The organism is Snodgrassella sp. ESL0253, from assembly GCF_013344965.1.
Taxonomy (GTDB): Bacteria; Pseudomonadota; Gammaproteobacteria; order Burkholderiales; family Neisseriaceae; genus Snodgrassella; species Snodgrassella alvi_B.
Window position 1 is genome coordinate 1 of sequence record NZ_JAAEDQ010000001.1, and the last position, 57671, is coordinate 57671.

Genomic DNA, 57671 nt, shown 5'->3' on the forward strand with positions numbered 1-57671 from the left:
AACCATTTATAACACCGAAAGACCTCATGAAGCACTAAATAATATGACGCCGATTGAGTATAAAACACTAAAACAAGCAGCATGATTTTCTACGTCAGTTTTGTACTAACTATGGGGTATTTACAAACCGAAGAATGGCTAACCATTTATAACACCGAAAGACCTCATGAAGCACTAAATAATATGACGCCGATTGAGTATAAAACACTAAAACAAGCAGCATGATTTTCTACGTCAGTTTTGTACTAACTATGGGGTATTTACAAGAAAATTTGATCATAAACGGTAAAAGATATACCAAAATATATAGAGATATAAATACAGGTAATCTTATTGGAGTTAATCCAAGTACAAGATACACCGAAAATGGTAGAGAATTAGATAGGTTTGATCCCAAGCAGGATATTATTAAACCAAATAATAAAAATGGTTCATTTACAGTATATTCTCCAAATAACCCACATAAGCCCCTAACATTAGAATTTTAGAAGAAATACGAACATTTAGAGATTAATATGAAAAATATAATACGAACATTTTGGTTTTCACTGTTTCTAACTGGATGCCATTCACAAAATAGTTTTCAACAGTTAAATTCGTTAAATATAGATTCAATGGAAAATGATTATAGTCTTATAAGATACTCTTTTCCAATGACGGGTTTAATAAATTTAGATATACCTAGGAATGAACCTTTAAATGTGTCGGTGCGATCAAACTGTATTTTAATACTAAGTGGAAAGCCTGAGGATAATAATAGAAAACTGTATAAAGTTATATGTTATAAACCTTTTCCTAAAAACGTTTTCACTCCACTAGGATGTGTATACTTTTCAAAATATCAAAGCAAACCTCTAAGCAAAGACTCTGTGATCGCACGACATGAAATGGAGTGTCGCCCTGAATATATAGAAAGTGCGGTTAAAGAGCTTGAAGCTAAACCAGATTTAGAAGATATTGCAGTAGATTATTCTACTGCGAGTGAAAATAAAAAAAAGGTTTATTTATTTATAAAAAATAAACATACAACAACAAACAACTGAGCATTAGTGGTCATATAACCATCCCCTATGCTCTACTGGGTGTCATTAGTGCCAGCATCAACGGCGGTAATACCGCAGCCCGAGCAGTAGGCGCAAGCGCAGCCGAACTGGCAGCGCAATACCTGATTAAACAACTACCCAAAGATCAATACCCCAAAGCGATAGATCCAAGAACCGGCGAGATAGACCCGAATCGCTTACCGGAGAGTGTTAAAGCCAGCATCAGAGATCTATCATCAGCGGTGGCTACCGTATCAGGCGGGCTAACGGGTGGTTCACTGGTTAATGCGCAGATAGCGGGGGTGGCTGGGCAGAATGCGGTGGAGAATAATGAATTTGATTTAATCCAGCTTATCTCACCAGCATCAGCTGCGATGTTGTCCAAGGATCCAAAACACCGAGAAGCCATGAAATTGGCTCACCAAATCAGGATGACGAACTCAGCAATAACAATAGCTACAGTAGGAGGAGGTTATGCAGTAGTAGGAGCCGGATACGTAGCACCAGAAGCGATAGCAGCGATATATTCAGCATGTAGGGTAAATCCGGCGGGATGTACAGTGATAGCAGTAGAATCCACGGATGTACTTGCCGGACTGGCAACAGGTGCAGTTACAGTAAGTAATTTACCTGCCTCTGCGATAAAATCGACGAGTAAGATTGGCGGGAAGTATGCGGAAGAGATTGAGCAAATAGGTAAAGAGGTAGGTAAAGGTTCTGCTAAGGCTGGGAAAGAGGCGACGGGTAAGTTTGAACATCTTGAGCTTTCAGAACGACATTTATTAGATAAAGTAACCATACCGAAAAAAACAGGTAATTCTATTTTCACAGGGACAAGAGCTGAAGCATTAGCTGACCTAGCTGAAATTAAATCAGGAAAAGCTGTTCGAAATGGTGAATTATTTACAACATCATCAGGTAGAGTATGGGGCATGCATAATAATTCTGTTCACCCTGTTTCTGGACCAGGAGTAGTAAACATTACATCGCAGGAATATAAAACTTTGGTTCAAGCTAAAAAACATGGAAAAGAGAGTGCGATAAATACATTAAACCATTTGCAGCAAAAAAAACTTTTAACGCCAGAGCAAGTACAAAGGACTAAGTCAATTTTAAATTTAATGAAAGATAAAAAATGAGTAGCTCAGAATTATTAATTGATCTTTATTTACAGACTAAAAGGTCTGAACAAGAAATTATTATTAAGCTTGAATCTATAATTGGTTTAAAAATAGAGTCAGTCAACTTTCCGTGCGCTAATTCTGAATTATTTTTGTTACCTGTGGAATACTCTCAAGGATATAAACAAGGTATATCTATTATGTGGCCGGCTAATTTAGATAATGTTATTAATGGTTACCATATTGCAAAAGAATTATCTTGTGCATTGAATGTGCCTATTTTATTTGATGCAAGCCTTTTTGATTCTAACGCTGCAACTATTGATGGCGATGATATTTGGTTTTTAACTATGAGTAATAGGCAATTAGAACAAGTTAACATTGAGATATTGGAAGATGGAATAGATGTTTTGCCATAAAAATATTTAGATTTACCTAAAGCAGGCAACACCAGAAACCTATCGTCAGCAGTGGCCACGGTATCAGGCGTGCTAACGGGCTGCTCAGGAACAGAAAGAGCTGAAGCAGTGCACAAATATAGGGTGCACTGCCAAAGTCAAGACTCAATGGGCTGCTATTAGTGCAGCACAGCAAGCCAGCTTTACCGCAGGTATCCTCATCGGCCTGCCAGCAGGTGCAATTGAACCTATCAATGAACTGCTTCACATGGCAACAAATCCAGGAGAAACCTATCAGGCTTTGAAAGGACTGTTCACCAGCGGCAACATTCTGGGAAATGTAAGTGATACGGTAAAAGAATCGTACATAAACAGATTAAATAAGCTGGAAGAAGAATATCAAAGAGCTGGTGCTGGTGGTTCATATAAAGCGGGTATAGAAACTGGCAAATTACTACTGGATATGGCTGCTCTGGCAACGGGAGTTGGAGGTGCGGCGAAAGCAGGAATAAAGGTAACTGAAAAGGCGATAACCAAGGTTGCCAATGCGGCGAAGAAGGAGGTAATAGAGGCTGGTAAGGCTGCTGAAAAAGGTGCTAGTATTGCTGGTAAGGGGGCGGGAAGTAGTCACTCCCCCGTAAAACCAGGTACTAATTTTGCACCAGATGCGAATCCGAACTTAACTGTTAATATGAATCAACAAAATAAACATCTAGTTGGAACTAATGAACATAAAACTGCAAATGCTAGTGCTTCTACCCCAAGAAGTACAATTGATCCTAATATTAATGTTCAGAAACTGGTTAATGATTATGCAGGAACCGGTAGAGAAATTCCGACAGGAAGAGCTTTAGGAACACCTGGTTCAAAGGAAAGTATTTCGACAAATAAAGTTATTGGTCAATATTATGATACAAAAGCAGAAACTTTTGTTCCAACAACTAATTTTACTATTCATTATTCAAAAAGAGGGGTACATATTGTACCTGCGAGACCTTCACTATGAGCACGAAAATGACAAAAGAAGAACTTATTAAAGTTAAACATGAAATCAATAGAAGTACCATGTATAGCTTAATTGGCCGAAGTTCAAAAAAAATGCGAGGAATATCACTTAATTATGATGAACAATTTATGACTATTGAAATGTTCTTTGATGAAAAGCTTACCGAGGAAGAGGAAGAAGAAATGGAATATGCTCATGCTGAAGTCGTTTCAGATATTTTTCCTCAAATATATGATGGAGGCATTAAATTAGTTTTTAAAATTTGCCCAGCAAATGAAAGCATTCTTGACAAAAAGGGAAATTTAGGTTGGTTTTATCTTCGTAAAGAATATTAATAACAGTATTGATCTCCCATAATGGAGTGAAAATCGATGCCATTAAAAAATGGTAATTACATCATGGAAGGATCCAAAACACCGAGAAGCCATGAAATTGGCTCACCAAATCAGGATGACGAACTCAGCAATAACAATAGCTACAGTAGGAGGAGGTTATGCAGTAGTAGGAGCCGGATACGTAGCTCCAGAAGCGATAGCAGCGATATATTCAGCATGTAGGGTAAATCCGGCGGGATGTACAGTGATAGCAGTAGAATCCACGGATGTACTTGCCGGACTGGCAACAGGTGCAGTTACAGTAAGTAATTTACCTGCCTCTGCGATAAAATCGACAAGTAAGATTGGCGGGAAGTATGCTGAAGAAGCTAGTAAGGGCTCGGCTAATGCTGGAAAAGGGGCGACCAATACAGGAGGTAAGGCTGGGGAATATCTTGAAGGCTTCAAACCATCACCAACACCTGCCGAGTTAGTCCAACAACAAGCGGGTCAAGCTAGTAAGGTTACAATAAATACTGAACACATTTTAAATGGCGAAATAAAAACTTATAAAGATGGAACAAAAGTAGGCACTGGAGGACATTACATACGAGACCCAAATATTAGAGTAGATAATTGGACTGGCGCTGCTGATGCAAATGGTGTAAAAACCGGATATATTTCAGTAAGAGAGCCTGCTACAGGAAAATGGTATAAAAAGCAGGCAGAAACAACATTTTTCCCAGAACATTGGTCTAAACGGCAAACTGAGATGGAAATTAAAAGTGCTTTTGAGAATTCAAGAAAATTACCTACTTCAAAAGATAAATGGGAAGGCATATCTAAAAGCGGAGTAAAAATGCAAGGTTATTATAAAAAGCCTGATGGAACTGGGGCAACGGCTTGGCCCGCTTATCAAGGAGTTAAAAAATGATAAATAGAAAAATAAATTTTATATGGTATGAAGGTCAATACCTTTTGTCTGGATACTTATCTGATGAAAATACAAGATATATTCCAAAGCAAGGTTATGGTGTATGTGAAATTGCAGCTTGGTTATCTGATGATCTTCCTACGGGAGTAAACTCAGTCAATATCTGGATCAACAATCTCACCGCTTTAGAACATAGCCGAGCACCAGATGGTATGTTTGGTATCGGTAATGCCCACTGGGTATTAATTACTGGCGATTATGTGTTTATCGGCACTGAGTATGTAGAAGAACAGCAGGTTATCATGACCAGAGAGCAGCTTTTATACGTTCTAGAACAATATAAGACTTTTTTAGAAGGAGATTATAATGACCCCAATAATCCGCCAGATCCTATTGATGTTGAATTTATAGCAGAAGGCCAAGAAGCTATTGACATGTATAATGGATTAGAAGGCTCCCATCAGGTTCTTTACGCTTGCTAATTGGTTCTCCACCTAACCGTGGAGACCATCTTCTTGGCAAGTTTTACCAAAAAGATTTAGGCTAAATCAACCTAGATAACGCACTAGGTGGCAGGATTACAACCAGCTAAGCGAAGACAAAAAACAACTGGTACTAAGAGAAACCAGCAAAGACTACCGCACAGCAGACGAGCAGGCACAATCATGGGGTATCGGCGGCGGCAAGAGCCGTGCCCTGAACGCCGTCACCAGTGCCGTCACCGGCATCCTCGGCGGCCAGACCAACCTGCAAGCGGCCACTAACGCCCTCGCCCCCTATGCTGCGGAACTTATCGGCAAACAATTCGGCCATGGCGACAACCAAAACCTGGCCGCCCAACTGGTAGCTGCTGTTCAGGATTGGCATTGATGACGGCTTTGCCGATTAATTCACCATCGTGCTAATGCTATCAATCACATTCACCCTTTAATATCTTTAAAAATGTTTCATTTCTCGCTTCTGCATCAGAAAATATACTGCTTAATGAAACAAAGATTAAATGTACTTTTGAACCATCTAAATATCCGTAATATATACATCCTTTATTACTAAATACTTTAGTAAAGTGCCTATCTTTCATTGCGCTTTCAATATTTTCATCATTTCCATCAAAGTCACAGATGACATAACAATAGAAACTATTTATATTTTGCAGTACTTTTTCCGTAGCCCTTTTATATCTGGCAACCTGATCAATTGCTTTAAATTGCTCTGTATAATCAATATTTCCTTTTTTCAATTCAATCAATACCACATCTTTATATTCTGTACTTTCTTCTGGTTTATTATATAAAAGAAATAAATCAGGACGTTTTACAGATTGACAACTGGAATGGACACCATCAATTTCTTCAATTATTCTTTTGATTGTCACATCAGAAGCAATGTAAGCATAAGTCATAAACTTATCATCTAAAAGCCAGATGTTATTATGATACAAATGCGGTTTATTCACTTCATGATCACAGTTGACCGATAATTTTTGAGGAAAAAATAACTCATGTAATATATTCTCATTCTCATATAGACTCTTTAATTCCAACCCACGTTTGACAATCAAATTTCTATGAAAAATATATTTTGCCAGTTCATGCTTATTCTGTTCTGAAACTTTTTCAGCGATTTCATCAAGAGTGGCATTTTTATTTGCAAGCAAATTAATTAAATTGTCTTCTTCTTGATTTATTTTATCTCGATAAGCTTTGAGAATACTCGCTTCATCAAATGAAATATTGTCTAATTGAACATTACTAAAATCAATGTAACCATACATCGCGCTTAGATTATCTAATCTAGCTTTATTTTCTTTTAATAATTCGGGTTCATGTTCACGAACAATATTAAAGCAGTAATTTTTAAGCATCTCTTCAAAATTCTTGCCTGGTTTGGGACTCAACATATCAAACTGATCTAATTCATCTTCTGAACCAAAATTAAATTGAGTTCTTTCAAGGTTGCTTTTTTGGTCAAAATAATCAGATGTTATAGCAAAAATATACTGCTTGTTAAAATTACCCGAGAATGAAAATGACTTAACGGTCAGATTATTGGCACAATAAAATATTTCTATACCTGTTTTTTTATAATCCAAAAAGGTATAAACGGTAAATTTACAATCATTAATTTTAAGATTTGCTTGATCTAAGCAATGAATATTAAAACTACTTATTATTTCACCAAATGGTTTACCATTAACAAATACTCTGATATTGATAGTTTTCTGTGTTTCCTTTTGTTTTAAAAAAAGCATTAAATTAAATTTTTCTTTCAAAAAATTCACGCATGATTGAGCCTGTGTTTTCGGGTGTTTTAAATTTAAGTTGCTAAAAAATATTTTGGTATATGTATCTTTTTTAGAGGATTTCGTTCTAATTACATTTTCCTGACTGGCATTATACGAAAAATCGAAAGAAACATGTTCTCCCTCGTTTGATATACTATCAATACTAACCCTATCCGCTATTTTCAAAAATGAAAAACGACCGATGCCTTTACCCCCTATATTTTTTTTATTCTCTGTTGCCAACTCAAAAAAAGCATTAATATTTTTGGTAGTTAGACCTTCACCATTGTCGGTAATAATAATTTTACTTAAATTACCTAGATTCGAATTATTGCTATCGATATTAGTATGGTATTCATATTGTAGATCAATACCAATTTCCGTTGCATTAGCCTGAATACAGTTCATTACTGCTTCTTTTAAAACATCATTGACTGTAACGTTTTTATAAAAATGAGACAACATTCTTTTGATATTTGTTTTCATAAGATCAATGGTTTCATTAGTAACAGATGTAGTCATATAACTTTCATATTATTTTACCTCATAATCGGGCAGGTATGCTATTATAAGTATAACTAGTACTTTTCATTTAATTTCAAAATTTTAGATTTTTCATGTGTATTTACTTGCGTTAAATGGTGAAACTTTTAATATTTTTTATTTATTCATTTATATTTGCTACCTATTTTGCCCACACATTTTTAAATCTGCAATGGTGCTTTTTTGCTTCTTCTTAAAACTTAACTCATCTGTCCTGCTCGATATTTGAAGTATTAATGAAAAACTACCACAACTCATCAAATGTTAAACTGAACGACTAGTTCTCATCAAAGAGAAAGCTACCCTAAATCATAAAAATTTTTAGGAGGTAGTTACATGAAATAAATTTAACACTAAAAAGGATTGGTATCAAACTATGATTTAGGATTATCTGTTTTGAGCACAGGATAAGTCAATCAAGGAAAAGCTATTCATTTAAGACAGAAGACAATTGCAGTCTAGAAGAAACTGAACTGCTTGTATTACGAAAAGACCTGGCATTATATCGTTACTTAGCGATATCAAAGCATCATGCCTATTATCAGCGCAAAACAACTAAGCCGGAATCGGTCATATATTATGTCGATACGATATTGATTTTTTAATCGCAGCTATCAATCATATAGGACTAGGCGAATTCTTTTGCCTTACAATAAGTGGACATCAGCGTTTCTCGTCGTTACATTGCCCAGATAATGGAATCGCTATCATTGAAAACATTAATTTAATGTGTATGTTAAATGACAGATTTAACCTATATTCGTGTTAACCATCGCTGGAATTATTTATGTATGTTACTGAATTTATCTAATTGACAGATTGCCGGTTATAGTGTTGGCCAACATTAACAGCAATTTAGTAATGTCGGCATTAAGCCATATTAAGTAACCACTGTTCATCATTAAATCTATTTCACTTCAATAGAGGAAAGATTTTAATAATTAGTTACTAGATAAATATTTCAATACATTTAATATTTAACGCTCGCTGAATAAAAAATTGGCATATGCTAATGTATTAGCATAAACACCTTTTGAAAGCATTAAAACAGAGTTTATTAAAGGAGGAAATTCATGATAATTCAAGAATTACAACAAGCCTTTGCAGGTTATGCTTATTGGTAAAATCACAGAAGGTTACATTCTTTGTTAGGCTATTTGCCTCTCGTGGAATTTAACAAACACCCACCCCTTAATTTTGTTGTCTGAATATGTGTTGCCATTCCAAAATTCCTGTCCTCTATCAGAATGAAATAAATTTAGGATAGCGATTGCTTAATTTGGCTTAATACAGATGGAATTTATTTAATGCTACGGCGTTCATATACAGCTTGCGCTAAGGTACCGGCATCTACATATTCCAGCTCGCCGCCTAGAGGCATACCCTGCGCCAGTCGAGTGATTTTGGCCGGAAAATCTGCTAGCAACTGAGACAGAACATAAGCTGTTGCATTGCCGTCTGCGGTAAAACTGGTAGCAATGATGATTTCATCTACTTCATGTTCCTGTAGGCGAGTAATCAGCTTATCCAGAGCAATCGCCTTTAAATCTGCTCCCTGCGCTGGACTAACCTGCCCCATTAGCACAAAATACAGGCCATCATGGCAGTTGGCAGCCTCCATACTAGCCACATCCACCGGCATATGCACAATCATCAGCCGTTTAGGATCGCGCTGCTCGTCGGCACAGATATCACACAATTCACCTTCACAAAAAGTGTTACACAAACGACAATGGTGTACCTGCAATAGAGCCGCTTGAATAGCTGCTACCAGTTCTTCAGCTCCGGCACGTTTATGCTGTAACAATTCATAGGCCATGCGCTGCGCTGTTTTGGGACCAACATTCGGCAACACCTTCAATGCGTTTGTTAAACGACTCAATGCATCAGTTGATTTAGGGCTCATTCCGTTACTCATTAATAAATTGGCTGCTGATTCAATATCTCAGCAAACCGGCAACAAGCGTAATTAACAACATAAAATTTTATTTTATTATTGCAACCAGAAATTTAGCTCTAGTTATTAAAAGAAATTTATTCATGATAGCCAGTTTCCAAACTGGCCTGCTGTGCTGGCAGTAAGAATTATCTATTGGGAAATAGCACCGCTTTATTTTTAAGGAGAATAATCTTCAGAAGATTATTCTCCTATTACAGTGAATTATTTAAAAAAGTCACCCATGCCTGCCGGCAGATTCATACCCTGAGTAAATTGTCCCATCCGTTCGGAAGAAGTTGCTTCTGCTTTACGTACAGCATCATTCACTGCAGCAGCAATCAAATCTTCCAGCATCTCTTTGTCATCAGCAGCATCTGCTAACAAACTGTCATCAATATGAATACGTTTCACCCCATAATGACAGTTCATGGTTACCTTAACCATTCCGGCACCAGATTCACCGTCCACTTCTACATTAGCCAATTCTGCCTGCGCCTTTTTCATGCGTTCCTGCATTTGCTGCGCCTGCTTCATCAAACCACCCAAACCTGCTTTTCCAAACATGATAACTTCCTTATACTTCAAATTTAAAGGGAAAAAATTAAACAAAATATTGCAATTATTCTTTATCCAAACGTAAGCTTTCTGGCACCCAGCTTGCATTAAATGTTTCCATCAGCAGCTGTACTGCGGGCTGCGCCTCCAGTATAGATTGAGCCTGTTGCTGTTCTTCAGCATGTAATCGCTGCTGGCGCATTTGCGGAGTCTCTAGCGCACTCTGCTCCTGCCAGCTACAGGTATGCAACTGAATCGGGCAGCCATAAACTTCAGACAAGGTTTCTGCCAGCCGAGTCAGCAACTCGCGATTAGCTGTCGGTTCACCCTGCTCTGCCAGCGCAATAGTTAAATTGCCACTATTTTCATCATAATTAGCAATTGCTGTATGTTGGCTAAACAACTGCACAGCCCCCAACCGGTGCGCCAGCAAAGTTAAAATTTCCGGCCAATTCTCCGCTGTTAACGGTGGGAAATTATCTTTTGCCGTGGTTATCTCTGTAGTATCAGCCTGCGCTGGTATCAAGGTATCATTATGCTCATCATGCTGTTTGGCTGATGTCTGCTTATGCTCGCCCGTTTCTTTTGTATCTATCAATTCCGGTGCAATAAAACCGCTATCAGATGCATAGGGAATATCTTCCATACTATTTTCCCATGGCGGCGGTAGTTCATCATCGGCCATAGCAGACTGGGAAAAATCCATAATTGATGGCGATACATTTTCTGGTATGCTACTAACAGCTACAGCCGGTATTGGTTCACTAACTGTTTCCAATTCTGCCAGTGCTGGTGCCGTATCTGTCTGAGGTACTGCCGCAGACTGTGATACTGAAGTCGAAGCAGGCTCAGCTTGCTCAATAACAGGAGGTGTCACTACTGCCTGATGATTTGTCACCGGTGCATTTTGCAATTGTGTTCCGTCAATCTGCCCATGCAGGCGCTGCGTATTCATTGCTGCCAGTGGTGCAAAGGCCAGCATCCGCAGCAATGTCATCACAAAACCGGCCTTTTCATCTGGAGCCAAAGGTAAATCCGCTTTACCGCGTAAGGCACATTGATAATACAGTTGAATTTGTTCACCGGAAAACAGACTGGCAAAGCGGGTTAAAGCCGCATATTCGGGTTCATCTTTGCCAATCGCCGTAGGCACGGATTGCAATATAGTTAAACGTTGCAATAACAACGCCAGCTCAGTTAGTGCACTGTCAAAACCCACCGCACAACTGGCCATCTCCTCAGCTTTGGATAATAAAGCCTGTCCATCACGTGCTGCCAGAGCCTCCAGTAATGCATACAGATAGCTTTTATCCACTGCACCAATCATATTGCGTACATCAGACTCAGCGACCTTGCCTGAACCAATGGCAATCGCCTGATCAAGCAGACTAAGTGCATCGCGCATTGAACCGGCAGCAGCACGGCCTAACAGCAGCAGTGCGGCGTCTTCATAAGCAATCTTCTCCTGCTGCAATACATAAACCAGATGGTCATGTACTTGAGTGCTATTCAGATTACGCAGTACAAACTGAAGACAGCGGCTTAAAACCGTAATCGGCACTTTTTGCGGGTCTGTTGTCGCTAAAATGAATTTAACATGCTCCGGTGGCTCTTCCAGCGTTTTAAGCATGGCATTAAAAGCACTTTTCGACAACATATGCACTTCGTCGATGATATAGACTTTGTAACGCCCCATCGTTGGCGCATATTGCGCGTTTTCCAGCACCTCGCGAATGTTATCAATCCCGGTATTAGAGGCCGCATCGATTTCCAGTACATCTACAAAGCGGCCGGCATCAATCTGACGGCAGGTATCACACTGATTGCACGGTTCGCCATGTTCAGCATGCAAACAGTTCAGGCTTTTGGCCAGAATACGAGCAATTGTGGTTTTGCCTACCCCTCGCGTTCCTGTGAGCATATAAGCATGATGCAAACGTCCCTTATCAAGCGCATTTATCAATGCCTTGACCACATGCTCCTGCCCCACCAAATCGGCAAACTTTTTCGGTCGCCATTTACGAGCCAATACTTGATAAGTCATAACCATCCACAACTGCCAGCCACAGCAAAATTCAAACTCATTAATTTAAACTTCGTCCGGCAAAAATTCCAAACAAGCACCACATTGTAACCAAAAACCGGTGGCAATGGTTAGGATAAAAGACATGAATGAAGCGCTGCAAACCAGAAGAAACAACCCGAAACAGGTTTTATTAATAAGGACTGAAAGGTAAAATTCAACCTGAATCAGCAAAACGCCTTTAGCCATCGTTGTCGCAAGCTTGTGCCTGTCTCAAAATAGTTGTTCAGTTAATATTTACTATTAAACCGAACAGCCTGCATAGCAGGAAACTGTTCTTTAAGCACTACACATCACTACACTGGCTAACACTATCTGTTTAATCTGAAACCGACTAATCGCAAATCTTGTAGCACATATCATATATTGTATAGATAGGTTTTGCCTTGATACCATCCTGCCTACCCTCTTTCAATCACCTAGACTGTCTGTGCAACCTGCTGCAATAAAAAGCCACCCGTCACAGCAGGTGGCTGGTGATTCAGTACAGATTAAATTTATAAGTTGGCATTCGCAGCGGCCAGATTATTGGCAATCTGGCGCACTGCGGCTACATAATGCCGGCTGTGATTATATTGCCAGATAGTATAAAAATTATTCAGACCAAACCAGTAATCATATTTACCGGGAGATTTTTCCAAACGATATAAAACACCTTTTTCCTGATTCCCAATCTGCGCCGGAATAACCACCCCCAGCTGACGCAACTGCCCGGCGGTATATTTCAGCGCAGTAGGCTCATCAATAATTTGCTGTAACTGTGGTGTCGGCTGCATCGCTACTGGTACGGCAATCGGTGCGCCAGACTGCCAGCCGTGCTGTTTCATATAATTGGCTACTGAAGCCAGTGTATCGCCAGAATTGCGCCAGATATCCCGATGACCATCGCCATCCCAGTCTACAGCATATTGACGAAAACTGGATGGCATAAACTGTGGCATTCCCATGGCACCGGCAAAACTGCCTTTAAAGCTGAACGGGTCCTGCTTTTCTTCATAGGCCAGTTGCAGAAACTCTGCTAGCTCACGCTGAAAATATTCTGCCCGGCGCGGGTAATGATAGCCCAGTGTAGTCAGCGCATCTGCTACACGATACGACCCCATCGTAGCACCATAATTGGTTTCAATACCTACTATGGCTACCAGCAATTGCGGTGCAACACCATAGTGTTTTGCTACCGCCTGAATTACCTCAGTATTATTCCGCCAGAAAACATTTCCGGCACTGATGCGAATATTACTGGCATTATTCTGTACAAATGTATACCACGGTAACGAAGTACCTGGTTTATCCATTCCACGGATAATACTTGGCCTGTAGTGCACTTGCCGAAAGAAATTCTCCAGCTGTGCCCGGCTGTAGTGTCCACGCCTGACCTCATTATCGATAAAACGGTTAACATCACTACGACCCAGTAAATCTAATCCACTATCGGTTAAAGCAAATACCTTTTCCTCCGCAGACGAAGGCACATTTACTGTCGCAACAGCCTGAACTGGTTTCTCCTGTACAGGCTGTGTACTTTGACAGGCAGCCAGCAATAAAGCTGCACTTATAATCCGAACTAATTTCATTATTCTGGTTCCTAGCATATGCTTAATGCACATTTTAAACTATTTTTACCATTAATAACAAAAAAGCTGTCTGGAATAATCCAGACAGCTTATATTTTCCTGATGTGTGTCAGTTGTACTTATTCGGCAGCAGCCACAACAGTAACTGTAATAGCAGCAACAGCATCGCTGTGTAAAGCCACTTCGATTTCATATTCGCCAATGGCTTTCAGCGGGCCATCAGGCAAACGTACATTGGCTTTAACCACTTCCACACCAAGCGCAGCTTTAATTGCTTCTGCAATATCGTGAGTGGTTACAGAGCCAAACAGACGGCCATCCACACCAGCTTTTTGGGCAACACTGATATTCTGACCATCCAGTTTCAGTTTGCGTGCTTCGGCATCAGCCAGCACAGCAGCCTGATGTGCTTCATATTCAGCACGTTTTTCTTCAAATGCAGCCAGATTAGCAGCATTGGCACGCTGAGCTTTACCCTGAGGGATCAGGAAGTTACGCGCATAGCCATTTTTTACATTAACCAGATCACCCAGATTACCCAGGCCACCGACTTTTTCTAACAAAATAATCTGCATAATAAATCTTCCTTATTATTTATGTTGATCGGTGTAAGGCAGCAAAGCCAGAAAACGGGCACGTTTTACCGCGGTAGATAGCTGACGCTGATAATGTGCTTTGGTTCCGGTGATGCGCGCCGGAATGATCTTACCATTTTCAGTAATAAAGTCCTTTAACAAATCAACTGCTTTGTAGTCAACCTGTTTGATACCTTCCGCAGTAAAGCGGCAAAATTTTCTACGTTTGAATGATTGACGAGCCATGTCGTTTAACCTTTATATTCACGAATTTGTTGGATATGCAGTACCGGACGGGAGTGGTAAATACCTTTCTGGCTGAGAAATCCACTGATTTCCACCATAGTTCCCGGCTGATACAGCCAGTTTTTAGCTAAATCACCCAGTGCTTTTGCCTGAATTTCCACTTTTGCCAGATACCGCTGTTGCAGCTCTATTTGCCATGATTCATGTGTAAGCCACATGGTCAATACTGGCAATCCGGCGGGGGTATAGCGTAAATCGTCCAGACTTTTAATCTGTGCACACAGGCATAATTGATTCAGCAAACCAGCCTCAATAAATTAATCAGGCTTCAGCTTGTTCTGCAGCAGCTTCAGTGCTGTTACCTGCTAACAGATTCTTGGACTTCTCGTCTTTCATCATCGGAGAAGCTTCAGTTACCGCTGCGTCCATTTTCACAGTCAGATGACGCAATACAGCATCATTAAAGCGGAACGCAGTTTCAATTTCGTCAATCACTTCAGGTGTAGTTTCAACATTCATCAGCACATAGTGTGCTTTGTGAATTTTGTTGATTGGGTAAGCCAGCTGGCGGCGACCCCAGTCTTCCAGACGGTGAATTTTACCGTTGGCTTCGGTAATCATGGTTTTGTAACGCTCAACCATGGCACCGACCTGTTCGCTTTGATCCGGATGGACAATGAACACGATTTCATAATGACGCATGTGTACTCCTTGTGGCTAATCGATCCCTTTACCATGCGAAAGTGCAAAGGGCAAGGTTGGAAAACCAGCTATTATAAGCATCTTTGCATTCAGAATCAAATAATAGCCCATAGTATCTGTTTTATTCCCCTAAATAACAATAAATAACTGGTTTTATAAATAATTTTATATTATCCGTTAAGCACAAAAGCACCATTCTCTAATATGGCGAATAGGCACATCTGGTTAAAACTGCCTTACCAACCGCTAACCATTGCTAAATTTAATAGGGACAGTTTACAGGGTTCTACTAAAACGCCTAACATTAAGGCTAATTTCAAATTCTTCTTTGCCTTACCATGAACAACTATTTTGACTCCATGTTTGCCCGCAAAGAATTTCTGGCACGACTGATAGTCCATAGCTTACAAACCACTTCCGGTTGGCTGGAGCTGGCTTGTGCAGTCATGATTATGCTTAGCACCTACTGGCTTAGCCTGAAAATCCTGTCAGTTGTATCCAGACATACTCAGCAGCAGAAAAACATTCGATTCCCGCTGCTGCACCATCTGTTTTCACGCCTGTTATGGCCGATATTACTGTTTATCAGTACCATCATTGCCATCGTTGTCTGGCGAGACAGTACAGGTGAATCAGTATTATGGTTACAGATCACTGTATTTGCTGCGCGCTGGTTGCTGATGATTCGCATCATCATGGCCATATTGCACAACGCAATTCCCAATAACCTGTTTAATGACTACTATGAACGTTCACTATCCACTTTCCTGTGGGTATGCTTCGTACTATGGCTCACCAGTCTGGATACCTTTATTATCCGCCTGCTGAAGTCACTGGCACTGCCTGTAGGTTCAACCAGTTTGAGCCTCTATACGGTTATTACTGGCAGCATTATTGTCGGAATTGCCATCATTATCGCCATGTGGCTATCGCGCATCACTGAACAACGCATTCTCAAAGCAGAAAAACTTGACGTCAATCTGCGTTATGTACTGGTGAAAATTATTAAAACCCTGCTGGTAGTCATTGCTGTACTGATTGCCCTACCCATGGTTGGCATCAATCTGACTATTCTTTCGGTATTCGGTGGTGCTCTGGGCGTTGGTCTCGGGCTGGGTTTACAGAAAATCGCCAGCAACTATGTATCTGGCTTTATTATTCTGGCTGATCATTCAGTGCGCCCGGGAGACCGGCTGAATATTAACAACTTCACCGGTTATGTCACCAAAATAACCGCACGTTTTGTGGTATTGCGCAGTAGTGATGGTTCTGAAGCACTGATTCCGAACGATACTTTTGTTTCCAATACTGTTATCAATGATTCTTATTCCAGTAAAATCATGTCTACCAACCTAACTATGCAGGTAGCCTACAATACCAATCTGCCTCAGGCACTGGAAATATTGAAGGAAGCGGCTGCCAAACAGGTACGTGTGTGTGACGACCCCAAACCTAACAGCTTTGTTACCGGTTTTTCTGATTCTGGCATTACTCTATATGTCAATTACTGGATTCATGATCCGGAAAACGGCTTTATGAGTATCAATTCAGCCATTTTGATGGAAATCTGGAACCGTTTTAAAGAAGTTGGCATTGAATTTTCTTTTCCAAAGCAGGAAATACGCATTGTGAATGATGCAGGAGACCCAATTATCTACGACACAATGCCCAAACCGGTAAATAATGTAGAAACAAAACCTACCTATCCGGAGCCATTACCCACTGAATTAAATGTTTCGTCTTCTTATCGCTCTGGACAACAAACGCATCATGACCAACAATAAACATTACAAACAGCCAACATCTGTGCTGGTTGTTATTTACAACAATAACCAGCAGATATTGTTACTGGAACGCGCAGATAAACCCGGCTACTGGCAATCTGTAACAGGCAGTCAGGAGCCGGATGAGACTCTGGAACAGACTGCAATACGGGAACTGGCCGAAGAAACCGGTATTCACAGTAGTACTATTAATAACTGGCATCAGTCGAGTATATTTGAAATTTACCCGCATTGGCGTCATCGCTATGCTCCCGGCGTTACCCACAACACCGAACATGTTTTTTCTCTATGTATTGCCGCAGATACTCCTATCTATCTGGCACCAAGGGAGCATTTACGTTATGTGTGGTGTTCTCTTGAACAGGCAATCGAGCAGGTATTTTCCCCTTCTAATCGTGCTGCACTATTGCAATTACCACAACACTGGTAATTTAACTCACCGGCCATTTTCATGAATACCATCACCATTGCCACCTATAATATTCATAAAGGCATGTCTGCACTTAATCAGAAAGTACAGCTTTCCCAAATGGCCTCTGCTTTACAGCAACTTGCTCCGGATATTCTGTTTTTACAGGAAGTACAGGGATACAACAGTAAGCGGGCAGAAAACATTCCTGATTTTCCCCAACAACCGCATTACCAGATTCTCAGCGAACAGCTAGACTATCACGTTAGTTATGGTCGTAATGCACGTTATAAATATCGCGACCACGGTAATGCCATCTTGAGCCGTCATCCTATTGTTACCTGTCACAATCTGGATATCAGTGTAAACAATATGGAACAGCGCGGCCTTTTGCACTGCGAAATCAAGCTGCCCCAATGGTCGCGGCCTTTAGTATGTCTGTGCGCTCATCTTAATCTGCGCGAACCCGACCGCATCAAACAGTATCAAACCATTTCCGACTACATTCAAAGCGAAATTGATCCGGCCAATCCATTGATTCTGGCTGGTGACTTTAACGATTGGCGCCAGCGCTCACATGACAATCTGGGCTTGAAGTTAAATATGTATGACGCATTCTGTACTTACCGCAATGCTCCAAAAACCTTTCCGGCACGCCTGCCCATTTTGAGTCTGGACAGAATTTTTACCCGCCATTTAAATGTACTCGAAGCCAAACCTTTAAGCGGCCTGCCATGGCAAAAACTTTCTGACCATCTGCCTTTATATGCAATCATTGCCCCCGAAAATACAACAAAGTAACTAAATCAATTTTAGTATCAGCAAGCTATAGTCCAAATCAGCCAATATATTAAAATCTATTGTGTTAACCACAAATAAAGAAAAAATCAGGAGAAGCAATATTGACGCACAATTACTCTGTTGACCCAAAAATATAATTGGATAAAAAATAAATGTCTGCCTTACTATCTGGATTAGGACTTGGTTTTTCCTTAATTATGGCCATCGGTGCCCAAAATGCTTTTGTTTTAAAGCAAGGCTTAAAACGGCAATATGTTTTCTGGGTATGCCTGATTTGCTCACTGTCAGATACTATTCTGATTTATCTAGGCGTAACAGGATTTTCAAAAGTACTTAAAAGCTATCCTGATATTATTGTCTACTCAAGGTATTTAGGTTCTGCATTTCTCTTTATTTATGGCGCGCGAAATTTTTATTCTGCATTGATACAAAAGTCAGTGCTGAAGCCAAGTCAAATTGATAAAAGTTCATTGATGAGTGTCCTCGGTGTTTGTCTGGCACTGACGTGGTTAAACCCACATGTATATCTGGATACTGTTATTTTAGTGGGTTCGATATCTGTGTCTTTCCAGGAAAATCTCTATTCATTCGCAATCGGAGTGATGCTTGCATCATGGCTATTTTTCTTTTCTTTAGGCTATGGCGCGAAATATTTATCTCCACTATTTAATAAAAATATTTCCTGGAAAATATTAGATTTTATTATAGGAATTATCATGTGGAGTATAGGCTATGGCTTAATATCTATGTGAGATTAAAAAACAATCAGTTAACCAGCTTCTCATACTGTGCCTGCTTTCTGGCTGGATAACACTAAAAATTGTTTGTATCTATGCAGATAAATTTTGTGCAAATATCACCTGAACAGCACATTCATCAAAACAAGATAATCTAGAACAGAAGCAACTGAAACAAAAATATATTCCAGCACATTAATTAGTACTACTGCTTAAAAAGGTTTAGAATAATAAGCCAAAACTCACAAAGCCTTATTGGCCATGGTTTCCAGCTAATTTATTCAGTTGGCTGTATTCTATTCCAAAAAATATCAGGATAGTTATTATGAATTTTCCTCCGCGAATCATGCCTAATACACGTATGCGTCGTATGCGGCATGATGATTTCTCACGCCGCATGATGCGTGAAACCATATTAACAGCCAATGATTTTATTTTGCCTGTATTTGTACACGAGGAAACTGGCCGTATACCCGTTGCGTGTATGCCGGGAGTCGAACGTTTATCAATTGATGAACTATTAAAGGTAGGTGAACGGGCACTGGAGCTTGGCGTACCGGTACTTGATTTGTTCGGCGTACCCAATCCAGACAGCAAAACCGCAGATGGACGCGCCGCATGGGATGAAAATGGCATTATTCAGAAAGCTATCCGTGCCTTAAAATCGCGCTTTCCAGAACTGGGGGTGATGGCTGATCAGGCTCTGGATCCATATACCACTCATGGCCAGGATGGCTTACCAGACGAAAATGGTTATATTCAGAATGATGAAACCATTGAAGCTATTATTAAACAGTCACTGTCACACGCTGACGCCGGTGCCGATATTCTTTCCCCAAGCGATATGATGGATGGCCGTATTGGGGCTATTCGTGAAGCACTGGAAGAAAATGGTTTTATTCATACGCGGATAATGTCTTATGCGGCCAAATATGCCTCCGCGTTCTATGGGCCATTTCGCAGTGCGGTAGGCAGTGCCGGTAATCTGGGCAAAGGTAATAAATATACTTATCAGATGGATCCTGCAAACAGCAATGAAGCACTGCATGAAGTAGCACTAGACATTGCTGAAGGTGCGGATATGGTAATGATTAAACCGGGTATGCCTTATCTGGATGTAATCAGGCGGGTGAAAGATGAATTTGCAGTGCCAACTTATGCTTATCAGGTGTCAGGTGAATATGCAATGTTACAGGCGGCTATTCAGAATGGCTGGCTCGATGCAGATAAGGTAATTCTGGAAAGTCTGCTGGCATTTAAACGTGCCGGTGCCGATGGTATTCTCACCTACTTTGCACTGGATGCAGCACAGCGGCTACGCCAATAGAACCATATAAAGAAATTACACCATCAACGTTCGGTGGAATATATACACGAGGCACAACTCAATATATTCTGGAAAGAGTTTAATATGAAGCAATCGATTGACCTGACAGCCTCAGAAAGAAAGTTAGTGTTTGCTATGACACTATCTAGTATATTGCCATTATTAGATAGCAGTATTGTTAATGTTATTTTACCCTCAATTTCGAATGACATTAATACCTCTTATGCTTATATGCAATGGGCTGTTACCATATATATGCTTGCTTGCGCAGCTGGCATATTACTATCACCTTATGTACATGAAAATTTTGGACTCAAGAAAGCATGGGTATGCTCAATTTTTGTCTTTCTTGTTGGTTCTATATTAGTTGGATTTTCATATAACCTGGTTTCTTTAATCTTGTATAGATGTCTACAAGGTTTTGGTGCAGGAATTTTAATTCCTATTACTCAATCTACAATAGCAACTTATTTTGGTAAGGAAAGACTAAAGCCGGTTATGGCATTGATTGCTATTCCGTCAGTCTTTGCCCCTGCACTAGGGCCAATTTTTGGAGCAATCATATCAGAACAGTTAAATTGGAGAATAGCTTTTTTTATCAACATACCTTTAGTACTTATGGCTTTTTTATTTGGCAGGACGACAATGCCTGATAATAAAACGTCTAAATACAATATGAATATTTATGTATTAATGACATTTTTAATTGCTTTAATAATATTTTTCATCTCTATTAAAAATATCACTTCTGGGCATTTTTTTGATATTTTTAATATTATTATGCTAGTTTTAGGTATTGGTTTGATGATGGTTTCGCTTATTATTAATAACAAGTCAGACAGTAAACTGATCGATTTAAGTTCATTTAGTTGTATTCAATATTCGTTTGCAATAATTATGGGATTTCTGACGTCACTTATCTTTTTTGGTTTCATGATTTTTTTTCCCTTAATACAAGCAATAAATGATAATATATCTATTACATATATTGGTATGTTGCTAGCTCTACAAGGTGTAGGTGCTTGGTTGGCTAGAAAATTTATTTATGAATCTCTAAGTGAGATAAATTCATTTCTAATTATTGGTGTAGGATTAATAATATCAGCAATAAGTATATTAATAATTCAAGTAGGTGGCAACGCCTTTGAAATTATCGGTTTTACTGTTCGAGGTTCCGGATTAGGCGTCGCCACGATTGCTGTTCTCTCTTCTCCATTTGAGTTCTGTGATAAAAATCAAATTAAGGACACGAGCGCTATCACGCGTGTTACACAGCAAATTGGTGGTGCATTTGGAGGCGTATTATCAGGAATATTAATCAACCTCACTCAACATCAAATAATTTCAATAAACTGCGCTTATCAGGCAATGTTTTTTGTGTCTCTGGCTTTTGGTTTTCTAGCGGTTATTGTCTATATTTTCTTTGGCCGAGTGAATACAAGGATTTAGTATACAAAAAAACGGAACATGTGAATTCCGTTTTTTTTCGCTTATTCAGCGATACTGCTAAGCCACTTATTCAGTGTTGAACAATTGAATGTACTATTAAAGAGTCTCAACCGCTGACGCAGGTTTCAACTTGAATAAGGTATTTTTTCTGTTTAAACTAATTTTCTAAACCACTTATACAGTGTAACGGTATACTTTTCTTGCAGACATTCTTAGCAGTATGATAAAGCATCAACTAAGAAGATTATCCCGTGACAAGACAACTAAGTTGTGAATTTAAAATAGTGTAGAGCTATGATTGCATTTAGCTACACCAGCAAAACGGTCAGTTCTCATACTGGCTGGCTTAAGGGCGGATGCAATCATATATTGAAATTAACGCCCACCTGTCCTGCGTTTCTTTATTTTTATGCCAATAGGTGCCAAAACAGGCTTAATATACCTATATCCTTTGTATTAAGTCTTTACACAATGATTGAATTATCTGACTCTACACTTTGCGTTATTACAATTAAAACCGATTTTTTCATTACTTACCGCTAATATGGCATGACAACTGCTTTACACTGGTAAGGCTATTGCTGTGTATGAAAAGTAGACTTAAAAAATATAATAAAATAATTGTCTAATCCTAAGCTTGTAGTCTGCTTTCATTGTGCACTTTCATCAACAAAAGTAGTTACTGGCTGAGTGGCATAGATATATTTGCAACACACCATCAATTGCCAAATGCTCAAGTGTTTTTATAATTTCACACTTAAAACAAATATATAAAAGATAAAATTAGCTGTATTAACTTTTACAGGTATATTTAAGATATTTTTTAAAGCAATAATTTATTTCAAAACTAATGATAATTTGATTTAGATTAAATTTTTCATTAGGGACACGTAAACAAGCATTGAATATCAAATATTTATTTTTAATAAAAAAACTGCTTTTGCTACAACAGGAATGTAATCTAATTACAATAATTATAGGTTAATAATTGTATTAATATATTAACTTAATAACTATTCATATTCTCACCATACCTAACACCCTCCTACTACTAAGAAATAAACAACTGATTTATATGATAAATACTATTTACAAAATAAAGAGTAATTTGTTTTGTTTGCTATACCTTAGATAATATATAGCTTTAGGCAATATACAGTTTGGCAACATTGTCTTAAAATAGCTACTCCCGTTTTTTACAAACGTTAATCGTGTTTCCCGTAATGTTGAGGTCGTTACATGAAATTAAGTAAGCTCTCAGGGATAGTATTGACAATGCTGATCGGCTCGCTGTTTTTAAGCGGCTGTGATGCTGCTCTGCTAAACCCTAAAGGCCATATAGGTCAGGAAGAACGCTCGCTGATACTGACAGCCATAGGCTTGATGTTGATAGTCGTTATTCCGGTGATTATCATGGCGATTCTATTCTCTCTGAAATATAAAGAGGGTAGTAATGCCAAATACTCACCGAAATGGGCGCATTCCAATAAACTCGAGGCCATAGTTTGGGGTATTCCTATCCTGATTATTCTCATTCTGGGGACAATCACATGGAAAACCACTCACTCTCTGGACCCTTACCGTCCGCTGGAAAGTGACAAGAAGCCGGTGGTTATTGAAGTAATTTCATTAGACTGGAAATGGTTGTTTATCTACCCGGAACAGGGTATTGCCACTGTTAATGAAATTGCTTTCCCGAAAGATACCCCGGTGGAATTCAAAATCACTTCCAATACAGTGATGAATTCATTCTTTATTCCCCAGCTGGGCAGCCAGATTTACGCTATGGCCGGTATGCAAACCAAGCTTCATCTGATTGCTGATACTGCCGGTGAATACAAGGGTATTTCATCAAGCTACAGCGGTGCAGGTTTCTCTGGTATGAAATTTACTGCCATTGCTACACCGGACGAAGCCAGCTTCAATCAGTGGGTGGATAAGGTGAAACAGTCACCCAATACACTTAATGACATGGCTTCATTCAACAAACTGGCTGCGCCAAGTGAATTCCACAAAGTGGAATATTTCTCCAGCGCAAATCCGAGTTTGTACGGCAACGTGATTGCTAAATTTGCCAATCACAATATGCCTGCTACTCTACAGGCCAGTGCTGCCAGCAGTGCTGAGTAAGCTTGCGAGGAAATAAACAATGTTCGGAAAATTATCTTTAGATGCGATACCGTTCCATGAACCTATTGTCATGGTAACGATTACAGCTATCATCGTCATTGGCTTGGCGCTGGTAGGTGCAATTACGTATTTTCATAAATGGGGCTATCTGTGGAAAGAATGGATTACCACAGTTGACCATAAACGTATCGGTATCATGTATATCATTGTCGCAATAGTGATGTTGGTACGTGGTTTTGCCGATGCGGTTATGATGCGTGGCCAGCAGGTACTTGCCTCTTCCGGTACCAGTGACGGCTTTTTGCCGCCTCATCACTATGATCAGATTTTCACCGCCCATGGTGTAATCATGATTTTCTTTGTGGCGATGCCTTTTGTTATCGGCTTGATGAATTTTGTCATTCCGTTACAGCTTGGTGCGCGTGATGTGGCTTACCCATTCCTGAATAATCTGGGTTTCTGGTTTACTGCCGTTAGTGTGGTACTGGTTAACCTTTCTCTGGGTCTGGGTGAGTTTGCCCAAACTGGCTGGCTGGCCTATCCGCCTTTGTCTGGTCTGGAATTCAGCCCGGGTGTAGGTGTGGATTACTGGATATGGAGCTTACAGATATCGGGGATCGGGACTACAGTTAGCGCAGTTAACTTTATCGCTACCACCCTGAAAATGCGTGCTCCTGGCATGACCATGATGAAAATGCCTATTTTCTGCTGGGCATCTTTCTGTAGCAACATTCTGATTCTGACTTCTTTTCCGATTCTGACTGCGTCTGTAGCCATGCTGACATTGGACCGTTACCTCGGTACCCATTTCTTTACCAATGAACTGGGCGGTAACATGATGATGTACATCAATCTGATCTGGGCATGGGGTCACCCGGAAGTGTATATTCTGATACTGCCGATATTTGGTGTGTATTCAGAAGTTACTGCTACTTTCTCTCGCAAAACCATGTTTGGTTATACCTCTATGGTATGGGCAACCGTGTGTATTACCATCCTGTCATTCATCGTATGGCTGCACCACTTCTTTACCATGGGTTCAGGAGCCAATGTCAACGCGTTCTTCGGTATCGCCACCATGATTATTTCCATCCCTACTGGGGTGAAAATCTTCAACTGGCTGTTTACCATGTATGAAGGCCGCATTTCTTTCCATGTACCAATGCTGTGGACTGTAGGCTTTATTATTACCTTCTCAGTTGGTGGTATGACAGGCGTGCTGCTGGCCGTACCGGGTGCTGACTTCGTACTGCATGGCAGTTTATTTCTGGTTGCCCACTTCCATAACACCATTATTGGTGGTGTGGTATTTGGTCTGTTTGCTGCGCTTAATTACTGGTTCCCGAAAGCATTTGGCTTCAAGCTGGATGAAAAATGGGGTAAGCGCGCTTTCTGGTGCTGGTTTATCGGCTTCTTTGTGGCATTCATGCCATTATATGCACTGGGCTTCATGGGTATGACCCGTCGTCTGAGCCAGCACATTGATCCGGCCTTCCACAATTTACTGTGTGTAGCCGCTGTTGGTGCTGCCATCATTGCTCTGGGTGTGGCCTGCATGGTGATTCAGGTTGTTGTTTCCTGTCTGCATCGCAAGGAAAACCTTGATGTTACTGGTGACCCATGGGATGGTCGTACACTGGAATGGTCTACTTCTTCTCCAGTACCTTTCTACAACTTCGCCGTGCAGCCACAGGTTGAAAGCCGTGATGCATTCTGGGACGAAAAAGAAAAAGGTATTGCTTATAAAAAACCAGCTAAATATGAAGAAATTCATATGCCGAAAAACACTGCTGCCGGTTTGGTTATCGGGGTATTCTCGTTGATTTTCGGTTTTGCCATGATCTGGCATATCTGGTGGATGGCTATCGTTGGCTTCGCTGGCATGATTATTAGCCTCATTGCCAAGAGCTTTGATACGGACGTTGATTACTATGTTCCGGTTGCTGAAATTGAAGCTATTGAAAGCAAACGTTTTGATGAATTAACTAAAGCAGGACTGAAATAATGTCAACTGAAACCTTGATTCACGGTAAGACGTCTGAACACGCTCACCACGACAACGGTTCACTGAAGGTATTCGGGTTCTGGATTTACCTGATGAGTGACTTGATTTTGTTCTCCTGTCTGTTTGCCACCTATATCGTGCTCCTGCCGGGCACGGCAGGTGGTCCAAGCGGCAAGGACATTTTCGAGCTGCCTTTTGTGCTGGTAGAAACTTTTGCTCTTTTATTGAGTTCCATTACCTACGGTTTTGCCGTACTGGCAATGAACCGCAATAATCAGAGTCAGGTTTTGTTATGGCTGGTTATTACTTTTGTATTCGGTGCCTGCTTCATTGGTATGGAATTATATGAATTCCATCATCTGATTACACACGGTATGGGCCCTGACCGTAGTGGCTACCTCTCTGGCTTCTTTGCACTTGTGGGTACCCATGGTCTGCACGTTACTGCCGGTTTGATCTGGATGGCTGTGATGATGATTCAGGTAGCTTCACGTGGCTTAACCAGTGTTAACCGCATGCGTATCAACTGCCTGAGCCTGTTCTGGCACTTTCTGGACATCGTGTGGATTTGCGTGTTCTCAATTGTATATCTGATGGGGGTAGCGTTATGAGTCATTCAAACCATCAAGACCATATCCCACAACATGGCAGTTCTAAAAACTATATCATTGGTTTTATCCTGTCGGTGGTATTAACCCTGATTCCGTTTCTGATGGTAATGAATCAATCTGCAGATAGAACAACTCTGTTTGCTGTGATTGTAATTACTGCTGTTTTGCAGCTTCTTGTTCAGCTGGTATGTTTCCTCCATCTGGGCAGTAATCCTGAAGAACGCTGGAATCTGATTTCATTTATCTTCACCGCAATTGTGATTGTATTGTTGGTAGGCCTTTCCATCTGGATTATGTGGAGCCTCAATGCAAACATGGTGTTAGGTTAAAGGCAGTTCATGATTAAGCCATACCTGCAAGTAACAAAACCAGGTATTATCGTCGGCAACCTTATTTCGGTTGTCGGCGGGTTTTTGCTGGCTGCCAAAGGCAGCATAAACGGCTACCTGCTTATTCTTACCCTGCTGGGCGTGTCTTTGGTTGTGGCCTCCGGCTGTGCGTTTAATAACCTGATTGACCGCGATATTGATCCGAAAATGGAACGTACCAAGAATCGTGTGCTGGCACGAGGACTGGCCTCTGCGCGTGTTACCTTTGCGCTGGCTACGATATTGGGTATTGCCGGATTTGCTGTACTTTACTTTGGCGCAAATCCGCTGGCCATGTGGTTATCCGTTATGGGCTTTGTGGTTTATGTAGGGATTTACAGTCTCTATATGAAACGGCATTCCGTTTACGGAACATTAATCGGCAGTCTATCAGGTGCCGCACCACCAGTTATCGGTTATTGTGCAGTGAGCAATAATTTTGATGCGGGTGCACTTATTCTGCTGGCGATTTTCAGTCTCTGGCAGATGCCACATTCCTATGCAATTGCAATTTATCGCTTTAAGGATTATCAGGCCGCCAATATTCCGGTTTTACCGGTTGTAAAAGGCATTGCAGTAGCAAAACACCATATCACTTTTTATATCATTGCCTTTATGTTTGCAACATTGATGCTGTCTATCGGAGGCTACGCCGGATATAAATATCTGATAGTGGCTGCGGCTGTCAGCATGTGGTGGCTATGCATGGCATTATCTGGTTATAAAGCCCAGAATAATGACCGTATATGGGCACGCAAACTATTTGTGTTTTCGATTATTGCTATCACTACTTTAAGTATAATGATGTCGGTAGACTTTATGACTCCGGCTTCACCAACTGTATTAAGTCTGGCTGGCTGATATCCTGAACATAAATACATAACAATACGCAAACCACCCAACCTGCCTTTGTTTCTTTTACAATAGGCAGGTTTTTCTTTTAAGCTGTATTCAAAATGAATTCCAAGAATAATGATACGCAAATGAATTTTGCCGAAAGGCGTGCAACCTGGGGACTAGGGGCAGTTTTTTCACTGCGCATGCTGGGTATGTTTATGGTATTGCCAGTTCTGACTACCTATGGCATGACATTACAGGGTGCCAGTGAAAGCCTGATTGGGCTGGCAATCGGAATTTATGGTCTGATGCAGGCAATTTTACAGATTCCGTTTGGCTTGTGGTCTGACCATTTTGGCCGCAAGCCTTTAATTGTTGGCGGCTTATTGATTTTTACTCTGGGCAGTATCATTGCTGCTTTAACGACCTCCATATGGGGGATAATTCTGGGGCGCGCTTTACAGGGCAGCGGCGCCATTGCGGCAGCAGTAATGGCTTTGCTATCAGATCTCACCCGTGAACAGAATCGCACCAAAGCCATGGCTTTTATCGGCATCAGCTTCGGCATCACTTTTGCGATTGCTATGGTATGCGGGCCGATAATCACACATGCGATAGGTCTGCATGGTTTATTCTGGGTAATCGCAGCACTGGCACTGGCCGCTATTGTGCTTACTCTATTTTTTGTTCCTGACAGCAGCGTCCATATTCTTAATCGTGATTCGGGTATGGTACGTGGCAGCTTTGGTACTGTGTTGCGTAATCATTCGCTGTTTAAGCTGAACATCGGTATTTTTTGTATGCATTTCCTGCTGATGTCAACTTTTGTTGCCCTGCCAGTGCAACTGGAGCTCTCAGGCTTTCCTGCGGCCAGACACTGGCAGATTTATCTGTATACGATGCTGATTGCTTTCATTACTGTTCTGCCACCAATCATTTATGCTGAAAGCAAACGAAAAATGCGGCGGGTATTTATTTTTTGCGTTGCCGTACTGCTAATTGCTGAAGCTATATTGTGTCTGGCTGACACTTCCTTCTGGCCACTGGTTGTAGGTGTTTTATTGTTCTTTATTGCTTTTAATCTGATGGAAGCACTTCTGCCCTCATGGGTAAGTAAAGAAGCACCAGCAGGTTATAAAGGCACGGCAATGGGTATCTATGCTACGGGTCAGTTCCTGGGCGTAGCCTGTGGTGGCACAACTGGCGGCTGGCTGGCAGCACACACTGGTGCGCATACGGTATTCTTATTCGGTATCGGATTAACTTTTGCATGGCTGTTGCTTAGTTTTACCATGCGGGAACCGCCCTATTTAGCCAGCCTGCGCTTAACTCTGGATAGTAAACAAACTTTGCCCGACAATGCTCAGCAGCAATTAATGCAAATGGCTGGAGTACATCAGGTTTTGATTGTGTCAGAAGAGCACAGTATCTATATCAAAATTGACAGTAAAATCACTAGCCGTAATCAACTGGAAACGTTTATCAGCACTATTACAGAATAAATAAAAACAGGCATAAGGCAGTAATCATTAATATTACCAGCCTATGCCTGTTTATTGAGTGCTACCGAACAGGTTGTAAAAAAATTTTCAGATTTTTCTGCTAACTTTATCGCAATTTATACTCAAATCCGGTGAAGTTTTATACTGAGCAAAATCTATCTGCATAATTTCCGTTTCTGTGCCCGTATTGATCTAGCACTAAGTGATTGATGCCTGCTCGAATACATGCATGATTTCATTGGCTAATACAATCTGGCTGTCGACGACCTTAGTTGCACCTGCCTGAATAAATAACTGTTTGTCTTGCTCGTATCTGCTGAAAGTTACTATTTGTAGCTGCGGATTGAGCGCTATCGCCGCTCTGATAATCGACTCTACCTCGGTTTTATTCTGAATAGTAATAATCAGCTTTTTGGCCTGACCCACAAATACAGCATCCAGCATACCATCTGATAATGCGTGCCCATAAGCTACGGGTATCTGGCGTGCACGCAATTGGGTGACTACCTCAAGGCGGTTTTCCTGTACATACACGGTTTCATTCTGTGCCTGCAAATGCCTGATTACCTCCTGACCAACCGGACCAGCACCGACAAGTACTGTATGATTGCTTACAGGAGGAGCCACTGCCATGTCTTCATCAATAAAATAAATCGATACCGGTTTAATTGGTGCCGCCACTTTTGCATGGGGCTTATCTGACAACATGCCGCTATCAGGCACACTGACAGTTGCTACTGTTTCCTGCTGGAATTGTTTTTTCACATAACGATTCAGCCAGACAAATAAAAATGGATTACAGATAATTGAAATCAGGGCACTGCCCAGAATCAGGTCACTGGCCAATGGTGGCAGAATGTTGTATACCGCCCCCAGACTGGCAATCATAAAGGAGAATTCACCAATCTGTGCCAAGGCCACTGCGATTGTCAGTGCAGTTTGTGGCGGATATCCGAATACGCGCACAATCAGAAATGCCCCCAGACTTTTGCCTATGACCACCACCAGCAGGGTTGCCAATAGCAATAATGGTTCACGAATAATAATACTGGGGTCAAACAGCATGCCTACTGAAACAAAAAACAGCACGGTAAAAAATTCGCGCAAGCCACTGGAGGCATCTTCAGCAGTATGGTTCATGCTGGTTTCACTGATAATGGCGCCAGCAAAAAAGGCGCCCAGTGCAAAAGATACGCCAAAAAGATAATTTGCCAGTATGGCACAGCCCAAAGCAACGGCAATCACGGCCAGCCGGAAAAGCTCAGGACTACCGGTGCCAACCACCCGCTGTAACGACCATGGAATCAGTCTGCGCCCGAGAAACAGCATCACTAGGACAAAGGCGATAATCTGGACACTGGTTTTGCCAAGCAAGTAAAGCAGATTAGCACCTGAAACACTACCCTGCCCAGATAGAACCGGTGCCAGTGCTGGAATCATCACCAGCACAAATACCATGGCTATGTCTTCAACAATCAGCCAGCCGGTGGCAATTCGTCCCTGAGAAGAATCGCCCAGATGCCAGCGTTGCAAAGCCGCTATCAGCACAACGGTAGAAGCACATGATAGTGCCAGCCCAAACACCACACCAGCACCAGTACTCCAGCCGGCCAGCCAGGCCAGTAGCCAGCCCAGCAGGGTAGCCAGCGCTATCTGAATCAGCGCACCCGGTATGGCCACACGTTTTACAGCCAGTAAATCACGGATAGAAAAATGCAGCCCCACTCCGAACATCAGCAAAATCACGCCCAGCTCAGCCAGCTGCTGCGACAAGTGCATATCAGCAGTAAAGCCTTTGGTATAAGGGCCAACGATTATGCCCGCCAGCAAATAACCAACGAGTGGAGGCATACGCAGTTTATGCGCGATATAGCCAAGTACAAAGGCAAAAAATAAACCACCAACGATGGTTTCAACCAGTGGAAATGAGTGATGCATTGCTTTCCCAGAGTAATAATTAGTAATAGTAAATAATCTATACTAGCGAAAATATCCCAACAAATAAAAGCTTTTATAAGATTTTAGGTTATAATTATTGTTTCTTATCCAGATTTTTCATATCTTATGCTTAAATAGCCCTATTTATTTACTGCGTTGCTGAAAAGGGTAACTAAGATGGCCAGATTTGTTACCAGAGTTAATCAGCCAGACTGAAAAAGGTTATATTGCGGTTTTTTCCGGAACACGGTTAACAATATTTAATTTTATGCCTGTTTTGTACTTAATAACGCTTGTTAATTTCACTATAATATTGGTTTAGGAAAGTATTTATTAATGACAATAGACCGAATACCGCCGGTTATAACCAATCCGGGTAGAAGCGCATTATTTATTACCCTTGGCATTCAGGATAATGATGCGGCCATTGCTAGATTGCTTGAATTCATCACTGGTTTCTCAGCTTTAGTACGCAGTATGCATGGCCGTTTTCACGATGAAAACTTCAATGCATTAATGGGGATTGGTTCGGATGCATGGGACAAATTACGCCCTGGAAAACCGAAACCAAAAGAGTTAGTGCCCTTTACCGCTATCAAAGGCGCCAGACACACAGCCGTGGCCACACCAGGCGATTTGTTTTTTCATATTCGCGCAGACCGTCAGGATATTTGTTATGAAATGGCTGCAATGATTCATGAATTACTGGCAGACGCTACTTATTCTATTGATGAAATAAGTGGCTTTCGTTATCTTGATGGACGGGCCATTATTGGTTTTGTTGATGGTACGGAAAATCCGGAAGATACAATCAGAACTGATTATGCACTGGTAGGTGATGAAGACCCGTTGTTCCGCAATGGTAGCTATGCCTTTACCCAGAAATATCTGCATAATATGCAGACGTGGCGGCAATTATCAGTGGAAGAGCAGGAAAAAGTCATTGGCCGCCGCCGTTTCAATGATATTGAACTGTCTGATAAGGAAAAACCGCCAACGGCACATAACAATGTCAGTAAAGCTTATGATGCTGAAGGCAATGAGCTGAAAATTGTTCGCGCCAATGTTGCGTTTGCTCATCCATCGAAAAATGAGTATGGCACGTTTTTTATCGGTTATGCACGTTCTTTTGCGGTAACACGCCAAATGCTGCAACATATGTTTACAGGTAATGCCGAAGGGCATGTAGACCGCCTGCTGGATTTCAGTACCCCGGTTAGCGGCAGCCTGTATTTTATTCCGGCACCGGATTTGCTGGATGAATTTGATTCGTGAGTTACTATTGCATGTTTTGATTCAAGGGGAACTTGCTACAAGACTGCGCCAGATTCGAATCAACAACGATTTATTACAACATTTCAATAAAGGAAAACTGTTTGGATGGGTAGTGTACTTTTTTTACAGGCAATTACGGTTATTTTTTCGCTGTCTATTGTTACCACGCTTTTAAATAAACGTTTATTTGACATGCCGCAGGCCATTGGTGTGCCAATTGTCTCCGCGATTCTGGTATTTTCCCTGCAATGGGGTATGAATCTGTTCGGGCGCAATCATTTTATCCATGTGGATATCATGGCACTAAAAGCCGCCGTTAGCCATATTAACTTTTATGATTTTCTAGTAAACGGCGTAATCTGTTTTATCCTTACCTCTTCTGCCCTCAAGTTCAGGATTTCCGATCTGAAACGCTACTGGCGCCAAATTCTGATTCTGGCTACATTGGGCTTGCTGTTATGCTCGACACTCTTTGGCAGCCTGCTTTATGCATTCCAGTTCTTGGTTGGCGATCATGTGCCCTTGCTGGTATTGTTACTGCTGGGTTCGGCGCTTGGGGCTACAGACCCTATCGGCATTAAGGGCGTATTAAGCTCAGTGCGCACACCTCGCCACTTAATGGTAAAGCTGGAAGGTGAATCATTATTCAATGATGCCATGTGTATCGTGGTATTCATGACTATTCTTACCCTGATTAGCGGACAGCATGTTTCACCAATTGGTGTGGTGGAGAATTTTTTCTATGAAATTGTGGTCGCGGTGATTATCGGGTTTATTTTCGGTATTGGTGCACTGCGCCTCTTGCATGGCAAGCATGAAAATGAGTCACTGATTCTGGCAACAGCACTGCTGGCTTCCGGTTCCTACCTTGTGGCTTATTTTGCTCATGCATCCGGCCCGATTGCCTGTGTGGTAGGCGGCCTGATTGTCGGCAACAAATGGCAGGAAGTATTACAGAAGAAAGAAATTGATGATGTTAACAATTTCTGGCATGCGGTAGAGGGTATTATTAATTCGTTTTTGTTTACCCTGATTGGTCTGGAACTCTTCATTGTTGATATGAGCAAAACGCTGGTTATCGGCGGTATTGTGGCGTTTGTATTGCTTCATCTGAGCCGTTTCATTGGCAATATATTGGCATTTATGCTGTTTCCGAAAGTGTACAAGAAAAGCTATCATGGCAGCCTGACCATTTTGTCATGGGGCGGTGTACGCGGTGGTATTTCACTGGCTTTGATTCTGGCTGTAGCCAATATGCCGGCACTGGCCAAATACAGTGATATTCTGGTTGGATACACCTTTATCTGTGTACTGCTTTCCGGTGTAGTATGTGGTCTTGGTTTACCCGAAGTGCTCAATGCGTTTTATCACAATCCAAATGAGCCGAAAACTGGTTTTCGCGGCTGGTATCAGCGCCAGTGTCACCGCTTTAACCGCAGTGGTGTTATGTATACCATTGAAGAGCGCTCCGATGGTTCAGAGTACATTTCCGTATATAATCCGATAGCTGTGGCTACAGCGGCTGCTGATCCGAGTGAGGAAATTGCGCTGACTCCAGAAGAGTTAAAACAGAAAGTAGATAAACTGGAAAATCCAGATAATTTCTAAATGAAATCAGTAAAGGCCAGCATAAGCATGCTGGCCTTTCTTTATGATACACAATTGCAAAAACAAATTCCGATTGGCTGGTTTACTTACCCCAACTGAGCTTCTACAAACTGTTTAACCGCAGCAGTATCATTATCCATCACGGTAACATGTTGAGGTAAATCCTCTAGTCCGGCCAGATTATCAGGGCGCGGAATCACCACGCCATCACCGACTGCCTCATGAATGGTTTGGGCAAATTTGGCGGCCTGCGCAGTTTCCAGACAGATAATGATTTCGCCCGCTTCGCGCAACTGCCGCGCCACCTTTACCCCATCTGCTGTATGCGGATCAATCAGTTCACCATCTTGTGCATACACTTGAGCAATGGTTTGCAGGCGGTCAGCATGGGTACTTTTACCGGCAGCAAAGCCATACTGATGCTGAATTTTATCCAGCAGATGGCTTAAATCAAATCCGCTGCCTGTAGCCACCTGCTGCCATAGCTGCTGAACCTGTGCGCCATCATGGTCGAGTAAGTCGTAAACAAAGCGTTCAAAATTGGATGCTTTGGAGATGTCCATTGATGGGCTGGAAGTTACAAATGTATGCGCTGCATCGCGAGGACGGTAATGACCGGTATTGAAAAACTCGTTCAATACATCGTTTTCATTAGTAGCCACAAGCAGACGATGAACAGGCAAGCCCATACTGCGGGCAATATGTCCGGCCAGTACATTGCCAAAATTACCACTGGGTACACAAAATGATACTTTCTGCTCATTAGTACTTGTAGCGGCAAAATAGCCTTTAAAGTAGTATACTACCTGTGCCACAATCCTTCCCCAATTGATGGAGTTAACTGTACTCAGGTGATAATGAGCTTTGAAGGCATGATCATTTTGCAATGCTTTCACAATATCCTGACAATCGTCAAACATGCCCTTAATGGCAATATTGAAGATATTACTGTCCTGCAAACTATACATCTGCGCACGCTGAAAATCGCTCATTTTGCCAAATGGCGATAACATGAATACATTTACCCGTTCTTTGCCACGCAAAGCATATTCAGCAGCAGAACCGGTATCGCCACTGGTAGCACCAATAATATTCAGATAACGGTTTTCACGCTCCAGCACGTATTCAAACAGATTACCCAGCAACTGCATGGCCATGTCTTTAAATGCCAGTGTTGGCCCATTCGAAAGCGCCTCAATGCGGATACCATCATGTAATGTTCTCAGCGGAGTGATTTCATTATTACCAAACACTTCTGTGGTGTAGGTTTGATTAATGATTGTCTGCAAATCTGTTTTGGGAATATCGGTAGCAAACAGACTGATAATCTGCATGGCCAGCTCGGCATAACTTAATGAACGCCAGTCATGCAGGGTAATTGCATCAACATGCGGATAGTTTTGTGGCAATAATAAACCGCCATCATCGGCCAGACCGGCCATTAATGCCTGACTGAAGCTTTTTGGCGCTGTCTGCCCTCTGGTACTAATGTATTTCATTATTTCTCCTGTATGATTATCCAACCATATCTGGACCAAGTTAATAACACTATATTTATAAGCTACATACCTCAGCCTGAGATGCAATAAATCCAGCTACTCTTTGCTGGCGCACCTGAGGATAAACCATCTTTGCAACTTCTTTGATATTGAGCTTGCGTTTGGTTTGTTCAGCAACACAGCTACAATATGGCTTACGCTTTCCTGACAGGTCAATTGTTCCCAACCCCCGGATACGCAGCGGCTTGCTCAACTGACGCTGACATTCCTGATTAATCATATATCCGGCAATGCCAGAAACCAGCCTGTCTCCTGACTTTTGGTCATATTTGATGTAAATCCCTATTGCCACGAATATAAAAATAATAAAAAACAATATTTTATTCATTGATTTTTTCATTTGGATTAAAATCAGACTAAAATACAATTGTCCTTTTTATATGTCATGTAATCAAGACGATTATACACATAGTGCAACAGTTATATACCGAGCAAAATTTATACAATCAGGTACAATATATTACACTAACTACCGTGTACTGAATGACACGACATGGATTTATTTAATCAGAAACCTTTACCCCCACTGGCAGAACAGCTACGCCCGCAGAATCTGGATGAAGTAATTGGCCAGCAGCACCTGATTGGTACAGGTAAACCATTACGGGTTGCTGTAGAAACCGGACATCTGCATTCCATGCTGCTTTGGGGGCCGCCGGGTGTAGGCAAAACCACGCTGGCACGCATTCTGGCACAGAGCTTTAATGCCCAGTTTATCCCACTGTCGGCGGTTTTTTCTGGGGTAAAAGAAATCCGCTTGGCCGTGGAAAAAGCCCAGCTGGCTTTACAGCACGGCCAGCGTACCATCCTGTTTGTAGATGAAGTACACCGCTTTAATAAATCACAGCAGGATGCATTTTTACCCTATGTAGAAAACGGCGTGTTTACCTTTATCGGCGCTACAACAGAAAATCCCTCTTTTGAAGTTAATCCGGCACTTTTGAGCCGGTCGCAGGTTTACACCCTCCATTCACTCAGCATCGAAGAACTGCAACAGCTACAGCAAAAAGTTTTCAGCCTGCCTGAATTCAAATCTTTCACCATTGCTACCGATGCGCAGACATTAATCCTCAACAGTGCCGATGGCGACGGCCGACGCTTTCTCAACTTACTTGAGCAACTGATTCATACTGCGCAGGCACAACAGCAGACTGAAATCAGTGCGGCCTTAACAGCCAGTACTCTGGGCACTCAGTTACGCCGTTTCGATAAAGGTGGTGACAGCTTTTACGAACAGATTTCAGCATTACATAAATCTGTGCGTGGCTCTCACCCCAATGCTGCCCTATACTGGTTTAGCCGTATGCTGGATGGCGGTGCAGATCCGCGCTATCTGGCGCGGCGGATTATCCGCATGGCTTGGGAAGATATTGGTCTGGCTGACCCGCGGGCAATGCAGATAGCCAATGATGCTGCCCTAACCTATGAACGGCTTGGCAGCCCTGAAGGTGAGCTGGCTCTGGCACAGGCAGTATTGTATCTGGCTTGTGCTGCCAAAAGTAATGCAGGTTATGTGGCTTATAATGAGGCGCGTGCATTTGTCAAAAAACATCCGTCCAGTGAAGTACCGGTACACTTGCGCAATGCTCCTACCAAACTGATGAAAGAACTGGGTTACGGTCGTGAATACCGTTATGCCCATGATGAACCGCATGCTTATGCGGCCGGTGAAACCTATATGCCGGAAGGTATGGATGAACCGGCATTCTATCAGCCAGTAACACGCGGACTGGAAATTAAAATCGCGGAAAAACTGGCTTTTTTACATAATCTTGATGAAGAGGCCGGACAGAATGAAACAAAATAAACAATCATTGTGTACCATTGACACGCAACCATTCGGCTTGATAGATGGCGAAAGCACCACCCTGTGGACACTGGCAAACAGTAATGGCATGCAGGTATCGATTATGGACTTTGGTGCCATCATTACTTCGATTGTGATGCCTGACAGGGACAACAAGCCGATTGAGTGTGTTCTGGGCTTTGATAGTGCTGAAGACTATGCCAGCACCAGCTATCGTAGCAACAACCCGCATCTAGGCGCGGTAATTGGCCGCCATGCCGGCCGTATCAGCCATGCCCGTGCGCCACTCAATCAGAAACTTATCCAGCTCACACCCAATCTGGGTGAACATCATATGCATGGTGGCTATACCGGCTTCGACCAGAAATGGTGGACAGTCAGTACTACCCACGCAGATGAACAAGAAGCTTCTGTTACCCTGCAATTATTCAGTGCCGATGGCGAAGAAGGCTACCCCGGCAACCTGAATGTGCAGGTATGTTATACCCTGACTGCAAACAATGAATTAAATGTTGATTTTAGCGCTCAATCAGACCGGGATACCTTTATCAATCTTACCCAGCACAGTTATTTTAATCTGGCTTTGCATGAAAATACTGTCAGCGAGCATCAGTTGTGGCTGTTACCACAGGAAATTATCGTTACTGATAAAGACATGATGCCAACCGGCGCCATTACCAAAGCATCTGCGGCACTTGATTTTCATTCTGCCCGTCCAATTGCCAACAGCGTTATTGATACAGCTTATGTATTACCACCGCATTCAGCCAACAGTATCATCGCACGCATAAGCGCACCAGATACTGGCCTGTCCATGGCGGTTAAAACCGATGCACCAGTGGTGGTGGTTTATAATGCCCAGCACCTGCCCGAACAGCAACTACCCAAGCGTAAATCACTCCGGCCATTTGCTGCTATCTGTTTTGAGCCACAAGGCTATACAGATGCTCCTAACCAGCCTGCTTTCCCGAATAACATTCTGCGTGCCGGTGCTACATTTAAACAGCATATTGCCTATATATTCAGCCGCGATCCTATCCAGCCCGTTATCAGTTAATGGCTAAGGCAGGCACTACTATTTTTGCCACACCAGTTTCATATACAAAGCAAAAACGATTGCCAAACGGAGTAAATGTACACTAGCGGGCAGACATATCTGCAGTATGAACGTGATAAAATAGGGACTTCTTTTACTCAATCAATACTGCCTATCATGAAATGGAATGATATTCATGCCATTGCATTCGATCTGGATGGCACTCTGGTCGATTCAATTGCCGATTTATGTGCTGCTGCCAATCATATGCGCGCTGAGCTGAACTTATCGCCGCTACCGGCTGCTGAATTGACCACCTACGTAGGCGATGGCCTGTCCAGTCTGGTACACCGTGCACTCAGCGGCAGTAAAGATGGTCAGGTAGATGAAACAAGCTGGACGCAGGGCTTTACTGCCTTTATCGCTTATTATCGTACTCATTTAAGCGTTCATACCCGCCCGTATCCAGAAGTAGAAACTGCGCTGGCACTGTTTCGTGCCCGGGGACTACCTTTAGCGGTAATCACTAATAAAAATGAAATTCTGGCCGTGGAACTATTGTGCCAGCTCGGGCTGGCTGATGCATTCAGCCTGGTTGTGGGCGGTGACACACTGGCCGAAAAGAAGCCCTCCCCCATGCCTTTATTACACACGGCGGAAGTATTAGGCGTGCCAATCGAAAATTTATTGATGGTGGGCGACTCAGCCAATGATATTCTGGCTGCTAAGGCTGCCGGTGCATTAAGCTGTGGGGTAACTTGGGGCTATGCCGACATGGGACAGCTAGCACAAAATGCCCAAACCAAACCAGACATCATCATCGATAACCTGCCACAGATTGATGATGGTATGCGTCATCATGGTGACAGCGATATCCGTGCATGAAGCAAAAAATCAGTTTACGCGCCCGTGCCATTACCATACTGGCACGGCAGGAAATCAGCCGTGCCGAACTGGCACGTAAACTGCGTCCCCATGTTGACGAGGGCGATGATCTGGAAGCCTTACTGGATGAGCTGGAACAGCGGCACTGGCAATCAGATGCACGTTATGCTGAAACCTATATCAACAGTAAAAGCCGGATGCATGGCAATCTGCGTTTACAGCAAAGCCTGAAACAAAAAGGGGTAGATGCTGAGCTGATTGCAGACTATTTACCAGACAAAGATGAACAGATAAGTAATGCTGTAACTGTATTGCAGAAAAAATACCGTAAGCCGCCGGCTGATTTGAAAGAAAAACACAAATACATGCATTTTCTTGCCTATCGTGGCTTTAGTATGGATATTATTCATGCTGCAATTGAGCAGGCATGGGCAGATACTGCCCTACCTGATGAAGATGAATACTGGCAATAGCAACGGAACCAATACAAGATACATCAGATTTCATGTATAACCATGATAAATCAGCCAGCCATGTATCCTCAATTCAGCAAATCATTATCTAAAAAAAGCCCAGTTAAATAACCGGGCTTTTTTTATCGATGCCTAACCTCAATGCAAACTAACATCTTCACGTTTTAGATGGTCGTTACTGGTGCCTGTGGGCTTACCAGACCAGTAGCTGGCCAGAAACGAACCGGAAATATTATGCCACAACGAAAATATTGCACCGGGCAAGGCTGCCATCGGTCCAAAGAAGCTGGAACCCAATACAGCGGCCAGACCAGAGTTCTGCATGCCTACTTCCAATGCCAGCGTGCGACAGATGGATTTGTCAAAACCAAACAAACGTCCACCCCAGTAACCGCCAATCAGCCCCAAGGCATTATGTAGAATCACTCCAATAACAACAATGGCTGTTTCAATCCCGATTTTATCACTACTCAGTGATACTACAGTAGACAATACGATGATAATCAAGCACATGGTAATCAATGGTAGTGAAGGTACAACTTTTTTTACCAGTTGCGGCGCAAAATAATTAATGGTTACCCCGAAAGTGATAGGTAAAGCCACAATCAGGAAAATTTCCTTCAGCATACTCATAACTGGTACAGCAATAGATGCAGCAATATACATTTTTGCTAATAATGGCGTTGCAAAGATACCCACTATGGTAGACAAAGCACTAATAGTCACCGATAGTGCTACATCACCCTTGGATAAAAACACCATTACATTGGAAGCAGTACCGCTGGCCACACACCCTACCAGCACCATGCCTGCCTGCAATTCTGGCGACATATCCAGCATCTTGGCAATCAGCCATGCTGCCAGCGGCATAATCAGGTAATGTAAACCAATACCAGCTACTATAGGAGTCGGCCGTTTCAGTACTCGAGTGAAATCCTCAATTTTCAGTGTCATGCCCATGGATAACATCACCAGCATTAACATTTCAGAAATATAAGGTTTTAGCGGAACAAAAACAGCAGGATTACGATAGGCAAAGATAGAACATAAGGCTGCCCACAATGGGAACAGCCTTGTAATAATGGCAATCACGAGAATCGTCTCATGCGATGATAGAAATCAGCTTAGGCAGCCATAGCCTTGATTTTGGCAGCCAAACGACTTTTATGACGTGCTGCTTTGTTTTTATGAAAAACACCTTTATCAGCAATGCGATCAATCACTTTAACGCTTTCGCTGTAAGTAACCTGAGCAGCAGCTTTATCGCCTGCTTCAACGGCTTTCAATACTTTTTTAACCGCAGTGCGAAAAGCGGTACGCAAGCTGGCGTTGTGGGCACGTTGTTTCAGTGCCTGACGAGCGCGCTTACGAGATTGTGCACTATTGGCCATCAATATCTCCTAACATACATATACAAATCATGAAACGCAGAATTTTAATGACTTCGCAGCATAAAAGCAAGTGCCCCTGTTGTTTTTTAGCTGGAAATCTATGCAGACAAGTAATTAAGATTGCTTGTCTTAGTCTGTTTTCTCGTCCTTAATGATGGCATTTTCCGGCAGCTGGCGAAAGTAATCACTGCGCCAGTATGCCTGTGTTCCTTCCTGAATCAGTACCAGACACACAGCTGCCAGTGGCAACGCCAACAACATGCCAACAAAACCGAGTAGCTGCCCAAATGCCATTAACGAAAAAATCACCCAGAATGGCGACAGGCCAATCCTGTCACCCACAATTTTTGGAGTAACAAAAAAGCTTTCCAGAAACTGGCCTACTGCAAAAACACCCCACACCATTAATAGTCCTGTCCAGCCATCAAACTGCAATAATGCCGCCAGTGTTGCCAGTAACAGACCAGTAAAAGCCCCCAGATAAGGCACAAATACCAGCAAACCAGCAACCATACCAATCGCAAATCCGGATTCCAGCCCCACCAGTGCCAGCCCCAACCCATAAACCATTCCCATGATTACCATAACCAGCAATTCACCACGCAGGAATGCACCCAGTACCGTGTCCATATTGGTAGCTATGCGGTTGTAAGTTGGTAAAGCGCGGCGAGGAATCAAATGGCGGATACCTGATGTCCAGCGATTCCAGTCCAGCAGAAAATAATACAGTAAAAAAGGCAATAGCAGCAGATTGGTAATCCATTCCACCATGCCACTGCCATGCTGCCACACCATGGGCAATACCTTCGATGCAGCATCCTTAATGCTGGCATTATGGGTTTGAATCCATTGGCCTACATATCTGGACATATAATCCACATCCCAGCGAATGCGTATATGAAAAGTCTGATTCAACCAGGGAATAAGCTTATGATGAACCCAGTTGAGAAAATCGGGTAATTTAGCATAAATGCTGTCGAACAAATTAATCAGCATCGGTATAACAATCAGCAACAAAATCACAATCACGCTCAGCCCGAGCAACATGACCAGCATGGCCGCTACCGAACGGGACATTTTCAGACGATGGAGTTTTTCTACCAGCGGATTCAAAATATAAGCCAGTACTCCGGCCGCCGCAAAGGGCATCAGAATTGGCTTCAATCCGATAAACAGGCCGATGGTGACCAATAGCATCAGTCCACCAATAATCCACGGGGTGATATTAGAATGCTTCTTGCTGTTGATATTCATTAAACTTGTACTCAGACTGATTATTAATAAAAATATAAGCCCACAGCAATATGCAGACAATGATTTAGCTGCACATTATTTCTGATAATAACTGAATAAATACCGTTCTGGAATGACTAAGTGCATCTTTATAGTTAAATTTATATATTATTTGTATATATAATTAATATTGAGTAAGCAAAATTTACCTATTAACAACAGTGTATTTCCCAGCCAATAAAAAAGCTGTTCGATAATACTCGAACAGCCTGCAATACAAGCATTTACTGCTTATTTTTTGCGTTGGGGCGGCAAATCAGTACAAGTACCCATCGCCACTTCAGCAGCCATGCCTATGGATTCACCCAGTGTCGGATGCGGATGAATTGTGCGGCCGATATCGTCTGCGTCACAGCCCATTTCGATGGCCAGACAGATTTCACCAATCATATCGCCGGCACTTGGACCAACAATAGCGCCACCGATAATCAAGCCACTGTCCGCATCAAAAATCAGTTTGGTAGCACCCTCGCTGCAACCATTGGCTACAGCGCGGCCGGAAGCTGCCCACGGGAAGACCGCTTTGGTGATTTTCACACCTTCTTTTTTGGCCTGATCCTCTGTCATGCCTACCCATGCTACTTCTGGATTGGTGTAAGCCACGCCCGGAATCACGCGTGCATCAAAGTAAGCCTGATGGCCGGCACAGTTTTCAGCGGCCACGTGAGCTTCATGCACAGCCTTATGCGCCAACATCGGCTGACCAACAATATCACCAATAGCAAAAATATGCGGCACATTGGTACGCATTTGCTTGTCAACATTAATAAAGCCACGATCAGTTACGGCTACACCGGCATTTTCAGCACCGATCAGCTTACCGTTAGGTGCACGACCAGCAGCCACCAGAACCAGATCATAGCGTTGTGGTTCAGTCGGCGCCTTGGCTCCTTCAAACGTAACATAAATACCATCTTCTCTGGCTTCAACAGCCGTGGTTTTGGTATTCAGCATAATATTATCGAAGCGATGTTCGTTTTTCTTCTGCCAGATTCTAACCATATCCCGGTCAGCGCCCTGCATCAGACCATCCATCATTTCCACCACATCCAGACGTGCGCCCAGTGTACTGTACACCGTACCCATTTCCAGACCGATAATGCCACCGCCGATAATCAGCATTTTTTCAGGCACAAATTTCAGTGCCAGTGCGCCAGTTGAATCAACAATGCGTGGGTCTTCAGGAATAAACGGCAAATTGACCACGCGGCTACCGGCAGCAATAATGCTGTTCTTGAAAGCCAGTGTTGTTGTTTCACCAGTTTCAGCCCTGCCTTCACCTGAAGTCAGTTTTACTTCAATATGATGTGGGTCAATATAACGGCCATTACCACGGATAATATCCACTTTACGGGTTTTAGCCATGCCAGCCAGGCCGCCAGTCATTCTGGCTACAACTTTTTCCTTGTAGCTGCGCAGCTGATCAATATCGATTTTCGGTGCCGGATATTCGATACCGTTGGCTTTAAGTTCTTTAACTTCATCAATTACCGCCGCATTGTGCAGCAAAGCTTTGGAAGGGATACAGCCCACATTCAGACACACGCCACCCAAAGTAGCATAGCGTTCTACGATGGCGACTTTCAAGCCTTCATCGGCCGCTGCAAAAGCAGCAGAATAGCCACCCGGGCCACCGCCGAGCACAACTACATCATATTCGGCATCACTGCTGCCACTGTAACTGGCAGCCTGTGGTGCGGCGGCTGGTGCACTTTCCGTTGCGGGAGCTGCTACTGTTTCTGCTTTGGCCGCAGCTTCTATCACTGCAATCACACCACCTTCAGAAATTTTATCACCAACTTTAACTTTAACTTCCTTCACCACCCCGGCTGTCTCTGCCGGTACATCCATAGTAGCCTTGTCAGTTTCCAGCGTAATCAGCGTATCATCTACCGCAACGGTATCGCCCGGTTTGATTTCTACCGCAATAATATCGACATTCTGATAATTGCCAATATCCGGTACTTTTAATTCAATTAAGCTCATGGTCTAACCTTTTGCCTAGCTGTTGTAATTAACACAACAGAATTTACCTGTATTTCATGTATGCAGGCTGCCAGAAACCCAATTGTTTTCAGGCAGCCTCTAATTAAAGACTTACAGAGATACGCGGCGGAAATCAGCCAGCAACTGACTGATAAATACCAGAAAACGCATACCGGCTGCACCATCAATCACACGATGATCAAAAGACAGTGACAGCGGGCATTGTAAGCGTGGTTCAAATTCCTTACCATTCCAGCTCGGTTTAATCTGGGATTTGCACACACCCAGAATAGCCACTTCCGGCGCATTAACAATCGGCGTAAAGCCAGTACCGCCAATACCGCCCAAAGAGGAAATGGTAAAGGAAGCGCCCTGCATTTCCTGTGGTTTGAGCTTGCCTTCACGAGCTCGTTTACTCATGTCGGCCAGTTCCTGCGTGATTTCCTTCAGGCCTTTCTGGTCGGCATTCTTGATAACCGGCACCACCAAACCATTCGGCGTATCCGCAGCAAAGCCAATATGGATGTATTTTTTCAGAATCAGGTTATCGCCATCAAGCGAAGAATTGAATTCTGGAAATTCCTGTAAAGCTTTCACGCAAGCCAAGATAATGAAAGCCAACGGAGATACTTTAATACCGGCACGTTCCCATTCTTTGTTCAATTGTTTGCGGAATGCTTCCAGATCAGTCATGTCTGCATCTTCATGCAAAGTAACATGAGGAATCATTACCCAGTTACGTGCCAGATTCTGACCAGATATTTTCTTGATCCGTGACAGCTCTTTAACTTCGATTTCACCAAATTTGCTGAAATCTACTTTAGGCCACGGCAATAAATCCAGCCCACCGCCAAGCGATGCACCTGCACCACCCTGTTCAACTTTCTGCATCACAGATTTAACAAAGCTACGCAGGTCTACCGGTGTAATACGTCCTTTACGGCCACTACCAGTTACACGTCCCAGGTCTACACCCAGTTCACGAGCCAATTTGCGTACAGACGGGCTGGCATGGGCTTTTGCAAAACCTTTTTCATCAATATCAGAGCTACCAAAGGCCTGTGGAATATGGCTCTTGATTTCGGCACGCAAATCATTGTTTTCAGCCGTTGGAGTTGCAGCAACCTGTTTTTTGATTTCTGCGGCTTCTTTTTGTGCCGGCGTTGCTGGTGCAGCCGCATCAGCACTGGCAGATGCAGCAGCCACTTCAATCAGGGCACTGCCTTCAGAAACCTTGTCACCTACTTTCACATGTACCGCAGTTACCTTGCCGGCAACTGTAGACGGTACATCCATGGTGGCTTTATCAGTTTCAAGTGTAACCAGTGTCTGGTCAACAGCCACTTCATCACCGACTTTAATATCCACCTCAATCACATCTACATTCGAGAAATTGCCGATATCAGGCACGTTCACCGCAACAGCCTGTGTAGCTGCATTGGTTGTTTCACTGGCCGCCGCTTTGGCTGGTGCTTCAGCTGCTGTAGAAGGAGCGGTTGCAGCATTGGCCGCTTCCACTTTCACAATTACAGTACCTTCAGAAACTTTATCACCCACCTTAACCAGCACTTCCTTAACCACACCAGCATGGTCAGCAGGCACATCCATAGTGGCTTTATCGGTTTCAAGCGTAATCAGGGTATCATCTACCGCAATGCTATCGCCAACCTTGACCGCCACATCAATAACATCGACACCAGTATAATTACCGATATCTGGCACTTTTATTTCTACAATCTGACTCATCATTATGTCCTTTGGTGACAGCAGGCTTACACCTGCGTCCGACAATCGTTAGCCTCTAAGCCAACAAAACCTGCCTGAAAGGCATATGCATTCAGGCAGTCGGTTCATTAGCGTGTCCAGCTCGGCTCTACATCAGCCTTGATACCATATTTATTGATGGCATCCTGTACAACCTGTTTGCTGATCTTACCTTCATCAGCCAGGCCACTCAGGGCAGCCACCGCCACGTGGTAACGGTTGACTTCAAAGAACTCACGCAAATTGTCACGAGAATCACTGCGACCAAAGCCATCAGTACCCAGCACAGTAAATATATCCTGTGGTACATAGGCACGGATACGGTCAGCAAAGTGACGTACATAATCAGTTGAAGCCACAACCGGGCCTTCGTGACCAGACAGCAGTTCAGTCACATAAGACACTTTCTGCGTATCAGTCGGATGCAGACGGTTGTAGCGCTCGATATTAATACCATCACGATACAGTTCGTTAAATGAAGTTACACTCCAGATATTCGCATCTACATCAAAGTCCTGTTTCAGCAATTCTGCAGCAGCAATCACTTCCTGCAAAATCACACCACAGCCCATCAACTGTACTTTCAGCTTGCCGCCAGTTCCTTCCTGCAACAGATACATACCTTTCAGAATCTGCTGCTCGATACCTTCACGCTGTGGCATGGCCGGATGTTTGTAATTCTGGTTCATCAGGGTGATGTAATAGAACACATCCTCACGCTCTACATACATACGGTGCATACCGTGCTGAATAATCACAGCCACTTCATAAGAGAAAGACGGGTCATAAGAAATACAGTTTGGAATCAGCTCAGCCTGAATATGGCTGTGGCCGTCCTGATGCTGCAAACCTTCACCATTCAGTGTCGTACGGCCAGCGGTGCCGCCCAGCATAAAGCCGCGGGCACGCTGATCACCAGCAGCCCAAGCCAGATCGCCAATACGCTGGAAACCGAACATTGAATAGTAAATATAGAACGGAATCAATGGATAATCATTATTGGAATAGCTGGTAGCCGCTGCAATCCACGAGCTCATGGCACCCGGTTCATTAATACCTTCTTGGAAAATCTGACCATTTTTTGATTCTTTATAGAACATTAGCTGGTCATGATCCTGAGGCGTATAAATCTGGCCTTTCGGATTCCAGATACCATACTGGCGGAACAGGCCTTCCATCCCAAAAGTACGGCTTTCATCCGGCACAATCGGTACCACACGTTTGCCAATATTTTTATCTTTCAGCAACGTACTCAGAATACGTACAAACGCCATTGTGGTAGAGAACTCACGGTCACCACTGTCCTGCAACTGCGGAGTAAACTCACTCAGTGCTGGAATGGTTAGCTGTTCGGAATCAGGATGACGATATGGCAGGAAGCCACCAAGTTGAGCACGGCGCTCTTTCATATATTTCATTTCTTCACTGTCTTCAGGCAGACGGAAGAACGGCAGAGTATGTTCCATCTCTTCATCAGTTACCGGAATCTGGAAGCGATCACGGAACTGTTTCAAAGATTTCATGTCCATTTTCTTGGCCTGATGGGCAGTATTCTGTGCTTCACCGGAAGCACCCATGCCATAGCCTTTAATGGTTTTAGCCAGAATCACTGTCGGACGGCCGTCCGGATTATTCACTGCTTCGTGGTAAGCCGCATACACCTTGTGCGGATCATGACCACCACGGTTTAGTGACCAGATTTCATCGTCTGACATATTTGCCACCATGGCTTTCAGTTCAGGCGTATTGAAGAAGTGTTCACGCACATAGGCGCCATTTTGTGATTTATACATCTGATAATCGCCATCAACACATTCTTCCATGCGTTTTTTCAGCAGATTATCCTTATCCTGTGCCAACAGGGCATCCCATTTGCTGCCCCAGATTACTTTCAATACATTCCAGCCTGCGCCACGGAAGTTACCTTCCAGTTCCTGAATGATTTTTCCGTTACCACGTACCGGGCCATCCAGACGCTGCAAATTACAGTTCACGACAAAAATCAGGTTGTCCAGACCATCACGTGCAGCCAGTGCAATTGCACCCTGACTTTCTGGTTCGTCCATTTCGCCATCACCACAGAACACCCATACCTTACGGCCCTGAGTTTTGGCCAGACCACGGGATTCCAGATATTTAAGCAAACGTGCCTGATAAATACCCTGTATTGCACCCAGACCCATGGATACAGTCGGGAACTGCCAGAAATCAGGCATCAGCCATGGATGAGGATAGGAAGACAGACCATTACCATCAACTTCCTGACGGAAATTACGCATCTGTTCTTCAGTCAGGCGGCCTTCAACGAAGGCACGGGCATAGAAACCAGGTGCACTATGCCCCTGAAAGAATACCAGATCGCCTTCCTGGCTGTCTGTTTTACCGTGCCAGAAATGATTAAAACCAACATCGTATAAAGTGGCGCAAGACTGGAAGCTGGCAATATGACCACCCAGCTCAAGATTCTTCTTGCTTGCATTTAACACTAGTGCTGCTGCATTCCAGCGTACCAGTGAACGAATGCGATGTTCTAATTCATGATTGCCCGGTGATTTTTTTTCTTTACCAACAGGAATAGTATTCAAATAGGCGGTGGTAGCACTGAACGGCATATAAATACCTCGGCGGCGAATATAGCGCACCAGGTTTTCCATCAAATAATGAGCACGTTCAGGTCCCTCTTCTTTCAGCACCGAACTGAGCGAGTCCAACCATTCCTGGGTTTCAATCGGATCGATATCTTGATCATGGAAGTCAGCAGACATAGCAATATCCTCTTTCATATGGGATTGAGTCATGAACAAAACACTTTATGTTGTTGCTATTTCATCTATTATTTTCTTTTTTTAACCAATCGCTTTACCAAATTGATTAGAAAAAATACATATAAATTCAAACAACTTACAATAAATCTGCATAATCTTAATTCAACAAAAGCATATATTATTGTGGTGCAACATACTGTATTTTCGCCTAAATCGTACCAGTGTAATGCGTAAACAGCAATGTCTTTTTACACCAATTTTCTGATTTAAAACAAACAAACAAATAATCACAAATTAATATATATCAGCTGCTTAACAGCCGTTTTTTATGCCAGAATTCGGTAATTAGATAAAAAAAAAGTAAATAGAAATAGTTATAATTGTAATAATACATAATTATCATTAACATAAACTATTATTCATTGTAATTTTTCAAGAGCAAAATCTGTATAGCAATTCAATACAATGATTCACATGGGCTAACTGTAAAAAGACATTCTCCATACAGATATTGTGACTATGGCTAATCAAAACTTCTCGCCAGATAATCACAAACAGCATAATCCCAATAAAATAATTTGTATACTTTTAACTATAAAAGCTCAATCTGCAAATACTTAACCATTCATACGGTATTATTTTCAAATCATCCTGATTTATTTAACCAAAATTTATACACCTGCTTTCGGTTAGTCCAATATCGGAAAGTTGCCTTCTGCTGCGCCATAGCTATTTAGCTAGCCACATTGTGCACAGGATTGCGCAACAACCGTCGATAATTCTTGGCTAAATAAATTTAGTTATATGCTAACAAAAATTAAAAGACAGCAGCCAAAATCACATAACCCATCCTCTGCCAGCGCAGCACATCCCTTTAAACTTTAGCTTTATGCCCCCAACTTTAATAATATAGTAATTTGAAAATCTAAAGAAATTTCCGCAAAGGATAGAACATGGCTGAACGCAACTATTATGAAATTCTGGGTGTAGACCGCAAAGCCAGTGATGACGATATAAAAAAAGCCTATCGCAAACTGGTACGTAAATATCATCCCGATGTCAGCAAAGAACCCGATGCCGTCGCCAAAACCAGCGAAATCAACATTGCCTATGAAACCCTGCACAATAAGGAAAAACGCGCAGAGTACGATGATATGCTGGCTAACCCTTTCCGGCGCAACCAGCAAAATAGTAGCGACCGTGGTGGCTATGACTACCAGCAATACGACTTTGATCCAAGCCATTTTGGTCAGAACGGAGCTTTTGGTAGCGGAGATTTTCGCTTTGATGACCTGTTTTCTGCTTTTGGCAGCAGTGGCCGGCATGGCTTTCAGCAGAATCGTACCGACCCGATGCGCGGCGAAGACCAGCATGCCGAGCTGGTGGTTGATATTGCCGCGGCCTATCAGGGTGCTCAGCGCAACCTGTCACTGGATATGCCCACATTGAATGCTCATGGACAAATGACATACGAGCGCAAAACCCTGAATGTAAAAATTCCGGCAGGCATCACTGAAGGGCAGCAGATTCGGCTTGGTGGTCAGGGACTACCGGGCTTTAACGGTGGTGTCCCCGGGGACTTATACCTGAAAATCAGCTTCCGTAATGAAGAAAATCTGTATGTCCAAAATCGCAAAGATGTTTACCAGCGCATCAATGTTGCACCATGGACAGCAGCTCTGGGCGGCAAAACCGATATCACCACCCCAGCCGGAGCGTTAAGCGTGAATATTCCAGCCAATAGTCATAACGGTCAGAAAATGCGCCTGAAAGGTAAAGGGATACCTGCAAAAGAAGCCGGTGACTTATATCTGCTGATTAATATTGTGCTGCCACAAACCAGTACGGAAGCCGACCGTGCCGCATGGCAGGCATTAGCCTCACATTATGCTGCTTTTCAGCCCCAGAACCACGTTTGATAGCAGGAGCGCAAAATGAATAACAACCAACAAGATGTAGAATTAAGTTTTGATGATCTGGTTCGCGCCTGCGACAATCAAAGTAACTGGATATTAAGTTTGATTGCCGAAAGTGTTATCCCCGTTGAACAGGAACCACAATTGGCGCGTTATACCGGCTATCACATGGCTATAGCCCGCCGTGCATGGCGCATTCATCGCGATTTCGATGCCAGTGCCAGTGCAACAGCCCTTATTTTGCAACTACTCGATGAAGTGGAAGACCTGCGCCGGCGCAGCTAGTCCAGCTTAAATTATTATCAGATATGCTGCGCCATTACCGGTCATTATCCGGCAATTGCGCTGAACCCATCCGCCGTAAAACCACATTGGCTTTACGGTGGATTTCCTGATCATGCGGATGGTCGATATAATAAAGCGGTCTGGGCACACGAACAGCCAGTTTCGCCGCCTGTTGCGCAGACAGTTGCATCGCGGTACGCCCATATATCGTTTCACTTGCAGCTTCTGCTCCGAATACCCCATAGCCCCATTCAATTACATTCAGATATAAAGCAAAAATTCGGTCTTTATTGGTCGTAGCCTCAAGCAAAGAAGTAATCACCGCCTCTTCAGCCTTGCGCCAGTAATGGCGGCTTTCAGATAAGAACAGATTTTTAGCCAATTGCTGGCTAATAGTTGAACCACCTGCCTTAATCCTGCCCTGATGTTGATTTTTTTTAATTGCCGTGCGAATACCATTCCAGTCGAAGCCGTCATGCTCGGCAAAGCGGGCATCTTCCGAAGCAATCAGGGCTTTTTTCAGATTGGGCGAAATCCGGTTATAAGGTACCCACTGATAATTTAATTGGGTATCTGGATGGGTTGTGGCCAATTGTTGCATACGCAATAGCATAAACATAGTGCGGTGTGGCGCTACAGCACGATAAGTTAACAGACTGCCATACACATAGGTATTAAACAGCAAAAATATCGTCACCAGCATAATTAACAAATTGCGCACTAGGCTCATGACTGCTCCATTTCCTCGCGCATCTGTCTGCATACCGGCCGAATATCCGGCCTGAACCCATGCCATAACTCATACGAAGCTGCCGCCTGAGCGACCAGCATACCGAGACCATCTGCCAGCTTTGTGCATCCGGCCGCCTGTGCCTGAAGCAAAAAAGGAGTCAGCTTTTGCGCATACATCATATCATATACCAGTTGCGCCCGTGCCAGTACAGCTGGTGGCACAGGTAATTCCTGCCCATGTAAACTGCCAGAGGTAGCATTGATTATCACATCATAATGTGGCTCAATCTGAGTTAACTCACACCAGTTTACCGCATGCTCCTGCGCCAATATCTGTGCTTTTTCTATAGAGCGGTTGGCAATCATCAATGACGCTGGCTGTTGCTGCAAAAGCGGCAGCATCACGCCACTGGCTGCTCCACCCGCGCCCAGCAATAATATATGCTTGTTATGCAATGAAAAATACAGTAACTCTTCAATTGCCCGCACCAGCCCGATACCGTCAGTATTGTCCCCCAGCAAATGCCCATCGCGCCAGAAAAGCGTATTGACCGCTTTTGCAGCCTCTGCCCGTGCAGTTAACACATCAGCCAGCCTGAAAGCCTCGTGTTTGAAAGGCACAGTCACATTGGCTCCCATCCCGCCTGTAGCAAAAAATTCGCGCGCAGTTTTTGCAAAATCATCAAGTGGAACCAGACGCCGTTCGTAGATTAATTTACGTCCTTCCTGAGCTGCAAAAGCCTGATGTATTTGTGGAGAACGGCTGTGCGCTATCGGATTCCCAAATACTGCAAACATACCCTTTTCCTCCCCTACTACGTAAATAATTATTACTATTATCCAGACTACGCGCACGAATAGCAAAATAGCAACCAGATTCAGAAAGCAATTTATTGCCTCCCCTTCAGCATATAAAAACCGGCACCGCCACAAAATATCAATTATTTTGATATATCAATTAAGCACAAACTAGCGTCTCGGCCATAGTTTTATCCTTTATCTAACAGTACCCTGCAAGACATATCTGCTGATATTTATCCCGTAAAGTAGCCAATTTTGCAACAATTAAAAAATTTCTTTATATTTAACCTAAATTTGCTATATTATCTATAAATTACCAACTATTTTACATTTGTATTATCCTTCAGCTCTAATATAGCCTGATTACATCCAGGTAAACACATAACTACTTATCAATTCGCTGGCTTTAATTAACCTGCTAGTTCAAAAAATAACCTGATAACTGGCCAGCACCTAAACCCTCAATTTATTGGTTTTGCGCCTGCATAGTGCAAAGCAATTGATACAGTATTTATCCGGGATGAATCATGCATACTCGCCAGATTGCCGTTCTTCAAGCATCAAATAAATTACCAGTCCACGTTAAACTGGGCTACGCCATCGGGCAGATGGCAGACTCACTGGCCTATAATCTCTTTTATGTTTTTTATCTGTTTTTCCTGACTAATGTTGCCAACATCCCCGCCGGGCAGGCTGGCACAATTGTCCTGATTGCCGTTATCTGGGATGCAGTTGCAGACCCGCTGGTGGGTCAGTTTTCAGATACCATCAGCTCGCACTGGGGACGACGCAGACCATTAATGCTGGCTGCTATCCTGCCATACACCCTGTTAATGCTCCTTTTATATACAGATATCTCAATCTTCAGTGTGAATCAAAAAACAGTATATTTCACTGTAATCGCCATTCTGTTCTGGTCTGCTTACAAAATCTACGTGATTCCTTTCTACACCCTCGGTGCGGAAATGACCAACGACTTTGATGAGCGTACTTCTCTGCGGGTATGGGCTAGCTATGCCCTTAATCTGGCGGTACTTGTTTCATCTTCCGCGCCACCACTGATTGTCAAAGGGATTGTGGACGCTGGTTGTAGCGTGAGCACTGGCTGGTTTGGAGTCAGCCTGATATTTGCCACCCTAACCCTGATAAGCGGCCTTACCTGCTGGTATATTACCCGGGGTTATGAACTGCCTGTCCGGAAGAGACAATCTGGAACAGATAGCCAATACCGTCCTTTGGCCTTTATCGGTGAAGTTTTTAACAATATGTTTGAAATTGCTCGCCTTTCATCCAGCCAGTTTCTTGGTGCCTCTGTTTTTTTCTGGTCGGCGGCCTATGCACTCAGTACCGGCGCACTTTATTATTTATTCCTGAACAATATGGCTTACAGTGAACAGGATGCAGCAATCAGTTTTCTGATTTTTAGCCTGCTGGCTCTGGCTTGGCTGCCAATAGTGAATTACACCGCCCAAAAATTTGATAAGAAAAATATCTATTATTTGTCCATGCTCATCAGCTCCATAGGCACAGTGCTATTCTATTTTTGTGGTTTTCCCAGCAGAACCATGCTGCTTATCTATCTAATATTACTACAGCTTGGCAACAGCTATTTCTGGACAGTTTATTATTCAATGATGTACGACATATGTGAACTGGATGATTTTATCAATAACAAGCGGCGGGAAGGTGCCATTACTGCCTTAATGTCGTTTCTACAAAAATTCGGTGGCGCACTATCCATCTGGTTTATCGGTTTTTATATAGACAAACATGGCTATATTTCTTCCAGCGGACAGCAAGCCATTACTCAGCCACCACAAGCTTTGCACGCTATTCTGGAGTTGAATACCTGGATTCATGCACTAGCAGGATTGCTAGCCGCACTTTTTGCCATTGGCTATCCCCTGACCCGCAGCCGTTATCAGGCATTACTCACAGCCCTACAGGCCAAAAAAGAGCAACAACCCTACACCACCAGCGATTTCAAACAATTGTTATAAGCATCATCATAAAACCACCATACAATAAAGTCATTAATAAACAATAAAATACATAAGGGGAGATAATATATCCAAAAAACGGGCACGCAAATCAAGCTCCCCATTAACAGGTGTCATCGGCAAAAACAATGCCATCACCGATGTCCATGGTGTTGAAGTTGCCTACAGCACTATCACTTATGGCACGCAGTGAAATCAGGAACGGACTGCTAAACAACGTCAATAGATTTCATATCCAACCAAAACACACACACCAGAAACTTTGCATAGCATACATGCCGACGCCATCGCCGCAGGCAAAGTTGGTTGCGGCACAGGCATGATTTGTCATGATTTCAAGCGTAGACTGGTATGGCATCGCGTCTGGCCAGCACCTAAATATGTTAATGAGATGAAGCAAACCAATAACAATTATAGCTGCCCACTGCCACGCATTCATTCAACCACCAAGCCTTTTCCCATACATCAGCAAATGCAAAGTAATCGCTTTGATTTACAGAAAAATAACCAGCTCAGACCAGCAATGAGTGCTATTTTCTTATCTACAAAAGTTAGTGAGCTATCAAACTCATCTATTCTACAACTTCAGTACTACATACCAGTTTTGCCAATGTGGCCTGATATTTATCCTGAGAATAAACTGCCCAACAAGTTTTCATTGACCGATCGATTTGCCTTGTTAACTCCACTTCATAATAGTTATATGAACAGCCAACCCAATTACCTCCATACGGATTATCATACTCACGGTTTACCTGCCAGCCCAATTGCTGTTTCTGGCCATTAATGATAACTGGATTAGGTTTGAGCACTGCTAAATCAACTGGTTTGCCACTATACACGCCCACGCCACTAAGAGATATTAAATCCTGTTTTTTCTCCGAAACATCCCAGCCTTCAGGCACTTGCTTCAAATCAGGTTTAGCATATATTACGGTTACTGACTTAGGGCAGACAATTTCATAAGCAATAGCTGATTGAGCTGCACCCAGACAAGTGAAAAACAATATTCCAGTGCTTAAAATTTTATCTTTCATTTTCATTATTCTTAATAAATGCTTTAACATTTTATCATCATAATCAGCATCGACAGAGAGCCATTTTTCTGACAGCAGCAGCATATAGTTCACAAAATCTGATATAAACTGGAATAAATATCCACAACAACATGTTTTTAAATAAATTAATTTAAAAGACATCCCAAAGCCGGCCTTTTTTTACATCAGTGCGTTTTTTTTGCAAAGCGATTGTGGCAGAATCAAGCTAACTTAAAGAGAGTACACTGCTCTCCAGACCTTAATGGGAGTCCTGAAATGTCAGTAAAAGATGTAGTAAGCCTGATTGAAGAAAACGAAGCCAAATTCATAGATTTGCGTTTTACCGATACAAAAGGCAAACAGCAGCATGTATCCGTACCAGCCCGAATTGTGCTGGAAGACCCTGAAGAATGGTTTGAAAATGGACAGGCTTTTGATGGTTCATCCATCGGTGGCTGGAAAGGGATTCAGGCATCTGATATGACTCTGAAACCAGATGCGTCTACAGCATTTATTGACCCTTTTTACGATGACACTACCGTGGTTTTAACCTGTGATGTCATCGACCCAGCCAATGGACAGGGTTACGATCGCGATCCTCGCTCCATCGCCAAGCGTGCCGAAGCTTATCTGAAATCCACCGGCATCGGTGACACCGCCTTCTTTGGTCCAGAACCAGAATTTTTCGTGTTTGACGGCGTAGAATGGCAAACCGACATGAGCGGCACCCGCTACAAAATTCATTCTGAAGAAGCAGCATGGTCTAGTGGCGAATCTTATGATGGCCAGAATACCGGTCATCGTCCGGGCGTTAAAGGCGGCTACTTCCCGGTTGCGCCAGTTGATTCCGGTCAGGATTTACGTTCAGCCTGCACCCAGACTTTAGAAGCCATTGGTATCCCGGTTGAAGTACATCATCATGAAGTGGCTACTGCCGGCCAGATGGAAATCGGCACCCGCTTCAACACACTGGTTCGCCGCGCAGACTGGACACAGGACATGAAATACGTGATTCAGAATGTAGCGCACAACTTTGGCAAAACCGCTACCTTTATGCCGAAACCCATTCTTGGAGACAATGGTTCCGGTATGCACGTGCATCAGTCTATCTGGAAAGACGGCCAAAACCTGTTTTCCGGCGATGGCTATGCTGGTCTGTCTGACTTAGCACTGTATTACATCGGCGGCATCATCAAACATGCCAAAGCACTGAATGCATTAACCAATCCGTCAACCAACTCCTACAAACGTCTGGTACCGCATTTTGAAGCACCAACCAAACTGGCCTACTCTGCCAAAAACCGTTCAGCTTCAATTCGCATTCCGTATGTAGCCAGCGCCAAAGCACGCCGCATCGAAGCACGCTTCCCGGATCCTACCGCCAACCCTTATCTGGCTTTCGCCGCATTGTTAATGGCCGGTCTGGATGGTATCCAGAACAAAATTCATCCGGGCGACCCATCAGATAAAAATCTGTACGACCTGCCACCAGAAGAAGATGCATTAGTACCAACCGTATGCGCATCTCTGGAGGAAGCACTGGAAGCACTGAAAGCTGACCATGAATTCCTTACCCGCGGTGGTGTATTCAGCCAAGACTGGATTGACAGCTACATCGAATTCAAGAGCGAAGATGTAAAATGCATCCGCATGGCGCCGCATCCGCTTGAATTTGAAATGTATTACAGCCTGTAATCAGCCATATTAGCATCAAGCTAACTCATCAGACCGTTCACTTCAGGATACAAGCCTAACCGGCACATTCATCCTGCCAGTGCAACGGTCTTATTCATATCTGCTTATGCGGCCTACCAATAAAATAAGCCTGTAGCAACTTATCTCC

Annotated in this window: 53 protein-coding genes and 1 pseudogene; 32 read left to right on the forward strand and 22 right to left on the reverse strand. The window is 42.9% G+C overall.

Translation table 11 applies throughout. The annotated features are described in order from the left end of the window. The first annotated feature begins 81 nt into the window (after window positions 1-81). The 10 genes and pseudogenes from GYX26_RS00010 (at window position 82) to GYX26_RS00050 (ending at window position 5298) form a co-directional block, all read left to right on the forward strand. Window positions 82-225: an integrase core domain-containing protein gene (locus GYX26_RS00010; protein ID WP_174827551.1), complete on the forward strand. Its 144-nt coding sequence runs from the start codon at window positions 82-84 to the stop codon at window positions 223-225. Further along, on the forward strand, window positions 222-488 hold the full coding sequence (locus GYX26_RS00015; protein ID WP_174827552.1) for a hypothetical protein: 267 nt from the start codon (window positions 222-224) through the stop codon (window positions 486-488). The genes GYX26_RS00010 and GYX26_RS00015 overlap by 4 nt, the downstream gene beginning before the upstream one ends. A 27-nt stretch (window positions 489-515) precedes the next feature. After that, the gene (locus tag GYX26_RS00020; RefSeq protein ID WP_174827553.1) at window positions 516-1043 is read left to right on the forward strand and encodes a hypothetical protein; all 528 of its coding nucleotides are present in this window, start codon (window positions 516-518) and stop codon (window positions 1041-1043) included. 182 nt (window positions 1044-1225) lie between these two features. Further along, window positions 1226-1363 (forward strand): annotated as a pseudogene (locus GYX26_RS11610) (VENN motif pre-toxin domain-containing protein); the annotation flags it as partial. Continuing rightward, complete coding sequence (locus tag GYX26_RS00025) at window positions 1364-2182, forward strand: hypothetical protein (protein ID WP_238791189.1); 819 nt, start codon at window positions 1364-1366, stop codon at window positions 2180-2182. Continuing rightward, entirely contained in the window at window positions 2179-2583 is a 405-nt protein-coding gene (locus GYX26_RS00030; RefSeq protein WP_174827554.1) for a hypothetical protein, read from the forward strand. Before GYX26_RS00025 ends, GYX26_RS00030 begins: the two co-directional genes overlap by 4 nt. A gap of 247 nt (window positions 2584-2830) precedes the next feature. Further along, the gene (locus GYX26_RS00035; protein WP_174827555.1) at window positions 2831-3568 is read left to right on the forward strand and encodes a polymorphic toxin type 50 domain-containing protein; all 738 of its coding nucleotides are present in this window, start codon (window positions 2831-2833) and stop codon (window positions 3566-3568) included. Window positions 3569-3576: 8 nt separating this feature from the next. Continuing rightward, entirely contained in the window at window positions 3577-3903 is a 327-nt protein-coding gene (locus GYX26_RS00040) for a hypothetical protein (protein ID WP_174827556.1), read from the forward strand. 244 nt (window positions 3904-4147) lie between these two features. Next, window positions 4148-4816 (forward strand): EndoU domain-containing protein, encoded by a 669-nt coding sequence (locus GYX26_RS00045; RefSeq protein ID WP_202984258.1) that lies wholly within the window; start codon window positions 4148-4150, stop codon window positions 4814-4816. Beyond that, window positions 4813-5298 carry a hypothetical protein gene (locus GYX26_RS00050; RefSeq protein WP_174827558.1) on the forward strand — a complete coding sequence of 162 codons (486 nt, stop codon included), beginning with the start codon at window positions 4813-4815 and terminating at the stop codon, window positions 5296-5298. Before GYX26_RS00045 ends, GYX26_RS00050 begins: the two co-directional genes overlap by 4 nt. Window positions 5299-5479: 181 nt before the next feature. Here GYX26_RS00050 and GYX26_RS00055 read toward each other — a convergent pair whose 3' ends face one another. From GYX26_RS00055 to rpsF, 10 genes are all read right to left on the reverse strand, one after another. After that, window positions 5480-5683: a hypothetical protein gene (locus GYX26_RS00055; RefSeq protein WP_174827559.1), complete on the reverse strand. Its 204-nt coding sequence runs from the start codon at window positions 5681-5683 to the stop codon at window positions 5480-5482. A gap of 43 nt (window positions 5684-5726) precedes the next feature. Next, window positions 5727-7622, reverse strand: coding sequence for an ATP-binding protein (locus tag GYX26_RS00060; RefSeq protein WP_174827560.1), 1896 nt, complete (start codon window positions 7620-7622; stop codon window positions 5727-5729). 1321 nt (window positions 7623-8943) lie between these two features. After that, entirely contained in the window at window positions 8944-9561 is a 618-nt protein-coding gene (gene recR, locus GYX26_RS00065; protein ID WP_238791190.1) for a recombination mediator RecR, read from the reverse strand. A 243-nt stretch (window positions 9562-9804) separates the two neighbouring features. Next, the gene (locus GYX26_RS00070) at window positions 9805-10146 is read right to left on the reverse strand and encodes a YbaB/EbfC family nucleoid-associated protein (RefSeq protein WP_100091478.1); all 342 of its coding nucleotides are present in this window, start codon (window positions 10144-10146) and stop codon (window positions 9805-9807) included. Between the two features lie 55 nt (window positions 10147-10201). Then, window positions 10202-12181, reverse strand: coding sequence for a DNA polymerase III subunit gamma/tau (gene dnaX / locus GYX26_RS00075; protein ID WP_174827561.1), 1980 nt, complete (start codon window positions 12179-12181; stop codon window positions 10202-10204). Between the two features lie 536 nt (window positions 12182-12717). Then, the gene (gene mltB / locus GYX26_RS00080; RefSeq protein ID WP_174827562.1) at window positions 12718-13794 is read right to left on the reverse strand and encodes a lytic murein transglycosylase B; all 1077 of its coding nucleotides are present in this window, start codon (window positions 13792-13794) and stop codon (window positions 12718-12720) included. Window positions 13795-13913: 119 nt separating this feature from the next. Beyond that, window positions 13914-14369 carry a 50S ribosomal protein L9 gene (gene rplI / locus GYX26_RS00085; RefSeq protein WP_100091481.1) on the reverse strand — a complete coding sequence of 152 codons (456 nt, stop codon included), beginning with the start codon at window positions 14367-14369 and terminating at the stop codon, window positions 13914-13916. Window positions 14370-14384: 15 nt separating this feature from the next. Further along, window positions 14385-14615 (reverse strand): 30S ribosomal protein S18, encoded by a 231-nt coding sequence (gene rpsR / locus GYX26_RS00090; protein WP_025330416.1) that lies wholly within the window; start codon window positions 14613-14615, stop codon window positions 14385-14387. A gap of 5 nt (window positions 14616-14620) precedes the next feature. After that, window positions 14621-14917, reverse strand: coding sequence for a primosomal replication protein N (priB, locus tag GYX26_RS00095; protein ID WP_100091482.1), 297 nt, complete (start codon window positions 14915-14917; stop codon window positions 14621-14623). A 19-nt stretch (window positions 14918-14936) separates the two neighbouring features. After that, window positions 14937-15317, reverse strand: a complete 381-nt coding sequence (gene rpsF, locus GYX26_RS00100; protein WP_100091483.1) for a 30S ribosomal protein S6 — start codon at window positions 15315-15317, stop codon at window positions 14937-14939. Window positions 15318-15655: 338 nt separating this feature from the next. Here rpsF and GYX26_RS00105 point away from each other — a divergent pair, with 338 nt between their 5' ends. The 12 genes from GYX26_RS00105 (at window position 15656) to GYX26_RS00160 (ending at window position 29277) form a co-directional block, all read left to right on the forward strand. Next, window positions 15656-17101, forward strand: a complete 1446-nt coding sequence (locus GYX26_RS00105; protein ID WP_174827563.1) for a mechanosensitive ion channel family protein — start codon at window positions 15656-15658, stop codon at window positions 17099-17101. Then, window positions 17088-17531 carry a dihydroneopterin triphosphate diphosphatase gene (gene nudB, locus GYX26_RS00110; RefSeq protein WP_174827564.1) on the forward strand — a complete coding sequence of 148 codons (444 nt, stop codon included), beginning with the start codon at window positions 17088-17090 and terminating at the stop codon, window positions 17529-17531. Before GYX26_RS00105 ends, nudB begins: the two co-directional genes overlap by 14 nt. Window positions 17532-17552: 21 nt before the next feature. After that, on the forward strand, window positions 17553-18311 hold the full coding sequence (locus GYX26_RS00115) for an endonuclease/exonuclease/phosphatase family protein (RefSeq protein ID WP_174827565.1): 759 nt from the start codon (window positions 17553-17555) through the stop codon (window positions 18309-18311). Between the two features lie 152 nt (window positions 18312-18463). Next, window positions 18464-19063, forward strand: a complete 600-nt coding sequence (locus tag GYX26_RS00120) for a LysE/ArgO family amino acid transporter (RefSeq protein ID WP_174827566.1) — start codon at window positions 18464-18466, stop codon at window positions 19061-19063. 310 nt (window positions 19064-19373) lie between these two features. Further along, window positions 19374-20375, forward strand: coding sequence for a porphobilinogen synthase (gene hemB, locus GYX26_RS00125; protein WP_100091488.1), 1002 nt, complete (start codon window positions 19374-19376; stop codon window positions 20373-20375). Between the two features lie 84 nt (window positions 20376-20459). Then, window positions 20460-21824 (forward strand): MFS transporter, encoded by a 1365-nt coding sequence (locus tag GYX26_RS00130; RefSeq protein WP_174827567.1) that lies wholly within the window; start codon window positions 20460-20462, stop codon window positions 21822-21824. A 1275-nt stretch (window positions 21825-23099) separates the two neighbouring features. Beyond that, window positions 23100-23954 carry a ubiquinol oxidase subunit II gene (cyoA, locus tag GYX26_RS00135; protein ID WP_238791202.1) on the forward strand — a complete coding sequence of 285 codons (855 nt, stop codon included), beginning with the start codon at window positions 23100-23102 and terminating at the stop codon, window positions 23952-23954. A 19-nt stretch (window positions 23955-23973) separates the two neighbouring features. Beyond that, window positions 23974-25959, forward strand: coding sequence for a cytochrome o ubiquinol oxidase subunit I (cyoB, locus tag GYX26_RS00140; RefSeq protein ID WP_174827569.1), 1986 nt, complete (start codon window positions 23974-23976; stop codon window positions 25957-25959). Continuing rightward, window positions 25959-26570 (forward strand): cytochrome o ubiquinol oxidase subunit III, encoded by a 612-nt coding sequence (locus GYX26_RS00145; RefSeq protein ID WP_100136957.1) that lies wholly within the window; start codon window positions 25959-25961, stop codon window positions 26568-26570. Before cyoB ends, GYX26_RS00145 begins: the two co-directional genes overlap by 1 nt. Further along, window positions 26567-26899, forward strand: a complete 333-nt coding sequence (cyoD, locus tag GYX26_RS00150; protein WP_100091493.1) for a cytochrome o ubiquinol oxidase subunit IV — start codon at window positions 26567-26569, stop codon at window positions 26897-26899. Before GYX26_RS00145 ends, cyoD begins: the two co-directional genes overlap by 4 nt. A gap of 9 nt (window positions 26900-26908) precedes the next feature. Continuing rightward, a complete protein-coding gene (gene cyoE / locus GYX26_RS00155) occupies window positions 26909-27799 on the forward strand; it encodes a heme o synthase (RefSeq protein WP_174827570.1) in 891 nt (296 codons plus the stop codon). Between the two features lie 95 nt (window positions 27800-27894). Continuing rightward, window positions 27895-29277 (forward strand): MFS transporter, encoded by a 1383-nt coding sequence (locus GYX26_RS00160; protein ID WP_202984259.1) that lies wholly within the window; start codon window positions 27895-27897, stop codon window positions 29275-29277. Between the two features lie 198 nt (window positions 29278-29475). Here GYX26_RS00160 and GYX26_RS00165 read toward each other — a convergent pair whose 3' ends face one another. Further along, complete coding sequence (locus tag GYX26_RS00165; protein WP_174827571.1) at window positions 29476-31215, reverse strand: cation:proton antiporter; 1740 nt, start codon at window positions 31213-31215, stop codon at window positions 29476-29478. Window positions 31216-31551: 336 nt separating this feature from the next. Between GYX26_RS00165 and GYX26_RS00170 the strand changes: the two genes are divergently transcribed. Together GYX26_RS00170 and GYX26_RS00175 are read left to right on the forward strand one after the other, a co-directional pair. After that, entirely contained in the window at window positions 31552-32490 is a 939-nt protein-coding gene (locus GYX26_RS00170; protein WP_174827572.1) for a Dyp-type peroxidase, read from the forward strand. 105 nt (window positions 32491-32595) lie between these two features. Continuing rightward, a complete protein-coding gene (locus GYX26_RS00175) occupies window positions 32596-34098 on the forward strand; it encodes a sodium:proton antiporter (protein WP_100091497.1) in 1503 nt (500 codons plus the stop codon). Between the two features lie 86 nt (window positions 34099-34184). On the opposite strand, the gene thrC is transcribed toward GYX26_RS00175, so the two are convergent. Continuing rightward, a complete protein-coding gene (thrC, locus tag GYX26_RS00180; RefSeq protein WP_174827573.1) occupies window positions 34185-35597 on the reverse strand; it encodes a threonine synthase in 1413 nt (470 codons plus the stop codon). A 55-nt stretch (window positions 35598-35652) separates the two neighbouring features. Then, on the reverse strand, window positions 35653-35985 hold the full coding sequence (locus tag GYX26_RS00185; RefSeq protein WP_174827574.1) for a hypothetical protein: 333 nt from the start codon (window positions 35983-35985) through the stop codon (window positions 35653-35655). Between the two features lie 165 nt (window positions 35986-36150). Between GYX26_RS00185 and GYX26_RS00190 the strand changes: the two genes are divergently transcribed. From GYX26_RS00190 to recX, 4 genes are all read left to right on the forward strand, one after another. Continuing rightward, window positions 36151-37464: a replication-associated recombination protein A gene (locus GYX26_RS00190; RefSeq protein ID WP_174827575.1), complete on the forward strand. Its 1314-nt coding sequence runs from the start codon at window positions 36151-36153 to the stop codon at window positions 37462-37464. Further along, window positions 37451-38521: an aldose epimerase family protein gene (locus tag GYX26_RS00195; RefSeq protein ID WP_174827576.1), complete on the forward strand. Its 1071-nt coding sequence runs from the start codon at window positions 37451-37453 to the stop codon at window positions 38519-38521. The genes GYX26_RS00190 and GYX26_RS00195 overlap by 14 nt, the downstream gene beginning before the upstream one ends. Before the next feature lie 156 nt (window positions 38522-38677). Further along, a complete protein-coding gene (locus GYX26_RS00200; protein WP_100113930.1) occupies window positions 38678-39385 on the forward strand; it encodes a phosphoglycolate phosphatase in 708 nt (235 codons plus the stop codon). Then, entirely contained in the window at window positions 39382-39858 is a 477-nt protein-coding gene (recX, locus tag GYX26_RS00205) for a recombination regulator RecX (protein WP_100091502.1), read from the forward strand. Before GYX26_RS00200 ends, recX begins: the two co-directional genes overlap by 4 nt. A 138-nt stretch (window positions 39859-39996) precedes the next feature. Here the strand turns inward: recX and GYX26_RS00210 are convergent, their stop codons facing one another. The 6 genes from GYX26_RS00210 to aceE all read right to left on the reverse strand — a co-directional run bounded on the left by GYX26_RS00210 (window position 39997) and on the right by aceE (window position 49090). Further along, window positions 39997-40950 (reverse strand): bile acid:sodium symporter family protein, encoded by a 954-nt coding sequence (locus tag GYX26_RS00210; protein ID WP_100113912.1) that lies wholly within the window; start codon window positions 40948-40950, stop codon window positions 39997-39999. A gap of 32 nt (window positions 40951-40982) precedes the next feature. Next, window positions 40983-41249 carry a 30S ribosomal protein S20 gene (rpsT, locus tag GYX26_RS00215; RefSeq protein WP_025330392.1) on the reverse strand — a complete coding sequence of 89 codons (267 nt, stop codon included), beginning with the start codon at window positions 41247-41249 and terminating at the stop codon, window positions 40983-40985. 129 nt (window positions 41250-41378) lie between these two features. After that, window positions 41379-42497, reverse strand: coding sequence for an AI-2E family transporter (locus GYX26_RS00220; protein ID WP_370520824.1), 1119 nt, complete (start codon window positions 42495-42497; stop codon window positions 41379-41381). Between the two features lie 276 nt (window positions 42498-42773). After that, window positions 42774-44528 carry a dihydrolipoyl dehydrogenase gene (gene lpdA, locus GYX26_RS00225; RefSeq protein ID WP_174827577.1) on the reverse strand — a complete coding sequence of 585 codons (1755 nt, stop codon included), beginning with the start codon at window positions 44526-44528 and terminating at the stop codon, window positions 42774-42776. A gap of 111 nt (window positions 44529-44639) precedes the next feature. After that, the gene (gene aceF / locus GYX26_RS00230) at window positions 44640-46274 is read right to left on the reverse strand and encodes a dihydrolipoyllysine-residue acetyltransferase (protein WP_100091506.1); all 1635 of its coding nucleotides are present in this window, start codon (window positions 46272-46274) and stop codon (window positions 44640-44642) included. 107 nt (window positions 46275-46381) lie between these two features. Continuing rightward, complete coding sequence (gene aceE / locus GYX26_RS00235; protein WP_370520820.1) at window positions 46382-49090, reverse strand: pyruvate dehydrogenase (acetyl-transferring), homodimeric type; 2709 nt, start codon at window positions 49088-49090, stop codon at window positions 46382-46384. Window positions 49091-50010: 920 nt separating this feature from the next. Between aceE and GYX26_RS00240 the strand changes: the two genes are divergently transcribed. Beyond that, window positions 50011-50976 carry a DnaJ C-terminal domain-containing protein gene (locus GYX26_RS00240; protein ID WP_174827578.1) on the forward strand — a complete coding sequence of 322 codons (966 nt, stop codon included), beginning with the start codon at window positions 50011-50013 and terminating at the stop codon, window positions 50974-50976. A gap of 15 nt (window positions 50977-50991) precedes the next feature. Then, window positions 50992-51258: a chaperone modulator CbpM gene (locus GYX26_RS00245; RefSeq protein WP_100091509.1), complete on the forward strand. Its 267-nt coding sequence runs from the start codon at window positions 50992-50994 to the stop codon at window positions 51256-51258. Between the two features lie 34 nt (window positions 51259-51292). Here GYX26_RS00245 and mtgA read toward each other — a convergent pair whose 3' ends face one another. Together mtgA and aroE are read right to left on the reverse strand one after the other, a co-directional pair. After that, window positions 51293-51988 carry a monofunctional biosynthetic peptidoglycan transglycosylase gene (gene mtgA / locus GYX26_RS00250; protein ID WP_174827579.1) on the reverse strand — a complete coding sequence of 232 codons (696 nt, stop codon included), beginning with the start codon at window positions 51986-51988 and terminating at the stop codon, window positions 51293-51295. Then, on the reverse strand, window positions 51985-52788 hold the full coding sequence (gene aroE / locus GYX26_RS00255; protein ID WP_174827580.1) for a shikimate dehydrogenase: 804 nt from the start codon (window positions 52786-52788) through the stop codon (window positions 51985-51987). Before aroE ends, mtgA begins: the two co-directional genes overlap by 4 nt. A 530-nt stretch (window positions 52789-53318) precedes the next feature. Here aroE and GYX26_RS00260 point away from each other — a divergent pair. Continuing rightward, window positions 53319-54791: an MFS transporter gene (locus GYX26_RS00260; protein ID WP_174827581.1), complete on the forward strand. Its 1473-nt coding sequence runs from the start codon at window positions 53319-53321 to the stop codon at window positions 54789-54791. Between the two features lie 572 nt (window positions 54792-55363). Here GYX26_RS00260 and GYX26_RS00265 read toward each other — a convergent pair. Then, complete coding sequence (locus GYX26_RS00265; RefSeq protein WP_174827582.1) at window positions 55364-55990, reverse strand: STY0301 family protein; 627 nt, start codon at window positions 55988-55990, stop codon at window positions 55364-55366. A 114-nt stretch (window positions 55991-56104) separates the two neighbouring features. Here GYX26_RS00265 and glnA point away from each other — a divergent pair, with 114 nt between their 5' ends. Further along, window positions 56105-57523, forward strand: coding sequence for a type I glutamate--ammonia ligase (glnA, locus tag GYX26_RS00270; protein ID WP_100091513.1), 1419 nt, complete (start codon window positions 56105-56107; stop codon window positions 57521-57523). Window positions 57524-57671 lie beyond the last annotated feature (148 nt).

Bases quoted from the DNA above. Each gene is read 5' to 3' on its own strand.
- GYX26_RS00265 (WP_174827582.1), bottom strand. From the start codon at position 55,990: ATGTCTTTTAAATTAATTTATTTAAAAACATGTTGTTGTGGATATTTA.
- recX (WP_100091502.1), top strand. From the start codon at position 39,382: ATGAAGCAAAAAATCAGTTTACGCGCCCGTGCCATTACCATACTGGCA.
- aroE (WP_174827580.1), bottom strand. From the start codon at position 52,788: ATGTTTGCAGTATTTGGGAATCCGATAGCGCACAGCCGTTCTCCACAA.
- GYX26_RS00145 (WP_100136957.1), top strand. From the start codon at position 25,959: ATGTCAACTGAAACCTTGATTCACGGTAAGACGTCTGAACACGCTCAC.
- thrC (WP_174827573.1), bottom strand. From the start codon at position 35,597: ATGAAATACATTAGTACCAGAGGGCAGACAGCGCCAAAAAGCTTCAGT.
- GYX26_RS00130 (WP_174827567.1), top strand. From the start codon at position 20,460: ATGAAGCAATCGATTGACCTGACAGCCTCAGAAAGAAAGTTAGTGTTT.
- GYX26_RS00160 (WP_202984259.1), top strand. From the start codon at position 27,895: ATGAATTCCAAGAATAATGATACGCAAATGAATTTTGCCGAAAGGCGT.
- GYX26_RS00040 (WP_174827556.1), top strand. From the start codon at position 3,577: ATGACAAAAGAAGAACTTATTAAAGTTAAACATGAAATCAATAGAAGT.
- hemB (WP_100091488.1), top strand. From the start codon at position 19,374: ATGAATTTTCCTCCGCGAATCATGCCTAATACACGTATGCGTCGTATG.
- GYX26_RS00165 (WP_174827571.1), bottom strand. From the start codon at position 31,215: ATGCATCACTCATTTCCACTGGTTGAAACCATCGTTGGTGGTTTATTT.
- GYX26_RS00060 (WP_174827560.1), bottom strand. From the start codon at position 7,622: ATGACTACATCTGTTACTAATGAAACCATTGATCTTATGAAAACAAAT.
- aceF (WP_100091506.1), bottom strand. From the start codon at position 46,274: ATGAGTCAGATTGTAGAAATAAAAGTGCCAGATATCGGTAATTATACT.
- GYX26_RS00035 (WP_174827555.1), top strand. From the start codon at position 2,831: ATGGCAACAAATCCAGGAGAAACCTATCAGGCTTTGAAAGGACTGTTC.
- glnA (WP_100091513.1), top strand. From the start codon at position 56,105: ATGTCAGTAAAAGATGTAGTAAGCCTGATTGAAGAAAACGAAGCCAAA.
- GYX26_RS00190 (WP_174827575.1), top strand. From the start codon at position 36,151: ATGGATTTATTTAATCAGAAACCTTTACCCCCACTGGCAGAACAGCTA.
- GYX26_RS00175 (WP_100091497.1), top strand. From the start codon at position 32,596: ATGGGTAGTGTACTTTTTTTACAGGCAATTACGGTTATTTTTTCGCTG.
- rplI (WP_100091481.1), bottom strand. From the start codon at position 14,369: ATGCAGATTATTTTGTTAGAAAAAGTCGGTGGCCTGGGTAATCTGGGT.
- cyoB (WP_174827569.1), top strand. From the start codon at position 23,974: ATGTTCGGAAAATTATCTTTAGATGCGATACCGTTCCATGAACCTATT.
- GYX26_RS00120 (WP_174827566.1), top strand. From the start codon at position 18,464: ATGTCTGCCTTACTATCTGGATTAGGACTTGGTTTTTCCTTAATTATG.
- GYX26_RS00055 (WP_174827559.1), bottom strand. From the start codon at position 5,683: ATGCCAATCCTGAACAGCAGCTACCAGTTGGGCGGCCAGGTTTTGGTT.
- rpsT (WP_025330392.1), bottom strand. From the start codon at position 41,249: ATGGCCAATAGTGCACAATCTCGTAAGCGCGCTCGTCAGGCACTGAAA.
- GYX26_RS00020 (WP_174827553.1), top strand. From the start codon at position 516: ATGAAAAATATAATACGAACATTTTGGTTTTCACTGTTTCTAACTGGA.
- GYX26_RS00200 (WP_100113930.1), top strand. From the start codon at position 38,678: ATGAAATGGAATGATATTCATGCCATTGCATTCGATCTGGATGGCACT.
- GYX26_RS00245 (WP_100091509.1), top strand. From the start codon at position 50,992: ATGAATAACAACCAACAAGATGTAGAATTAAGTTTTGATGATCTGGTT.
- cyoE (WP_174827570.1), top strand. From the start codon at position 26,909: ATGATTAAGCCATACCTGCAAGTAACAAAACCAGGTATTATCGTCGGC.
- GYX26_RS00015 (WP_174827552.1), top strand. From the start codon at position 222: ATGATTTTCTACGTCAGTTTTGTACTAACTATGGGGTATTTACAAGAA.
- nudB (WP_174827564.1), top strand. From the start codon at position 17,088: ATGACCAACAATAAACATTACAAACAGCCAACATCTGTGCTGGTTGTT.
- GYX26_RS00195 (WP_174827576.1), top strand. From the start codon at position 37,451: ATGAAACAAAATAAACAATCATTGTGTACCATTGACACGCAACCATTC.
- GYX26_RS00260 (WP_174827581.1), top strand. From the start codon at position 53,319: ATGCATACTCGCCAGATTGCCGTTCTTCAAGCATCAAATAAATTACCA.
- cyoA (WP_238791202.1), top strand. From the start codon at position 23,100: ATGCTGATCGGCTCGCTGTTTTTAAGCGGCTGTGATGCTGCTCTGCTA.
- mltB (WP_174827562.1), bottom strand. From the start codon at position 13,794: ATGAAATTAGTTCGGATTATAAGTGCAGCTTTATTGCTGGCTGCCTGT.
- GYX26_RS00050 (WP_174827558.1), top strand. From the start codon at position 4,813: ATGATAAATAGAAAAATAAATTTTATATGGTATGAAGGTCAATACCTT.
- cyoD (WP_100091493.1), top strand. From the start codon at position 26,567: ATGAGTCATTCAAACCATCAAGACCATATCCCACAACATGGCAGTTCT.
- aceE (WP_370520820.1), bottom strand. From the start codon at position 49,090: ATGACTCAATCCCATATGAAAGAGGATATTGCTATGTCTGCTGACTTC.
- GYX26_RS00115 (WP_174827565.1), top strand. From the start codon at position 17,553: ATGAATACCATCACCATTGCCACCTATAATATTCATAAAGGCATGTCT.
- lpdA (WP_174827577.1), bottom strand. From the start codon at position 44,528: ATGAGCTTAATTGAATTAAAAGTACCGGATATTGGCAATTATCAGAAT.
- rpsF (WP_100091483.1), bottom strand. From the start codon at position 15,317: ATGCGTCATTATGAAATCGTGTTCATTGTCCATCCGGATCAAAGCGAA.
- rpsR (WP_025330416.1), bottom strand. From the start codon at position 14,615: ATGGCTCGTCAATCATTCAAACGTAGAAAATTTTGCCGCTTTACTGCG.
- GYX26_RS00185 (WP_174827574.1), bottom strand. From the start codon at position 35,985: ATGAATAAAATATTGTTTTTTATTATTTTTATATTCGTGGCAATAGGG.
- GYX26_RS00070 (WP_100091478.1), bottom strand. From the start codon at position 10,146: ATGTTTGGAAAAGCAGGTTTGGGTGGTTTGATGAAGCAGGCGCAGCAA.
- GYX26_RS00105 (WP_174827563.1), top strand. From the start codon at position 15,656: ATGAACAACTATTTTGACTCCATGTTTGCCCGCAAAGAATTTCTGGCA.
- dnaX (WP_174827561.1), bottom strand. From the start codon at position 12,181: ATGACTTATCAAGTATTGGCTCGTAAATGGCGACCGAAAAAGTTTGCC.
- GYX26_RS00170 (WP_174827572.1), top strand. From the start codon at position 31,552: ATGACAATAGACCGAATACCGCCGGTTATAACCAATCCGGGTAGAAGC.
- GYX26_RS00240 (WP_174827578.1), top strand. From the start codon at position 50,011: ATGGCTGAACGCAACTATTATGAAATTCTGGGTGTAGACCGCAAAGCC.
- GYX26_RS00010 (WP_174827551.1), top strand. From the start codon at position 82: ATGATTTTCTACGTCAGTTTTGTACTAACTATGGGGTATTTACAAACC.
- recR (WP_238791190.1), bottom strand. From the start codon at position 9,561: ATGAGTAACGGAATGAGCCCTAAATCAACTGATGCATTGAGTCGTTTA.
- GYX26_RS00030 (WP_174827554.1), top strand. From the start codon at position 2,179: ATGAGTAGCTCAGAATTATTAATTGATCTTTATTTACAGACTAAAAGG.
- mtgA (WP_174827579.1), bottom strand. From the start codon at position 51,988: ATGAGCCTAGTGCGCAATTTGTTAATTATGCTGGTGACGATATTTTTG.